Annotated in this window: 53 protein-coding genes (2 of these 53 cut by a window edge); 45 read left to right on the plus strand and 8 right to left on the minus strand. The window is 73.8% G+C overall.

Going from position 1 to position 56275, the window contains the following annotated elements:
* Window positions 1-787, minus strand: partial view of a lipoate--protein ligase family protein gene (locus BF93_RS10195; RefSeq protein WP_038372586.1) — the 5' portion only. 272 nt of this gene lie to the left of the window's left edge; only the first 787 of its 1059 coding nucleotides appear in the window; its start codon is at window positions 785-787; its stop codon lies off the left edge, out of view.
* A gap of 34 nt (window positions 788-821) precedes the next feature.
* Window positions 822-2219 (minus strand): hypothetical protein, encoded by a 1398-nt coding sequence (locus BF93_RS10200; protein ID WP_051486822.1) that lies wholly within the window; start codon window positions 2217-2219, stop codon window positions 822-824.
* A 112-nt stretch (window positions 2220-2331) separates the two neighbouring features.
* On the opposite strand from BF93_RS10200, the gene BF93_RS10205 reads away from it, so the two are divergent.
* From BF93_RS10205 to BF93_RS10220, 4 genes are all read left to right on the plus strand, one after another.
* A complete protein-coding gene (locus tag BF93_RS10205) occupies window positions 2332-3555 on the plus strand; it encodes a nucleoside permease (RefSeq protein WP_198025403.1) in 1224 nt (407 codons plus the stop codon).
* On the plus strand, window positions 3552-4832 hold the full coding sequence (locus tag BF93_RS10210; protein WP_038372393.1) for a dicarboxylate/amino acid:cation symporter: 1281 nt from the start codon (window positions 3552-3554) through the stop codon (window positions 4830-4832). Before BF93_RS10205 ends, BF93_RS10210 begins: the two co-directional genes overlap by 4 nt.
* A gap of 85 nt (window positions 4833-4917) precedes the next feature.
* Window positions 4918-5358 carry an ArsR/SmtB family transcription factor gene (locus BF93_RS10215; protein ID WP_084148447.1) on the plus strand — a complete coding sequence of 147 codons (441 nt, stop codon included), beginning with the start codon at window positions 4918-4920 and terminating at the stop codon, window positions 5356-5358.
* Window positions 5355-6374, plus strand: a complete 1020-nt coding sequence (locus tag BF93_RS10220) for a cation diffusion facilitator family transporter (RefSeq protein WP_084148448.1) — start codon at window positions 5355-5357, stop codon at window positions 6372-6374. Before BF93_RS10215 ends, BF93_RS10220 begins: the two co-directional genes overlap by 4 nt.
* A 34-nt stretch (window positions 6375-6408) precedes the next feature.
* On the opposite strand, the gene BF93_RS10225 is transcribed toward BF93_RS10220, so the two are convergent.
* Window positions 6409-7068: an HAD family hydrolase gene (locus BF93_RS10225; RefSeq protein WP_038372395.1), complete on the minus strand. Its 660-nt coding sequence runs from the start codon at window positions 7066-7068 to the stop codon at window positions 6409-6411.
* 143 nt (window positions 7069-7211) lie between these two features.
* Here BF93_RS10225 and BF93_RS10230 point away from each other — a divergent pair, with 143 nt between their 5' ends.
* The 3 genes from BF93_RS10230 to BF93_RS10240 all read left to right on the plus strand — a co-directional run bounded on the left by BF93_RS10230 (window position 7212) and on the right by BF93_RS10240 (window position 10234).
* Entirely contained in the window at window positions 7212-8006 is a 795-nt protein-coding gene (locus tag BF93_RS10230; RefSeq protein WP_038372397.1) for an SDR family oxidoreductase, read from the plus strand.
* Window positions 8007-8062: 56 nt separating this feature from the next.
* A complete protein-coding gene (locus BF93_RS10235) occupies window positions 8063-9844 on the plus strand; it encodes an ABC transporter ATP-binding protein (RefSeq protein ID WP_051486823.1) in 1782 nt (593 codons plus the stop codon).
* Between the two features lie 144 nt (window positions 9845-9988).
* Entirely contained in the window at window positions 9989-10234 is a 246-nt protein-coding gene (locus BF93_RS10240; RefSeq protein WP_038372399.1) for a hypothetical protein, read from the plus strand.
* 71 nt (window positions 10235-10305) lie between these two features.
* Here BF93_RS10240 and BF93_RS10245 read toward each other — a convergent pair whose 3' ends face one another.
* Window positions 10306-11295 (minus strand): N-acetylmuramic acid 6-phosphate etherase, encoded by a 990-nt coding sequence (locus BF93_RS10245; protein WP_038372400.1) that lies wholly within the window; start codon window positions 11293-11295, stop codon window positions 10306-10308.
* Window positions 11296-11377: 82 nt separating this feature from the next.
* Between BF93_RS10245 and BF93_RS10250 the strand changes: the two genes are divergently transcribed.
* A complete protein-coding gene (locus BF93_RS10250; RefSeq protein ID WP_198025404.1) occupies window positions 11378-12394 on the plus strand; it encodes an N-acetylglucosamine kinase in 1017 nt (338 codons plus the stop codon).
* A 53-nt stretch (window positions 12395-12447) separates the two neighbouring features.
* Here BF93_RS10250 and BF93_RS10255 read toward each other — a convergent pair whose 3' ends face one another.
* Window positions 12448-12720: a 2Fe-2S iron-sulfur cluster-binding protein gene (locus tag BF93_RS10255; RefSeq protein ID WP_038372403.1), complete on the minus strand. Its 273-nt coding sequence runs from the start codon at window positions 12718-12720 to the stop codon at window positions 12448-12450.
* A 269-nt stretch (window positions 12721-12989) separates the two neighbouring features.
* On the opposite strand from BF93_RS10255, the gene BF93_RS10260 reads away from it, so the two are divergent.
* From BF93_RS10260 to BF93_RS10275, 4 genes are all read left to right on the plus strand, one after another.
* Entirely contained in the window at window positions 12990-13730 is a 741-nt protein-coding gene (locus BF93_RS10260; RefSeq protein ID WP_038372405.1) for a response regulator transcription factor, read from the plus strand.
* Window positions 13727-15235 carry a sensor histidine kinase gene (locus BF93_RS10265; RefSeq protein ID WP_038372408.1) on the plus strand — a complete coding sequence of 503 codons (1509 nt, stop codon included), beginning with the start codon at window positions 13727-13729 and terminating at the stop codon, window positions 15233-15235. Before BF93_RS10260 ends, BF93_RS10265 begins: the two co-directional genes overlap by 4 nt.
* Window positions 15236-15523: 288 nt before the next feature.
* The gene (gene ileS, locus BF93_RS10270) at window positions 15524-18820 is read left to right on the plus strand and encodes an isoleucine--tRNA ligase (RefSeq protein WP_038372409.1); all 3297 of its coding nucleotides are present in this window, start codon (window positions 15524-15526) and stop codon (window positions 18818-18820) included.
* 405 nt (window positions 18821-19225) lie between these two features.
* Window positions 19226-20443 (plus strand): cation:proton antiporter, encoded by a 1218-nt coding sequence (locus tag BF93_RS10275; RefSeq protein ID WP_038372410.1) that lies wholly within the window; start codon window positions 19226-19228, stop codon window positions 20441-20443.
* Here the strand turns inward: BF93_RS10275 and BF93_RS10280 are convergent.
* Entirely contained in the window at window positions 20430-22127 is a 1698-nt protein-coding gene (locus BF93_RS10280) for a hypothetical protein (RefSeq protein ID WP_038372411.1), read from the minus strand. The genes BF93_RS10275 and BF93_RS10280 overlap by 14 nt on opposite strands.
* A 241-nt stretch (window positions 22128-22368) precedes the next feature.
* Here BF93_RS10280 and BF93_RS10285 point away from each other — a divergent pair, with 241 nt between their 5' ends.
* The 5 genes from BF93_RS10285 to ftsY all read left to right on the plus strand — a co-directional run bounded on the left by BF93_RS10285 (window position 22369) and on the right by ftsY (window position 26683).
* Window positions 22369-23718, plus strand: coding sequence for a bifunctional folylpolyglutamate synthase/dihydrofolate synthase (locus tag BF93_RS10285; protein ID WP_038372413.1), 1350 nt, complete (start codon window positions 22369-22371; stop codon window positions 23716-23718).
* Window positions 23718-24122, plus strand: coding sequence for a DUF4233 domain-containing protein (locus BF93_RS10290; protein WP_038372414.1), 405 nt, complete (start codon window positions 23718-23720; stop codon window positions 24120-24122). The genes BF93_RS10285 and BF93_RS10290 overlap by 1 nt, the downstream gene beginning before the upstream one ends.
* Before the next feature lie 89 nt (window positions 24123-24211).
* Window positions 24212-24637, plus strand: a complete 426-nt coding sequence (gene ndk / locus BF93_RS10295) for a nucleoside-diphosphate kinase (protein ID WP_038372415.1) — start codon at window positions 24212-24214, stop codon at window positions 24635-24637.
* Between the two features lie 136 nt (window positions 24638-24773).
* Window positions 24774-24908: a hypothetical protein gene (locus BF93_RS20220; RefSeq protein WP_269519892.1), complete on the plus strand. Its 135-nt coding sequence runs from the start codon at window positions 24774-24776 to the stop codon at window positions 24906-24908.
* Between the two features lie 161 nt (window positions 24909-25069).
* Window positions 25070-26683, plus strand: coding sequence for a signal recognition particle-docking protein FtsY (ftsY, locus tag BF93_RS10300; protein WP_038372417.1), 1614 nt, complete (start codon window positions 25070-25072; stop codon window positions 26681-26683).
* A 79-nt stretch (window positions 26684-26762) separates the two neighbouring features.
* Here the strand turns inward: ftsY and BF93_RS10305 are convergent, their stop codons facing one another.
* Window positions 26763-28142 (minus strand): acetamidase/formamidase family protein, encoded by a 1380-nt coding sequence (locus BF93_RS10305; protein WP_038372418.1) that lies wholly within the window; start codon window positions 28140-28142, stop codon window positions 26763-26765.
* Between the two features lie 282 nt (window positions 28143-28424).
* Between BF93_RS10305 and BF93_RS10310 the strand changes: the two genes are divergently transcribed.
* From BF93_RS10310 to BF93_RS10405, 20 genes are all read left to right on the plus strand, one after another.
* Complete coding sequence (locus BF93_RS10310; protein ID WP_038372419.1) at window positions 28425-29765, plus strand: ammonium transporter; 1341 nt, start codon at window positions 28425-28427, stop codon at window positions 29763-29765.
* Window positions 29762-30100 carry a P-II family nitrogen regulator gene (locus tag BF93_RS10315; RefSeq protein WP_038372420.1) on the plus strand — a complete coding sequence of 113 codons (339 nt, stop codon included), beginning with the start codon at window positions 29762-29764 and terminating at the stop codon, window positions 30098-30100. The genes BF93_RS10310 and BF93_RS10315 overlap by 4 nt, the downstream gene beginning before the upstream one ends.
* Window positions 30090-32435 carry a [protein-PII] uridylyltransferase gene (locus BF93_RS10320; protein ID WP_051486824.1) on the plus strand — a complete coding sequence of 782 codons (2346 nt, stop codon included), beginning with the start codon at window positions 30090-30092 and terminating at the stop codon, window positions 32433-32435. The genes BF93_RS10315 and BF93_RS10320 overlap by 11 nt, the downstream gene beginning before the upstream one ends.
* 118 nt (window positions 32436-32553) lie before the next feature.
* Window positions 32554-34140: a signal recognition particle protein gene (gene ffh / locus BF93_RS10325; RefSeq protein ID WP_038372422.1), complete on the plus strand. Its 1587-nt coding sequence runs from the start codon at window positions 32554-32556 to the stop codon at window positions 34138-34140.
* Window positions 34141-34247: 107 nt separating this feature from the next.
* A complete protein-coding gene (locus BF93_RS10330; RefSeq protein WP_084148449.1) occupies window positions 34248-35405 on the plus strand; it encodes an amidohydrolase family protein in 1158 nt (385 codons plus the stop codon).
* Between the two features lie 30 nt (window positions 35406-35435).
* Complete coding sequence (locus tag BF93_RS10335) at window positions 35436-36848, plus strand: Nramp family divalent metal transporter (RefSeq protein WP_084148450.1); 1413 nt, start codon at window positions 35436-35438, stop codon at window positions 36846-36848.
* A 226-nt stretch (window positions 36849-37074) separates the two neighbouring features.
* A complete protein-coding gene (gene rpsP, locus BF93_RS10340; RefSeq protein WP_038372424.1) occupies window positions 37075-37536 on the plus strand; it encodes a 30S ribosomal protein S16 in 462 nt (153 codons plus the stop codon).
* Between the two features lie 2 nt (window positions 37537-37538).
* Entirely contained in the window at window positions 37539-37781 is a 243-nt protein-coding gene (locus BF93_RS10345; protein ID WP_038372427.1) for an RNA-binding protein, read from the plus strand.
* 19 nt (window positions 37782-37800) lie between these two features.
* Window positions 37801-38703: a hypothetical protein gene (locus tag BF93_RS10350; protein WP_084148451.1), complete on the plus strand. Its 903-nt coding sequence runs from the start codon at window positions 37801-37803 to the stop codon at window positions 38701-38703.
* Window positions 38700-39248: a ribosome maturation factor RimM gene (gene rimM, locus BF93_RS10355; RefSeq protein ID WP_038372428.1), complete on the plus strand. Its 549-nt coding sequence runs from the start codon at window positions 38700-38702 to the stop codon at window positions 39246-39248. The genes BF93_RS10350 and rimM overlap by 4 nt, the downstream gene beginning before the upstream one ends.
* The gene (trmD, locus tag BF93_RS10360) at window positions 39248-40006 is read left to right on the plus strand and encodes a tRNA (guanosine(37)-N1)-methyltransferase TrmD (RefSeq protein ID WP_038372431.1); all 759 of its coding nucleotides are present in this window, start codon (window positions 39248-39250) and stop codon (window positions 40004-40006) included. The genes rimM and trmD overlap by 1 nt, the downstream gene beginning before the upstream one ends.
* A gap of 262 nt (window positions 40007-40268) precedes the next feature.
* Window positions 40269-40616, plus strand: a complete 348-nt coding sequence (gene rplS / locus BF93_RS10365) for a 50S ribosomal protein L19 (protein WP_038372432.1) — start codon at window positions 40269-40271, stop codon at window positions 40614-40616.
* Window positions 40617-40650: 34 nt separating this feature from the next.
* Window positions 40651-41226 carry a signal peptidase I gene (gene lepB / locus BF93_RS10370; RefSeq protein WP_038372434.1) on the plus strand — a complete coding sequence of 192 codons (576 nt, stop codon included), beginning with the start codon at window positions 40651-40653 and terminating at the stop codon, window positions 41224-41226.
* A gap of 17 nt (window positions 41227-41243) precedes the next feature.
* Entirely contained in the window at window positions 41244-42089 is an 846-nt protein-coding gene (gene lepB, locus BF93_RS10375) for a signal peptidase I (protein WP_084148452.1), read from the plus strand.
* Window positions 42086-42883 (plus strand): ribonuclease HII, encoded by a 798-nt coding sequence (locus tag BF93_RS10380; RefSeq protein ID WP_198025405.1) that lies wholly within the window; start codon window positions 42086-42088, stop codon window positions 42881-42883. The genes lepB (BF93_RS10375) and BF93_RS10380 overlap by 4 nt, the downstream gene beginning before the upstream one ends.
* Entirely contained in the window at window positions 42880-43182 is a 303-nt protein-coding gene (locus BF93_RS10385) for a DUF2469 domain-containing protein (RefSeq protein ID WP_038372435.1), read from the plus strand. The genes BF93_RS10380 and BF93_RS10385 overlap by 4 nt, the downstream gene beginning before the upstream one ends.
* A gap of 102 nt (window positions 43183-43284) precedes the next feature.
* Window positions 43285-43701 carry a YraN family protein gene (locus BF93_RS10390; RefSeq protein WP_084148462.1) on the plus strand — a complete coding sequence of 139 codons (417 nt, stop codon included), beginning with the start codon at window positions 43285-43287 and terminating at the stop codon, window positions 43699-43701.
* Window positions 43701-45239 (plus strand): YifB family Mg chelatase-like AAA ATPase, encoded by a 1539-nt coding sequence (locus tag BF93_RS10395; protein WP_038372436.1) that lies wholly within the window; start codon window positions 43701-43703, stop codon window positions 45237-45239. The genes BF93_RS10390 and BF93_RS10395 overlap by 1 nt, the downstream gene beginning before the upstream one ends.
* Window positions 45236-46417 (plus strand): DNA-processing protein DprA, encoded by a 1182-nt coding sequence (dprA, locus tag BF93_RS10400; RefSeq protein WP_038372438.1) that lies wholly within the window; start codon window positions 45236-45238, stop codon window positions 46415-46417. The genes BF93_RS10395 and dprA overlap by 4 nt, the downstream gene beginning before the upstream one ends.
* Window positions 46418-46557: 140 nt before the next feature.
* Complete coding sequence (locus BF93_RS10405; protein WP_038372441.1) at window positions 46558-47565, plus strand: tyrosine recombinase XerC; 1008 nt, start codon at window positions 46558-46560, stop codon at window positions 47563-47565.
* Window positions 47566-47701: 136 nt separating this feature from the next.
* On the opposite strand, the gene BF93_RS10410 is transcribed toward BF93_RS10405, so the two are convergent.
* Window positions 47702-48388 (minus strand): M23 family metallopeptidase, encoded by a 687-nt coding sequence (locus tag BF93_RS10410; protein WP_084148453.1) that lies wholly within the window; start codon window positions 48386-48388, stop codon window positions 47702-47704.
* Window positions 48389-48778: 390 nt separating this feature from the next.
* Between BF93_RS10410 and rpsB the strand changes: the two genes are divergently transcribed.
* The 8 genes from rpsB to BF93_RS10450 all read left to right on the plus strand — a co-directional run.
* Complete coding sequence (gene rpsB / locus BF93_RS10415) at window positions 48779-49690, plus strand: 30S ribosomal protein S2 (RefSeq protein WP_038372443.1); 912 nt, start codon at window positions 48779-48781, stop codon at window positions 49688-49690.
* Window positions 49691-49781: 91 nt separating this feature from the next.
* On the plus strand, window positions 49782-50606 hold the full coding sequence (gene tsf, locus BF93_RS10420) for a translation elongation factor Ts (protein ID WP_038372445.1): 825 nt from the start codon (window positions 49782-49784) through the stop codon (window positions 50604-50606).
* A 158-nt stretch (window positions 50607-50764) separates the two neighbouring features.
* A complete protein-coding gene (gene pyrH, locus BF93_RS10425; RefSeq protein ID WP_038372447.1) occupies window positions 50765-51520 on the plus strand; it encodes a UMP kinase in 756 nt (251 codons plus the stop codon).
* 124 nt (window positions 51521-51644) lie between these two features.
* On the plus strand, window positions 51645-52211 hold the full coding sequence (gene frr, locus BF93_RS10430) for a ribosome recycling factor (protein WP_038372448.1): 567 nt from the start codon (window positions 51645-51647) through the stop codon (window positions 52209-52211).
* 24 nt (window positions 52212-52235) lie between these two features.
* The gene (locus tag BF93_RS10435; RefSeq protein ID WP_232226320.1) at window positions 52236-53273 is read left to right on the plus strand and encodes a phosphatidate cytidylyltransferase; all 1038 of its coding nucleotides are present in this window, start codon (window positions 52236-52238) and stop codon (window positions 53271-53273) included.
* A complete protein-coding gene (gene rlmN / locus BF93_RS10440) occupies window positions 53270-54556 on the plus strand; it encodes a dual-specificity RNA methyltransferase RlmN (RefSeq protein ID WP_038372449.1) in 1287 nt (428 codons plus the stop codon). Before BF93_RS10435 ends, rlmN begins: the two co-directional genes overlap by 4 nt.
* A gap of 116 nt (window positions 54557-54672) precedes the next feature.
* The gene (locus BF93_RS10445; RefSeq protein ID WP_038372450.1) at window positions 54673-55221 is read left to right on the plus strand and encodes a DivIVA domain-containing protein; all 549 of its coding nucleotides are present in this window, start codon (window positions 54673-54675) and stop codon (window positions 55219-55221) included.
* A gap of 46 nt (window positions 55222-55267) precedes the next feature.
* Window positions 55268-56275, plus strand: partial view of a M50 family metallopeptidase gene (locus BF93_RS10450; RefSeq protein WP_038372452.1) — the 5' portion only. It continues 333 nt past the right edge of the window; the window shows 1008 of its 1341 coding nt (coding positions 1-1008); its start codon is at window positions 55268-55270; its stop codon lies off the right edge, out of view.

Raw genomic sequence — 56275 nt, forward strand, 5'->3', positions numbered from 1 at the left:
AGGACATGGTCACGTGGTGCAGCAGCACGCCGCCGGCGAACCGGCGCTGGGCGGCGCCGCCGATCTTGCCCTGCTCGGAGGCGATGTCGTTCAGCGGCACGTAGCGGGCCCTCACGCCGATCTCCGCCAGGGCGCCCATCACCCAGTCGTCGAGGTAGGCGTAGGCCTGCTCGAAGCTGAGGCCCTCCACCAGCGCGGTCGGGACCACCAGGGAGTAGGTGATGCAGTTGCCGGGCTCCATGAACATGGCCCCGCCGCCGGTGATGCGGCGCACCACGCCGATCCCGTGGCGGGCCGCGCCCTCCGGGTCGACCTCGTTGCGCAGCGACTGGTAGGAGCCGATCACCACCAGGGGCGAGTCCCAGTCCCAGATCCGCAGCAGCGGCGGCCGGCGACCCGCGGCGACCTCGAGCGGCAGCACCTCGTCGAGGGCCACGTGCATCACCGGCGCCATGGTGACCGCCGGGATCACGTCGAAGACGAGGTCCTCCCAGCTGCTGGCACGGCCCAGGGCGCGGCGGGCGGCGATCGCGACGGCGCGGGCGTCGAAGCCGATCATCCGCACCGGCTCGGGCCGGGCGGCCAGGCGCTCCTCGATCCGGGCGGCGAGCTCGTCCACCCCGGCATCGGCCGGGGCGCCCTGCAGGGCTCCGGCGATGTCCTCGAGGGCGTCGTCGGGCTCGAGGAAGAAATCCCCGTAGACGTGGGCGGCGACGATCGCGCCGTCGCCGGTCCCGACGTCGACGGCCACGAGCTTGCCGCCGCGGACCTTGTACTCGCCGTGCATCCTCGGCTCCTGATCGCTCATCGTCCTGCTCCTCTCAGCGCGCCGCGGCGGAGCCGGCCGCCAGGGTCGCCAGCGTCCGCTCGATCTCCGGCGTCCCGCCGAGGGCGGCCGGCGCCCCGCGCTCGCGCCGCCCGCGGGCGGCGATCGTCAGGGAGAACAGCGCCTTGTGGACCTCCCAGACGTACTCGGAGGTGGACTGGTTCTTCTGCGGGGCGATCGAGTAGGACTCGCGGGGGAGGTCCTCCGTGGCCTCGCGGGTCACGCGCGGCGTCAGCGACCGCCAGCGGTTCCGGCCGCCCACGCCGATCCGGTAGACGGGGCCGTCGGGGTCGGTGATGAGCACCAGCCGCAGCGCGAGGGAGCGCCCGGTGACCACCGGCTGGCTGCGGGCGGGGGCCGGTTCGAAGCCGAGCTCGCGCAGCAGCGCAGGGTTCAGCAGCGACCACAGCAGGCGCCGCGCGCCGTCCAGCTCCGCCGAGGCCGTGCGGCCGATGATCTCCGGGTCGGGCGCCGGCGGGTGCGTCTGCGTGCGCCAGGACGGCCGGCGGGCCATGCGGGCCAGCAGCTCCTCGGCCGCGGACCGCTCGTCCTCGCCGTCGAGGGCGCCCAGCGGCAGCGGGGCGATCACGGAGCCGGCGCGGACGAGATGCGTGGGCACCCCGCCCTCGACCTCGCCGAACTGCAGCCCGATGCGGCCGCGGGAGTCGCCGGCCTGCAGGCGGGGCTCGCGTAGGGAGGCCTGCGTCGAGAAGCGGGGCGAGACGCCCAGCAGCACCCGGCAGGCGTGGTGGAAGACCTCCAGGTGCGCCTGCATCTCGGCGGCCAGCTCGGGGCTGCGCAGGAGCTTGCGCGGGTTCAGCGGCAGCTGCACCACCGGCTGCCCGGCGGTGCGCCCCATCTCGCCGATGGTCCGCCACAGCTCGGCGTGGTCCGGATCGGCCTTGGGCAGCTTCCGGGCGATCCGCTCCCAGCTGGACTCGACCACCCGCTCGGCGCCCGGTCCCGCGTACCGGGGCAGATCCGAGGAGCGGGAGACGAGCACCAGGCGGCTGCGCGGCGAGTCGCCGAGCCGGGGCAGGAGCTGCTCGATGCGCCGCGCCGCGCCGCGGCCGTCCCCGTCCAGGACCACGGCGATGATCGCGCCGTCGTCGGCGCCCTCGCGCGGCGGCAGCAGTCGGGCGACGAGGTCCGGGGCCGAGGGGTCCAGGTCCGGCTCGGCGAGGATGCTGCCGCTGGCCTCGCCGGTGCGGGCGATGCTGCCCAGGAAGGCGCGGCGGCTGGTGGGGGACATCGCCACGAACTCGACCATGTGGCGCAGCAGCGCCATGAACAGGGGGCCGCGCTCCGTCCGCGTGCCGGGGATCCGGGCATCCACGACGCGGTCGTACGCGTAGGACATCATCGGGCCGACGGTCGCGTAGGTGCGTGCCATGTTCCTCCTCGTGCGGCGCGCCGCGGGTCGCGCGGCGCGGCCCCATTCTCTCCCATCGCCGGGACCGCGCGCCGCACGTGAGGCACGTCACCTCGCGGCCTAGGATGCCCTCATGCTCGACATGACGATGAGACTGCGCCTGTCCACGATGCTGTTCCTCGAGTTCTTCGTCTGGGGTGCCTGGTTCGTCACCCTCGGCACCTACCTCGCCGTGGAGCTCGAGGCGACCGGCAGCCAGATCGCCCTGGCCTTCCTCACCCAGAGCCTCGGCGCGATCCTCGCCCCCTTCATCGTCGGCCTCATCGCGGACCGCTTCTTCTCCGCCCAGAGGATCCTCGGCGTGCTGCACGTCGTCAGCGCCGTGATGCTCTTCCTCGCGGGCCGCCAGGACTCCTTCGGGGCGTTCTTCGTCTGCGCGCTGCTGGCGATGATCGCCTTCATGCCCACCCTCGCGCTGGTCAACTCCATCTCCTTCCGGCGCATGGAGAGCCCCGAGAAGCAGTTCCCCGGGGTGCGGCTGTTCGGGACCGTCGGCTGGATCGTGGCGGGGCTGCTGATCGGCTGGCTCGGCTGGGAGGGCGGGGAGCGGCTCGAGCTGACCTTCGTCATGGCCGCGCTCGGCTCGGCGGCGCTCGGCGTGTACGCCTTCACCCTGCCGGACACCCCGCCCCACGGGCGCGGGGAGCGCCCCACCGTGCGCGACGTCCTCGGGCTGGACGCCCTGGCCCTCCTGAGGAGCCGCTCCTACCTGGTGTTCTTCATCGCCTCCGTGCTCATCTGCATCCCGCTGGCGTTCTACTACAACTTCACGAACCTCTACCTCAACGAGATCGGGGTGAGCGGCGCGGCCGGGTGGCAGACCCTCGGGCAGTTCTCCGAGGTCGCGTTCCTGCTCGCCATGCCGCTGATGCTGCGGAAGCTGGGCGTGAAGCGGACCCTCCTGATCGGGATGGCCGCCTGGGCGCTGCGCTACGTCCTGTTCGCCCTCGGGGACGCGGACTCGCTGTTCGCCCTCGTGCTGCTGGGCCTCGTCCTGCACGGCGTCTGCTACGACTTCTTCTTCGTCGCCGGGCAGATCTACACCGACCGCTTCGCCCCGGCCCGGGTGCGCTCGGCCGCGCAGGGCCTCATCTCCCTGGCCACCTACGGGGTCGGCCTGCTCATCGGCTCCCTGGTCTCCGGGCCGATCGTGGACGCGTTCCTCCGCGCCGACGGCACCCACGCATGGCAGTCTGTCTGGCTGATCCCTGCGGCGCTCGCCGTCGTGGTCGCCGTGTTCTTCGTCCTCGCCTTCCGGGAGGACGCCCCCGCCCCCGTCCCCTCGGAGTCGTCGTGACCTCTCCTGCCTCCCCTCGCCCCTCGACCCCTGCGACCGCGCCGCCTGCCGCCGTCGGCGAGGATCGGCGCCCCCGGTTCGGGCTGCTGCCGCGGATCCTCGTGGCCATCGTGCTGGGCATCCTGCTGGGCCTGGTGCTGCCCGAGGCGGTCGCCCGCGTCTTCACGACCTTCAACGGGCTGTTCTCCGCCTTCCTGGGCTTCCTCATCCCCCTGATCATCCTCGGGCTGGTCGCCCCGGCGATCGGCGAGCTGGGACGCGGCGCCGGGAGGATGCTCGCGGCGACCACGGGCATCGCCTATCTCTCGACGATGCTGTGCGGACTGTTCGCCCTGCTCGTCTCCCTCACGCTGCTGCCGGGCCTGCTGGGCGGGGCCGACGTCGCCTCTCTCGGGAACCCCGAGGACACGGCCATCGCACCGTACTTCGCCCTCGAGATCCCGCCGGTGTTCCCCGTGATGACCGCGCTCGTGCTCGCCTTCTGCGTGGGGATCGGCCTCAGCTTCGTGCCCTGGGGCGCGCTGCACGAGTCCTTCGACCAGTTCCGCACCATCGTGGTGCGGGTGATCGAGGCCGTCATCATCCCGCTGCTGCCGGTGTACATCTTCGGGATGTTCCTGGGCATGACGATGAACGGCCAGATCTGGACGGTGATCCGCACCTTCCTCGTGGTGGTCGTCGTCGTGCTCGTGATGACGGTCCTCGTGCTGCTGGCGCAGTACGCCGTCGCGGGGGCGGCGATGCGCCGCAACCCCCTGCGCATGCTGTGGACGATGGCGCCGGCGTACATGACGGCGCTGGGCACCAGCTCCTCGGCGGCCACCATCCCGGTGACCGCGGAGTGCACGCGCCGCAACGGCGTGCCCGCACCCATCGGCGACTTCGTCGTCCCGCTGTGCGCCACGATCCACCTGGCCGGCTCCACCCTGAAGATCACGACCTTCGCGGTCGCCATCATGATCGTCACCGGCATGGAGATCCAGGTCCCGATCCTGGTCGGCTTCGTGCTGATGCTGGGCGTGGTGATGATCGCGGCGCCCGGCGTCCCCGGCGGGGCGATCATGGCGGCCGCCGGCGTGCTCTCCTCGATGCTCGGCTTCAGCGAGGCCGCGGTGGGGCTGATGATCGCCTCCTACATCGCCATCGACTCCTTCGGCACGGCCACCAACGTCACCGGAGACGGCGCCATCGCGGCGATCATGACCCGGCTCTCGCGCGGCCGCGTCGCCGAGGAGGCGACCCGCGCGAGCGACGAGGTCGAGGTCCGCGGCATCTGAGCCCCCGGGGCCTCCCGGCCCCCGCCGCGGCCCGCCGCCGGGCCGCGCCGTTGACGGCCGCGGTCACCACCCCTAGCCTGAACATATGAACATATCGTCATATGACGGGGGCGGCGGCCCGGCGCCCGTGCTGCCGGCCGATCCCGCCGTCCGGGACGCGGCCGACGTCTTCTCGCTGCTCGGCGACCCGGGCCGGCTGCGCCTGCTGCTGGCCCTGCGCGCCGGGGAGCACAGCGTCCACGAGCTCGCCGAGCTGTCCGCGCAGTCCGACTCCGCGGCCTCCCACGCGCTCAAGCTGCTGCGCGCGCATCGGGTGGTCTCCGCGCGACGCGAGGGGCGCCGGGTGCACTACGCGCTCGCCGACCCCCACGTGCGCACCCTGCTGGACGTCGCCCTCGCCCACATCGAGCACGCGGTGCCCCAGCACGGGGCGACGCCCCACGACGAGGGCCGCCACGCGGAGCGGGCGCATGCTCCCGCGGCGGCCGGCGACGCGCCGCGGCCGGGCGCGGAGGCGGTCCGATGACCGGGCAGGACCTCCCCGGGGGCGAGGCGGCCGAGGACCGCGCGCGGTGCGCCGCCGGCGAGGACGCGGCGCAGCAGCACCATCCCGGCCGGGGGCGGGGCGGGCACTCCCACGGCCCGGGCGCGGCCGAGCTCTCGGGCTCGGCCGCCGGGCGCTGGAGGGGGCGGCTGAGCATCGCCGTCGCGGCGATCGGCGTCTTCTTCGTCGTGGAGCTGGTCACGGCGCTGGCCAGCGGATCGCTGGCGCTGCTGTCGGACGCCGGGCACATGGCCGCGGACGTCCTCACCCTCGGCGCGGCCCTCGCCGCGACGGTCGTGGCCGCCCGGCCCGACCGCAGCGGCCGCCGCAGCTACGGCCGCTACCGCACGGAGGTCTTCGCCTCCTTGTTCGCCGTGCTCGTGATGCTCGCCGTGGCCGCCTTCGTGGTGCTCGAGGCGGTGCGCCGCATCGGCTCCCCGGAGGGCGTCGGCACCGGGGCCATGCTCGTGGTCGGCGTGCTGGGCCTGGTGGTCAACCTGACGGTGATGGCGCTGCTGCGCTCCGGGGCGGGGGAGAGCCTCAACCTCAAGGGCGCCTACCTCGAGGTCATGGCCGACACCGTCGGCTCCCTCGGCGTGATCCTGGCCGCGGTGCTGGTGCGGGTCACCGGATCCCCGGTGTGGGACACCGCGCTGGCGCTGGCGATCGGCGCCTTCGTGGCCGTGCGGGCGGTGATGCTGGGACGGGAGGTCCTCGCGGTGCTCGGCCAGGAGACGCCGCGCCACCTGGACCCGAGCGTCGTCGAGGCCGATCTCTGCGCGATCCCCGGCGTGCTCGGCGTCCACGACCTGCACCTGTGGACGCTCACCTCCGGGATGGACGTGATCACCGCGCATCTGCGCATCGGCGCGCAGGCCGATGCGCACGCCGTGCTCGACGCGGCGCAGGCGCTGCTGCGCCGCGAGCACGGGCTGGACCACTCCACCCTGCAGATCGAGCCGGAGTCCCACCTCATCGACGAGGAATCCTCCTGGTAGGTCGTGCCCTCCGCCGCGGGGAGGCGGTCCGTGCTCAGGCCGCGAGGGGGACCAGCAGGGCGGCGAGCTCGGAGACGTCCTCGACCACGGCGGCGGGCCGCTCGGCCGCGAGGTCCTCGCGGCGCCCGGCGCCCCAGGTCACGCCCACGGCGGCGAGGCCCCCGGCGCGGGCGGCCCTGAGGTCGGTGGCCGCGTCGCCGATGTAGACGGCATCGGCCGCCTCCACCCCCATCAGCTCGAGGGCACGGTGCAGCGGCTGCGGGTCCGGCTTGTGGCGTGGGGTGTCCTCCTTGCCCACCAGCACCTCGGGCACGGGGATGCCGGTCAGCTCGAGGCCGCGCAGCGCCAGCTCCCGGCCCTTGGAGGTCACCACCCCCACCCGGCGCCCCTGCTCCTGCAGCGAGCGGACCAGCTCCGCGGCCCCGGGATAGGCGGAGACCCGCCCGTCGTGATGGGCCAGGTTGTACTCGCGATAGGTCCGGGCCATCGCCGCCGCATGCCGAGGGGACAGCTGCTGGAACGTCTCGTCCAGGGACATGCCGATCCAGCTGCGGATCCGCGCCTCGTCGATGCCCGTGACGTCGAAGGCGGCCAGCGCATGGCGGTAGGACTCGACGATCACCTCCACCGAGTCGACGAGGGTCCCGTCGAGGTCGAAGAGGACGGCGGAATGGGCGAGGGGCGTCGAGGACATGGCCCCATGGTCTCGCACCGTCCGCGATGGTCCCGCACCGTCCGGGGTGGTGCCGCACCGACCGGGGTGGTGCCGCACCGTCCGGGGTGGTCCCGCACCGACCGGGCTCCCGCGCAGGCGGGTGCTCGCCGTATCCTCGCAGCATGACCGATGCGCCTGCTCAGACCCCCCGGACCCCCGCCCCCGCCCTCACCGCCGTGGGCACCGGAGCCTCCTCCGGCATCGGCCGCGCGACCGCGCAGCGCCTGGCCGCCGACGGCTGGCGGGTGCTCGCCGTCGCCCGCCGCGAGGAGCGCCTCGCCCGGCTCGCCGAGGAGAGCGGCGTCGAGGTCCAGGCCGTGGACGTGACCGACCCGTCCTCCGTGCAGGCGCTGGCCGAGCGGGTCCAGGAGCTGTTCGGCGGGCAGCTGAACGCCGTGGTGAACATCGCCGGCGGCGCCTTCGGCCTCGAGCCCGTCGGCGCCGCGGACCTCGACGCCTGGCAGCGCATGTACGACACCAACGTGCTGGGAACGGTGCGGGTGACCCAGGCCCTGCTGCCGGCCCTGCGGGCGAGCGGCCGCGGCAGCATCCTGGTGCTCTCCTCGACGGCCGCGCAGGTCGCCTACGAGAACGGCGGCGGCTACAACGCCGCCAAGGCCGGTCAGCACATGGTCGCCGGCGCCCTGCGCCTCGAGCTCGCCGGTGAGCCGATCCGCGTCATCGAGATCGCCCCCGGCATGGTCCGCACCGAGGAGTTCTCGCTGGTGCGCCTCGGAGACGCGGAGGCCGCCGAGCAGGTCTACGCCGGCGTCGAGAACCCGCTCACCGCCGAGGACTGCGCCGATGTGATCGCCTACTCCCTCAACGCCCCGCAGCACGTCAACCTCGACCTGGTGACGATCCGCCCCATCGCGCAGGCGGCCGCGCACAAGGTCGCCCGGGACGTCGGCCTGTGACCTTCGGCGGGCCGGGCGCTCCCGGCGGCGGGTTGGGTCGCCGCCTGGGCGAGGACATGCGCCTGGCCCCGGGCCAGAAGGCCGATGTGCGCCGGGTGCTCGGGCTGTTCGCCCCGTACCGGCCGGCCCTCCTGGTCGTCGCCCTGCTGATCGTGCTGGGGGCGGGGGCCGGGGTCGTCTCCCCGTTCCTCATCCGCGAGATCGTCGACGTCGCGCTGCCGCAGCAGCGACCGGACGTGCTGGCCTGGTGCGTGGCCGGGCTCGTCGCGGTGACCGTCGTCGGGGCGGCGCTGGGCGTGGTGCAGTCGATGCTGTCCGCTCGGGTCGGCCAGTCCGTCATGCACGACCTGCGGGTCGCGGTCTACGGTCACCTGCAGCGGATGGGACTGGGCTTCTTCACCCGGACCCGCACCGGCGAGGTGCAGTCGCGGATCTTCTCCGACATCGGCTCGATGCAGGCCGTGGTCACCACGGTGATGACGCAGATCGTCTCCGCCGGGGCGGGGATCCTCATGGCCTTCGTCGCCATGCTCGCCCTGGACTGGCGCCTGGCCCTGTTCTCCCTGGTGACGCTGCCGATCGCGGTGTGGATGAACCGCCGGGTGGGCCGGCGCCGCCGCGCCGTGGTGGTGCGCCGCCAGGCGAAGGCGGCGGACCTCTCCGCGGGGATCCAGGAGTCGCTCAGCGTCTCCGGCGTGCTGCTGGCCACGACCATGGGGCGCACCGCCGCGCTCACCGAGCGCTTCTCCGAGGACTCGCGCGAGCTCGCCGACCTCGAGATCTCCTCCGAGATGGCGGGCCGCTGGCACCAGGGGCTGTACGGAGTGCTGCTGGCGGTGATCCCCGCCCTGACCTACCTGCTCGGGGGCATGCTCCTGTTCGGCGGGGACGCCGGGGTGTCCATCGGCACCCTGGTCGCCTTCGTGGCCCTGCAGTCCGGGCTGTTCCCGCAGATGAACGGGCTGCTGCGGGTCGCCGCCCAGGTCAACGCCTCCCTCGCGCTGTTCACGCGGGTCTTCGAGTACCTCGATGCGCCGATCACGATCTCCGACGCCCCCGGCGCCCGGGCCCTGGAGATGCGGGCGGTGCGCGGCGAGCTGCGGCTGGAGGGCGTGAGCTTCACCTACCCCGGCGCGGATGCCCCGGCCCTGCAGGACATCGACCTGCACGTCGCCCCGGGATCGCACACGGCCCTGGTCGGCGCGACCGGATCCGGCAAGACGACCGCCGGCTACCTCCTGGCCCGGCTGTACGAGCCCAGCTCCGGGCGCATCACCCTGGACGGCCACGATCTGCGGGAGATCACCCGCGAGTCCCTCGCCGCCGCGATCGGCGTGGTCACCCAGGAGACGTACCTGCTGCACGCGAGCATCGCCGAGAACCTGCGCTTCGCCGCCCCCGACGCGAGCGACGCCGACCTCGAGCAGGCCTGCCGCATCGCGCAGATCCACGAGCACATCGCCTCCCTCCCCGAGGGCTACGCCACCGTGGTGGGGGAGCGCGGCTACCGCTTCAGCGGAGGGGAGAAGCAGCGCCTGGCCCTGGCCCGCACCATCCTGCGCGACCCGCCCGTGCTGCTGCTGGACGAGGCCACCAGCGCCCTGGACACCGCCACCGAGCGCGCCATGGGCAGCGCCCTGGAGGCGCTCAGCTGCGGCCGCACCACCCTCTCGATCGCCCACCGGCTCTCGACCGTGCGCCACGCCGACCAGATCGTCGTGCTCGGCCACGGCCGGATCCTCGAGCGCGGCACCTACGAGGAGCTGCTCGCCGCGGGCGGCGCCTTCGCCCGCCTCGCCGCGACCCCGGACGCGCTGCGACCTCACCCCCAGGGATGACCCCGGCGGCGCCGCCCCCTCCTTTCGTCGGAGGCGATCCGGTCTCCGAGGATGATCCCCTGCGCCCCGCGCTGCGAGAGGGTGGAGCCATCGAGAGCGCAGGCCCGCACCGCACGGGCGCGCATCAGGGAAGGAAGCGCCGAGATGACGGTCATGCCGCCGAGGACCCACCGCAGCACAGCTCGCCGATCCGCCCCTCGCCCCGACGCGTCCCGCAGCGGCGCCGGGCGCCCCGCCGTCTTCCTCACCCTCATGGCGCTCGCGGCGCTGATCGTGCTGTGGATCCTCATGACCGGTCCGACGATGTCGATCGCCGTGGCGCTCGGCGCCGTCGGCGCGGTGCTCGCGCTCGTGGCCACCGGCTGGGGCGTCGCCGGTCCCCATTCCTGACCGGCTCCGGCGCGGCCGGACGCTCAGCCGTGACGCCGCTCAGCCGTGACGTCGCTCAGCCGTGACGCCGCTCAGCCGTGACGCCGCAGGGCCTCGACCGCGGCGCGGATCCCCGCAGGATCGCCGGACCGCGCCGGATCGGGCAGGAAGCGCTCGGCGGCCGATCGCGCCGCCGGCACCTCGGCGTCCGCCAGCAGGGCCACCAGGGCGATGCGGACGCTCCCTCCGGCCTCCTCGAGGACACGGTGCGCCCGCTCCGGCTGCGCACCGCTGGCCTGCACCAGCATCCGCACGGTCCGGGCCACGAGCTTCTCGTTGCTGGGACGCACGTCGATCATGAGGTTGGAATAGGTCTTGCCCAGGCGCACCATCGTCGCCGTCGACAGCGCGTTGAGCAGGAGCTTCTGCGCGGTGCCGGCCTTCATCCGGGTCGATCCGGTCACCACCTCCGGGCCGACGTCCGCCAGCAGCGCATGATCGGCCAGGGACGCGAGCGGCGCCGCAGGGTTCGCGGAGATCAGCGCCGTCACCAGCCCCCGGGAGCGGGCCGCCTCGAGGGCCCCGCGCACGTACGGGGTGCGGCCCGAGGCGGCCACCCCGATCACCAGGTCACCGTCGCGCACCTGCTCGGCCACCACCTGCGCCCCGGCCTCGGCCGAGTCCTCCGCGCCCTCGACCGCGACGAGCATCGCGGCGTCCCCGCCGGCCAGATGCGCCCGGAACAGGTCCGAGCCCGCGTTGAACGTCGGCCCCAGCTCCGCCGCGTCCAGCACGGCGAGCCGGCCCGAGGTGCCCGCCCCGACGGAGTGCACGGTGCCGCCCGCGGCGATCGTGCCCACGCATGCCTCCACGAGCCCTGCCAGCGGCTGCGCCAGGGCCTGGACGGCGGTGACCACGGCCGCATCGGCGCCCAGGATCGTGCGCACCAGGCCCTCGGCTCCCAGGGTGTCGAGGTCGGCGGTGCCGGGATGACGCTGCTCGGTGGGGGAGTCCAGGGTCAGCAGCGCCTCCCAGGCGTCCTGCGGGGTCACGGGGCGGGGGTCGGCATCGGACGAGGTCATCGGGGATCCTCCTGCGGGGCGACGGGGCCGGTCGCGGCGGCGCGGACGGCCCCCACGGGATCCCGAAGCTAGCATGACCACCATGGCTGACCCCGACCCCGCGCCCTCCTCATCGGCCGTGCCCGGCCTCCAGGTGCTGGGAGCCGATGTCGGGGCGACCCGCGCCCGGGTGCGGATCCGCGCGCTCGGCCCGCACGGAGAGCTCGGCACGCTGCTGGCCTCGGCCGAGGGGCCCGGCTACAACCCCAACTCCTCGGGACCGGACGGCCCGGCGGGGCTCGTCGACGCGGTCCGCACGGCCCTGCTGGCGGCGCAGGCCGGCGCCCGCCTCCAGGCCCCGGTCCGCACGGTGGCCGTGCTCGGGATCGCGGGGGCCGCCGCGGCCCATCACGCGCAGGTCGAGGAGGTCGTGCGCGCGGCGCTCGCGCCCCTGGGCCTCCCGGCGCGGGACGTGAGCATCGTGGACGACATGCTGCCGGCCTTCGCCGCGGGCAGCGCGCACGGCGAGGGGCTGCTGCTGCTGGGCGGCACCGGATCGGCCGCGGTGCGCTTCTCGGGCTTCGCCCCCGTCCGGCGCTGCGACGGCATGGGCTGGCTGCTGGGCGACACCGGGTCCGCGGTCTGGATCGGCCGGGAGGTGCTGCAGGCCGCGGCGTGCGACCTCGACGGGCGCGGGCCGGCCACGGCCCTGACCGCCGACGTCCTCGCCGAGCTGGGCCTGCCGGTGCCGCGCCCGGGCGCCCCGCGTGACGGGTCCGGGGACGACGTGCGCCAGGGGCTGATCGCCGCGGTGCGTCCGCTCGCGCCCGCGCACTGGGGGAGGCTGGCGCCCATCGCGCAGCGGCATCCGCGGGACGGGATCGCCCGGGAGATCCTCGCGCGGGCCGCCGCCGAGCTCGTCGCGAAGGTCGACGCCGTCCGCGACGGAGCGGCGGAGATCGTGCTGGCGGGGTCGGTGCTCAGCGAGAACCCGGAGGTGTCCCGTCGGGTGCGCGCGGAGCTCGCCGACCGGCAGCTGGAGGTGCTGGAGGCGGGACCGCCCGTGGAGGGGGCGCTGCGTCTGGCCGCGCAGCGGGCGGCGGAGGCGCTCCGCAGCTGAGGCGACCAGCAGCTGAGGCGCCCGGCAGCTGAGGCGCTCGCCGCCGGGAAGGATCAGACGTCGATCTCGATCTCGCCGACGCCGCGGGAGACGCAGGTGATCATGTGCGTGTCCTTCTCCTCGTCCTCGAGGAACTCGTCGAGGTGCTCGACCTCGCCGGCGACCAGGGGGACGATGCAGGTGCCGCATACGCCGCCCTCGCAGGAGTAGTCCATCGAGACGCCCGCGTCCAGCAGCGCCTGCAGGAGGGACTGGCCCTCCTCGACCTCGACGGTGACCCCGGACTTGAGCGCCTTCGCGGTGAACGGCTCTCCGAACAGCGACATTGTGAACCCTTCATGGTCAGTGCAGTGGTGCCGCCGGCCTCCGACGACAGCACAGATGGTACGCCGCGCCCCTGCGACGGCGGCGTGCGAGGTGTCCGAATGTGACGTGCCCGCCGGGGATCTGTGGCTGCGCTGTGCGCGCGCCTGTGCCGTGCCTGTGCAGCGGCCCCGGGACCCGGCGCGGGCCGCCCGGGCGGTCTAGTCTCGGAGCATCTCCCGACCCCGCCGGGCGCGGCCTCCGCGCCGGGCCCCGGACCCCAGGACCCGTGATGACGCAGAACCCCGCCGCCGCCCTCGCCGCCCTCCCGCGGCTCTCCCGCGCCGACGGCACGCCGGTGCGCGTGCTCGTCGTCGAGGACGAGCCGACCATCGCCGATCTCCTGCGCTTCCCGCTGCAGATGATCGGCTGGGACGCGACGATCTGCGCCGACGGCCTCGAGGCCGTGAGGGCGGCCCGGGAGATCCGCCCCGACGTGCTCGTGCTGGACCGCATGCTGCCCGGCATCGACGGCGTGGAGGTGCTGCGCCGCATCCGGGCCTTCCTGCCGGAGGTCCCCTCGCTCCTGCTCACCGCCATGGACGCCCCGCAGGACCGGATCGGCGGGCTCGCCGCAGGGGCCGACGACTACGTCACCAAGCCCTTCGCGATGGAGGAGGTGCTGCTGCGCCTGCACCGCCTGGTCCAGCGCTCCGGGATCACCTCCCAGGCCGCGCACGAGCTGATCGTCGGCGACCTCGTGATGAACCTCGACACCCACGAGGTGACCCGCGGCGGGGACCCCGTCGCCCTGACCGCCACCCAGTACCAGCTGCTGCAGTACCTGATGGAGAACCCGCAGCGGGTCCTGTCCAAGGCGCAGATCCTCGACGCGGTCTGGAACTACGACTTCGGCGGCCAGGCCAACATCGTCGAGCTGTACATCTCCTATCTGCGCAAGCGGATCGACGCCGGGCGGGAGCCGATGATCCACACCGTGCGCGGCGCCGGCTACGTGCTCAAGCCGGCATGACCGCGGTCGATGCCCCGGCCGGGCCGGGAGACAGCGAGGATGCGCCGCAGCGGGCCCTGCGCCGCCGCGCGAGCCTGCGCACCGCCCTGGTGGCCGTGCTGCTGGCGGCGCTGGCCGCCGTGCTGCTCATCGTCGCCGTCACCACCCACGTGTCCCTGCGCTCGCAGCTCGACGCCCAGCTGGACGCCGAGCTCGCCCGGACCCTCGCGCGCGGCCCCGGGCCCCAGCCCTCCGGCGACCTGCTCGCGTTCCTCGACGCGCCGGGCCAGGGCGAGTACCTGCTCGGCGCCGTCCTCGAGGACGGCACCGCCGTGCGCGGGGCCTGGCGCGACGACGACGGCGACCTCGAGCCCCTGACCGCCCAGGACCTCGCCAGGATCAGCGCGGCCCTCGAGGAGGAGGACGGCACGCGGGACGTGAGCCTGAGCATCGGCCGCTATCGGATCACCGAGGAGGACCCCGTCGCGGGGAGGGGACCGGGAGGCGGGGGCGCGGCGGAGCTCGCGGTCGGGATCCGCACCGACAGCGCCGACCTCACCATCGCCCGGCTCGACCTGACCCTCGCCCTGGTCTCCCTCGCCGCCCTGCTGGTCACCGGGCTGGCAGGATCGGCGATCGTGCGGCGCACCCTGCGCCCCCTGGAGCAGGTCGCCTCCGTCGCCGCCCGGGTCGCGGACATGCCGCTCGAGCAGGGATCGGTGGCGCTCACCGAGCGGGTCGATCCCGAGCTCGCGCGGGCCGGCACCGAGGTGGGGGAGGTCGGCCGGGCGCTGAACGCCCTGCTCGAGAACGTGGACGGCGCCCTGGACGCCCGGCACCGGTCCGAGGAGCGGATGCGTCGGTTCATCGCCGACGCCTCCCACGAGCTGCGCACGCCGCTCACCGCGATCCGCGGCTACACCGAGCTGCTGCGCATGACCGAGCCGCTCGGCGACCGCGGCGCCGAGTCGCTGGAACGGATGGAGGCCCAGTCCGCCCGCATGACCGCGCTGGTCGAGGACCTGCTGCTGCTGGCCCGCCTGGACGACGGCGCCCCCCGCGAGCAGCAGCGCCTGGACCTGGCCGAGCTGCTCATGGAGGCCGCCATGGACGCCCGCGTCACGGCGCGGGAGCACACCTGGCGCCTGGACCTGCCCGACGAGCCCGTCGAGGTCCTCGGCGATCCCCGCCAGCTCGCGCAGGTCCTCGCGAACCTGCTCTCCAACGCCCGCAAGCACACCCCCGCCGGAACCACCGTGCAGGTCCGGCTGCGCCTCCACGGCCGCGAGGCCGTGCTCGAGGTCGCCGACGACGGCCCCGGCATCGACCCCTCCGTCCAGGGCGACGTCTTCGACCGCTTCACCCGCGCCGACCGCGCCCGCTCGGGCCGCGACGGCACCACCGGGCTCGGGCTGCCGATCGTCAGGGCGATCGTGGTCTCCCACGGCGGCGACATCGCCCTGGACTCCCGCCCCGGGAGCACCGTCTTCACCGTCCGCCTCCCGCTGGCGCCGCCTGCGGTGTGACGTGCGCCTGCCGGGTGGGCCATCGGCCGCGGGCGGGCTAGGATCGGGGGCATCGGCATCGACCCGGCCATCACCGGAGAGCCGCGGGAAGAACAGCGTCCCCGAGCGCCGGCCCATCGGCCCCACGCGGAGGCGCCCAGTAGAACCCGCCGGGACCAGCCCGTCACAGCTGAGGAACAAGGGGGCACCTGGCCCGCGGCCCGGCCGTGCGCGAGGCGTCAACCGAGGTGGTACCGCGCCGCAGGGCGTCCTCGGGACAGCACAGTCCACGCCGCCCCGGAGGTCCCCATGGTGTATCCGAAGAACGGATCCCCCCTCGTCCCCTCGCCGAACCTGCCTGCGCTCGAGAACCGCATCCAGGAGTTCTGGCGCACCGACGACACCTTCCGGGCCTCCATCGCGCAGCGCGCCGACGCCCCGGAGTTCGTGTTCTACGACGGCCCGCCCTTCGCCAACGGCCTGCCCCACTACGGCCATCTGCTGACCGGCTTCGTCAAGGACGTGGTGCCGCGCTTCCGCACGATGTGCGGGGACCGGGTCGAGCGCCGCTTCGGCTGGGACACCCACGGCCTGCCCGCCGAGCTCGAGGCCATGCGCGAGCTGGGCATGACCGAGAAGTCCGAGATCGAGGCCATGGGCGTGGAGCAGTTCAACGCCGCCGCCCGCGCCTCGGTGCTGAAGTACACCAAGGAGTGGGAGGAGTACGTCACCCGCCAGGCGCGCTGGGTCGACTTCGAGAACGACTACAAGACCCTCGACCCCACCTTCATGGAGTCGGTGCTGTGGGCCTTCAAGACCCTGCACGACAAGGGCCGCGCCTACGAGGGCTACTCCGTCATGCCGTACTGCTGGAAGGACGAGACCGTCCTGTCCACGCACGAGCTGCGCATGGACGACGACGTCTACCAGGACCGCCAGGACCCCTCGGTCGTGATCACCTTCCCCCTGACCGGCGACCGGGCGGAGCAGCTGGGCCTGGCCGGGGTGAAGGCCCTGGCCTGGACCACCACCCCGTGGACGCTGCCCACCAACTTCTCCCTGGCCGTGGGCCCGGAGATCACGTACGTGACCGTCCCCGCCGGGCCCCGGGGCGCGGCCGACGGCACCGCCGAGGGCGCCGGGACCTTCCTCCTGGCCGAGGACCTGCTGGGCGCCTTCGTTAAGGAGCTGGGCTACGAGGACCTCGAGGCCGTGCAGGCCGCCGTCGGCGAGCGCCGGTACGCCGGCGCCGAGCTCGAGCACATCACCTACGACGTGCTGTGGGACGTGTACTCCGCCGACCGCGAGAAGTGGGGCACCCAGAACGCCTGGATCATCACCGTGGCGGACTACGTCTCCACCTCCGACGGCACCGGGATCGTCCACCAGGCCACCGCCTACGGCGAGGAGGACCAGAAGGTCAACGCCGCCTACGGCATCCCCGTGATCGTCTCCGTCGACGACGGCGCGCAGTTCCTGGACCACTTCCGCGGCACCGCCCTGGACGAGATCGCCGGCCTGCAGGTCTTCGAGGCCAACCGGCCGATCATCCGCAACCTCCAGCGGATGCACCGGCTGTTCAAGGAGACCAGCTACGTCCACTCGTACCCGCACTGCTGGCGCTGCCGGAACCCGCTGATCTACAAGGCCGTCAGCTCCTGGTTCGTGAAGGTCGCCGACCAGCGCGAGCGCATGCTCGCGCTGAACGAGCAGATCGAGTGGGTGCCCGGCAACGTCAAGCACGGGCAGTTCGGGACCTGGCTGGAGGGCGCCCGCGACTGGGCGATCTCCCGCAACCGCTACTTCGGCACGCCCATCCCGGTGTGGAAGTCCGATGACCCGAACCACCCGCGCACCGACGTGTACGGCTCCCTCGAGGAGCTGGAGCGGGACTTCGGGCGGGTGCCCACCGACGAGCTGGGCGAGGTCAACCTGCACCGGCCCTACATCGACCACCTCACCCGGCCCAACCCCGACGACCCGACCGGGAAGTCCACCATGCGCCGCGTCACCGACGTGTTCGACGTGTGGTTCGACTCCGGGTCGATGCCCTTCGCGCAGGTCCACTACCCCTTCGAGAACGCCGACTGGTTCGAGACCCACAACCCGGCGGACTTCATCGTCGAGTACATCGGGCAGACCCGCGGCTGGTTCTACGTCATGCACGTGCTGTCCACGGCGCTGTTCGACCGGCCCGCGTTCTCGAGCGTGATCTGCCACGGCATCGTGCTGGGCGAGGACGGGCAGAAGATGTCCAAGTCCCTGCGCAACTACCCCGACGTGCGCGAGATGTTCGACGCCTACGGGGCCGATGCCATGCGCTGGTTCCTCATGTCCTCGCCGATCCTGCGCGGCGGGAACCTCGTGGTGGACGAGCCGCGCATCCGCGACGCCGTCCGCCAGACGGTGCTGCCGCTGTGGAGCGTGTGGTACTTCCTGGCGCTGTACGCCAACGCCGCGGGGGAGAAGGACGCCGCCGGCCGGCCCGCCGGCTACGAGGCCGCGCCCCGCCACGAGGCCGACGACGTCATGGACCGCTACCTCCTGGCCCGCACCGGAGATCTGGTGCGCACGGTGCAGGAGCGCATGACCGCGCTGTCCATCGCCGATGCCGCCGAGGCGATCCAGGACCACCTGGACATGCTCACCAACTGGTACGTGCGCCGCTCCCGCGACCGCTTCTGGGCCGGCGACGCCCAGGCGATCGACGTGCTGTGGACCTGCCTGGAGGCCCTCACCCGGGTGGCGGCCCCCCTGCTGCCGATGGTCACCGAGGACATCTGGCAGCAGATGACCGGCGGCCGCTCCGTCCACCTCACCGACTGGCCCGACGCCGATCTCTTCCCGCGCGACGAGGAGCTCGTCGCGCGGATGGACGAGGTGCGACGGGTGGCGAGCGTGGGCAACTCCCTGCGCAAGAAGGAGGGCCTGCGGGCCCGCCTGCCGCTGGCGGAGCTGACCGTGGTGCGCGCCGATCCCGAGCAGCTCGCGCCCTTCGCCGAGATCATCGCCGACGAGCTCAACGTGAAGTCCGTGCGCCTTTTGGACGTGGCCGGCGAGGAGGCCCGCGGCATGGGCGTCGAGCAGCGCCTGAGCGTGAACGCCCGCGCCGCCGGCCCGCGCCTGGGCAAGCAGGTGCAGCTGGCCATCAAGGGCGCGAAGTCCGGGGATTGGTCCCAGGCGGAGGACGGCACCGTCACCGCCGGCGGCCTCGCGCTGGTCGAGGGCGAGTACACCCTCGAGCTGGTCGCCGGCTCCGGGGCGGCCGCCGAGGGCCGGGCCATCGGCGTGCTGCGCGGCGGGGACTTCCTCGTGCTGGACACGCGGCTGACCCCGGAGCTCGAGTCCGAGGGCACCGCCCGTGACGTCGTCCGCGCGATCCAGCAGGCGCGTCGCGAGGCGGGCCTGGAGGTCTCCGATCGGATCGCCCTGACCGTCGCCGGGGACGAGGCCGTGGTCGCGGCCGTCGCCGCGCACCGCGATCTGGTCGCCGGGGAGGTCCTCGCCTCCTCGCTCGACGTCCCCGCGGAGCCCGCCGCCGGCGCGCACACCGCCGAGGAGAAGGTCGCCGGCGGCGCCGTCCGCCTCTCCGTCGCCCGCGCCTGACCCGCCCGGGCCCCGCCCCGGGGGCGTCGTTCCGGGGCGTCGTCCCAGGGCAGCGTCCCGGAGGCGTCGTCCCGGCGTCGAGCCCGGAGGCGTCGTCCCGGCGTCGAGCCCGGAGGCGTCGTCCCGGGCCCGCGCCCCGGATCGAGTGCCGGTCTACGAGCCATTTCCGACCCCGTTTTGGCTCGTAGACCGGCACTCGGCGCCGCATCCCGGGCGAGTGCCGGTCTGCCAGTCGAAACCGACCCGTTGTGGCTCGTAGTTCGGCACTCGGCGCCGCATCCCGGTCGAGTGCCGGTCTACGAGCCGAAACCGACCTCGGTGTGGCTCGAAGACCGGCACTCGATGTCGCGCCCGTCCTCGATCGGCGTCGTGTCCGGGCTCGTCCCGGCCGGATAGGGTCGCCCCATGGGAGCGGAGCACATGCTGGTGGACGACCTGCTGTCGATGTGGTGGATCGCGCTGTCGGCCGTCCTCGCGCCGATGCTCGCCCTCGCCACCCGGCGCACCATCCCCGACGTGGTGTGGCTGCTGGCGTTCGGCGTGGTGATCGGCCCGCACATGCTGGGCCTGGCCGAGCAGACGGACTCCGTCGCCTTCCTGCGCGAGCTCGGCATGGGCTTCCTGTTCCTGCTCGCGGGCTTCGAGGTGAACCCGGCGGACATGCGCGGCAGGCAGGGGCGCCACGCCGCCCTGACCTGGATCCTGTGCGCCGTCCTCGGGGTCGGCGCCGGGCTGCTCCTGCTGCAGGGGGAGGGCCGGGTCGCGGTCGTGTTCGGCATCGCCTCGACCTCGACGGCGCTGGGGACGCTGCTGCCGATCCTCAAGGACTCCGGGGCGATGTCGACGCCGCTGGGCCGGGCGACCATGGTCCACGGCGCCTACGGGGAGCTGCTGCCGATCGTGGCGATGTCCCTGCTGCTGTCCACGCGCGGCACCTGGCAGGCGGCGCTGGTCCTGCTGCTGTTCGCCGTGGCCGCGGTGCTGACCGTCGCCATCCCCGCCCGGTTCTTCCGGCGCGTCCCGCTGCTGACGAAGGCGTTCGCCGCCGCCTCGAACTCCACGATGCAGACCACGCTGCGCGTGACGATCTGGGTGCTGATCACGCTCATGCTCCTCACGGCGGTGCTCGACCTGGACGTCGCGCTCGGCGCCTTCGCGGCGGGCCTGCTGATCCACACCGGCATGCGGGCGGTCGCTCCCGAGCACGCCGAGGAGATCATGCACAAGGTGGAGGTGGTCGGGTTCAGCCTGCTGATCCCGGTGTTCTTCGTGACCAGCGGGATGGGCATCGACCTCGGGGCGGTCTTCGCGCGGTGGCCGCTGCTGCTGGGGTTCGTCGTGGTGATCGCCGCGGTCCGCGGCCTGCCGGTGATGCTGCGGGAGATGCTCACGCCCACCGGCTCGGGGCTGACCACGGTGCGGGAGCAGGCAGGGCTGGGGCTCTACGCGGCCACGGGGCTGCCGATCATCGTCGCCGTCACCCAGCTGGCCGTGTCCGCGGAGCTGATCTCCAGCACGATGGCCTCGATCATGGTCACCGGCGGCGCCGTCACGGTGCTGGTCTTCCCGTTCGTCGCCTCGCGGCTGACGGCGCGGAGCGGGGACGAGGTCACGTCCCGCTGAGGTCGGTGCGTCCCACCTCGACGACGTGGGAGGCGGTCACGGTCGCCCCCTCGCCGAGGTAGACCCCGGTCAGCTCGCGCTCCAGGCCGCGCAGCACGGGATCCTGCGCGGTGCCGCGGGCGAGGGTCCCGGCGTAGCCGAGGGCCGGTTCGCCCTGCGGGCCGAGGGAGTCGTGGTTGCGCCGCAGCCAGTCCTCGGCGTCCCAGGCGCTCTCCCCGCTGTCCAGCAGCACCTCGTGGACCTGGGGCGATGTGAGCCGGCTGCCGTCGACCCGCAGCCCCTGCAGGTCCAGGTGCGCGATCGGGTCGCCGCTCGCGCCGTGCGCGCCGAGCGACAGCGGCCCGTGGGTGACGTTGACGACCTGGGTCGCGGGATCCGCGGGCAGCACCGTCTGCACGGGCGAGCCGATCGAGAGGGTGTGCGTGACCGCGTACGTGCCCGGGGCGCCGCTGGTGCTGTTGAACGTCGGGTCCGCCGCGAGGTGGGTCGCGACGATCCCGCCCTGGGAGTGTCCCACCAGCAGCACGCGGGATCCCGGCGGCACGAGCGGGTCGCCGCCGGGCCCGGGGGCGGACAGGGCCGCCCGCACGTCGTGCATGGCCGCGGGATGCTGGCCGGCCACCAGGCGCAGGTTGGAAGCCCAGTCCCGCGAGGCGCCCTGCCCGCCCCAGGAATCGGGCGCCGAGGTGATCGGCGCGCCCTCGGTCGGAGGGACCTGCACGATGTAGGCGCGTGCGCCATCGGCCCCGAGCACCTCCTGGATGCCGATCCTCCCGAAGGGCAGCGGCCCCGCGTCACCGGCCCGCCGCCGTAGTGCGGCGTTGTCCCGGATGAGGTCCGGCAGGCTCGCCGGGGCGGGGGTGCGCGTCTCGTCGCTGCGCACCGCGTGCACGATCCCTCCGGGGCGATCGTCCAGGAACGGGGAGTCCTCGCCGGTGGCGGCCTCGAGGATCCCGACCCCGCCGGACCCGGTGACCAGGATCGCGCCGGAGACGAGCTGGGCGAGAGTCGGCGTCCTGCCGCCGGCCGTCCAGTCCTCGAGGACCGCACCGAAGCGGTCGGCGTCCCGTCCCAGCTGCTCGAGGCCCTCGGTGCGCACCCCGCGTGCGTCCAGCTCGGACAGCACGCGCTCCCCGGCGAGGTCGAGGCCCTCGCCGATGCCCGCGGAGATCTCCGCAGCGCTCGAGGGCCACGCCGATGCCCCGGGAGAGCCGGCGCGCCCGCGTCCCACGGCCGCGACCCCGAGGACACGGCCGCTCGGACCCGACCGGGCCGACGCGGCAGAGCCCGCAGCCATGGCCCCCAGGGCAGGGACCGCCCCCAGGGCAGGGGCGGCACCCATCGCAGGGACGGCACCCATGGCAGGTCCTGCAGCTATGTCTGGGCTGGCCCCCGCGCCGGGGGCCGGAGAGCGGTCCACGGCGGAGGCCGCGTCCTGGGCGGCCGCCTCGGCCCGCAGACGGGCGCCGGTCGCGCGCAGGGCGAGCTCGGCGCGCAGCAGCGGTCCCACCGCCGCCGTGCTCACCCTGTCCCGGAACGCCTCGGCATCGGCCCCCTCCCAGGCGGCGGCCGTGGTCGCGGTCCGCAGGAGGAGCGCGAGCAGATGCAGCCGATCGGCCCCGGCGAGGAGCCGGCCGGACTGCTCACGACCGCGCCCGGTGTCCATGCCGCAGAAGGCGCTCATCGCGCACCGTCCCCGCCCGGCGTCCCGCTGCTCATGGCGCCTCCGCTCGACCCTCGCGGGCGGCCCTCGCCCGCGCCGCCCACGCTAGGCAGGACCGTCGGCGACCGCCGGCCGATGTGGACCGACGTGACATGGGGAGGACGGGCGCGGCCGCGCCCCGTCCCGGCTCGTAGACTGATCGGCGCCCGTCACCCGCCCCGCGCCCCCAGGAGCTCTTGTGCCTCGTCCGTCCCGACCTGCCATGTCGCAGGAGCTGCGTCAGGTCTACGCCGCGCTGCTCGAGCGTGCCCCGGAGAACCGGATCGAACCGGATCTCTCGCGGATCCGCCGGGTGATGGAACTCATGGGCGACCCGCAGAACTCCTATCGCAGCATCCGCATCGCCGGCACCAACGGCAAGACCACCACCGCCCGCATCATCGAGCGGATCCTGCGCGAGACCGGGCTGCGCACCGGGCGCATGACCAGCCCGCACCTGCATTCGCCGACGGAGCGCATCGCCATCGACGGCGAGAGCATCGACGAGGAGGGCTTCCTCCAGGCCTACTACGACGTCGAGCCCTTCGCCCAGGTCGTGGACCGCGAGCAGCTCGAGGCCGGGGGAGTGCGGCTGACGTTCTTCGAGTACCTCACCGCCATGGGCTACCAGGCCTTCGCCTCGGCGCCGGTGGACGTCGCCGTGGTCGAGACCGGGCTCGGCGGCACCTGGGACGCCACCGGCGTGGTCGCCCCGGACGTCGCCGTCGTGACCGCCATCGGCCTGGACCATCAGGAGTACCTCGGCGAGACGATCGCCGAGATCGCCGGCGAGAAGGCCGGCATCCTCACCCCCGGCGCCTTCGCCGTCCTCGCCGAGCAGCTCGAGGAGGACGCGGCCGATGTGCTGCGCGACCGGCTCGAGGAGATCGGGGCCGAGGCCGCCATCGAGGGCCAGCAGATCGCCGTGCTCTCGCGCACCCCGGGCGTGGGCGGGCAGATGCTCTCCCTGCAGGGCGTGGCCGCCCGCTACGACGAGGTCTTCCTCTCCCTGCTGGGGGAGCACCAGGCGCACAACGCGCTGCTGGCCGTCGCGGCCTGCGAGGCGCTGCTGGGCGGCGGGGAGACGCCGCTGGGCGCCGAGGTGCTCTCCGCGGCGCTCGCCGAGGTCAGCTCCCCGGGACGCGCCGAGGTCGTGCGCCAGGCGCCGACGATCCTCGTGGACGCGGCCCACAACCCCTCCGGTGCCGCGACCCTCGTGGCGACCGTGCGGGAGAACTTCCGTCTGACTCGCACCGTGGGCCTGGTCGGGATCCTCGAGGACAAGGAGGCCGAGGCCATCCTGGAGACGCTCGAGCCGCTGCTGGACGAGGTCGTGATCACCCAGTCCTCCTCCCCGCGGGCGATCCCCGCGGATCGCCTCGCCGACATCGCCCGCGAGGTCTTCGAGGACGAGGACCGCGTGGTCGAGGTCGCCGCGCTGCCGGACGCGATCCAGCGCGCCGTCGACCTCGCCGAGCAGCACGGCGACCAGTTCTCCGGCGTCGTCGTGGCCGGCTCGGTGACCCTCGCCGCCGAGGCCCGGGACCTGCTCGGGCACGGCGAGGAGGCGTGATGCTGCGCGACCTGACGCCCTCCCCGCGCGCCCACGGGGCCCAGCGGATGCTCTCGGCGACCACGCTCACCGTCGAGGCCTTCGTGGTCTTCTTCGCCGTGCTGGTCGCCCACCAGCTCAGCCCCGACCACCGGGTCACGACCTGGGTGTGGGGTCTCGCGACCGCGGCGGCGCTCGTCCTGGTCTCGGGCGCGCTCAAGCGCGGGTCCTGGCCGTACTACGCGGGGATGGCCCTGCAGCTGCCCGTGCTGGCGCTGGGCCTGCTGGTGCCCGCCATGTGGGTGATCGGCGTCGTCTTCGGCGGTCTGTACGTCTTCGGGGTCTTCAAGGGCCACCAGCTCGACGCCGAGAAGGACGAGGTCGACCGGCGCTACCACGCGGCGCACCCTCCGGCGGCGGAGTGAGCCGCACCCTCCCGCGGCGGAGTGAGCCGCGCCCCGGCCGGACCGGATCCGTGCCCGGGGCGCGCCCGGTGATCGGTAGGGTTGGGCGCATGACCACACAGCGCACCCTCATCCTGCTCAAGCCCGATGCCGTCCAGCGCAGCCTGCGCGGCGAGATCCTGCGACGCATCGAGGCCAAGGGCTACGAGATCACGGCGCTGGCCCAGCGCACCGCGACCGCGGAGGAGCTCGCCGCGCACTACGCCGAGCACGAGGGCAAGCCCTTCTACGCCCCGCTCGTGGAGTACATGGGATCGGCCCCGCTGGTCGCCGTCGTCGCCGAGGGCGAGGGCGTCATCGAGGGCTTCCGCTCGCTGGCCGGCTCGACCAACCCGACCTCCGCCGCGCCGGGGACGATCCGCGGGGACCTGGGCCGGGAGTGGGACCTGCCGGTGATCCAGAACCTCGTCCACGGCTCCGACTCGCCCGAGTCCGCGGCCCGCGAGATCGAGATCTGGTTCCCCGGTCTCGCCTGATCCCGGCCCGGGACCGACCCTCGGGTCCCCGACCTCGCGACCCCGTCGCGCCGATCCCCGGATCCGCGCGGCGGGGTCGCGCACATCCGGCGTGCCGCGGAGGCGTCGCGGCGCGCGGACGCGCCACAATGGGGGCATGGGGATCACCATCGTCTATGCCTTCGTCACCCTGCTCGTCGCCGGCGGCATCGTGGGGGCCACCGCCCTGCCGCGTCTGCGCAAGGCGCAGGAGGAGACGCGCCACAGCTCCCGGACGCACCGCGAGAGCTGAGCTCCGCCGCGCGAGCAGGCATCGGGGCTCGCGGCAGCGGCATCGGGACCGGCGCTGTGCGGGTCCCGCGGACGGTCGCGCCTCTCGGGCCCCCGGAGCTTCCCCCTAGACTGATCCGAGTCCCGGCGCCCGGAGCGCCCCCACGACCCTGGAGGTGACCTGTGGATCCCGTGGAGATCCTTGCCGCCGTCGGCGGAGCTGTCGGCGGCATCGCGGTGCTCGGTGCCGGAACCTGGGCCTGGCTGCGCACGCGCGGCCGGTCCGGAGGCGATCGGCCCGGCGCGACGCACGAGCCCGGCGCCGAGACGCGCGACGGCACCGCCCAGCGCGGAGCGGCGACCGCCGTGAAGGACCGGCCGGCCGCCCCGACCTGGGGGGACACCCTCACCGCCGGACGCCCCGAGGCGACGCCGCCGGCCGCCGAGCCCGAGCAGGCCGACGCCCCGTTCGACCAGGAGGTCGAGACCCCGACCGGCACCGTCGAGACGCGACCGGCGGCCGAGCACTCCGCCGGCGCGCCGGCGGCCCAGGCTCCGGCCGGCGCGGCTCCCGCCGCCGCACCGCAGACCGGGCAGGAGGCGGCCGATGCCGCGGCCCCGACCGGCGAGACCGCCCCCGGCGAGACCGCGGCCGGCGAGCCCGCCCCCGGCGAGCCCGCGGACGTCGAGACCGCTCCGGCCCCGCAGACCGCGCCCGATGCGCCCGCGGAGGCCGCGCCCGCACAGGACGCCGTCGCCGCGGGCGAGGCGCCGACCGCCGCCCCGGAGACTGCCGAGGAGGACGCCCGCGCGGTCGCCGCCGGCGCCGCACCGCCGCTGGAGACCCCCGAGCCCGCCGCGGATCGCATGGTCCGCCTGCGCGAGCGGCTGGCCCGCTCCGGCGCCATCGGCCGCGGGATCCTGGGACTGCTCACCCGCGACACGGTCGACCAGGGCACCTGGGACGAGATCGAGGAGACGCTGCTGCTGGCGGACCTCGGGCCCGATGCGACCGACGAGCTCCTCGAGGGGCTGCGCGAGCGCCTCCAGGTGCTCGGGGAGAACGACCCCGCCGCGGTCCGCGAGGTGCTGCGCGAGGAGCTGGTCAAGCTCATCGACCCGGGCCTGGACCGGCGCCTGGCCGCCACCCGCCGCGAGGCCCCGGACGGCTCCTCGATCCCGTCGGTGATCCTCATGGTCGGCGTCAACGGCACCGGCAAGACCACCACGGTCGGCAAGCTGGCCCGCGTGCTGGTCGCCGAGCGCCGCAGCGTCGTCCTCGGCGCGGCGGACACCTTTCGCGCCGCCGCCGCGGACCAGCTGGCCACCTGGGGCTCCCGGGTCGGCGTCGAGACCATCCGCTCGGACCGCGACGGCGCCGATCCGGCCGCTGTCGCCTTCGAGGCGGTGCAGGAGGGCGTCCAGCAGGACTGCGACGTCGTCATCATCGACACCGCGGGCCGCCTGCAGAACAAGAAGGGCCTGATGGACGAGCTCGGCAAGGTGCGCCGGGTCGCCGAGAAGAACCTCCACGGGGCGCAGGTCGCCGAGGTGCTGCTGGTCCTGGACGCGACCACCGGGCAGAACGGCATGCAGCAGGCGCGCGTGTTCTCGGAAGCCGTGGACGTCACCGGCATCGTCCTGACCAAGCTCGACGGCACCGCCAAGGGCGGCATCGTCGTCAACGTCCAGCGGGAGCTGGGCGTGCCGGTGAAGATGGTCGGGCTCGGCGAGGGCATGGACGACCTCGCGCCCTTCGACCCCTACGGCTTCGTCGACGCCCTGATCGGGGACTGAGCCGCCCGCTCGCGAGCCCCGGCCCGAGCACACGAGCGCCGGGTCCGATGCCATCGCATCGGGCCCGGCGCTCGGCATGTCAGGAGAAGTGGGACTTGGCGATCACGCCGTGGACGCCGACGGTGCGGTCCACGACCTGCGAGATGGTGAAGTCCGCGGCGGCGGAGAGGTACGCGTAGGCCGTGGCCCGGTCCATCCCGCGGTCCTGCTCGAGGAAGTCCAGGGCGTTGACCACGGCCTGGCGCAGGGCGACGTCCAGGTCCCCGCCCTGGCCGCCGACGCTGCCGTCCGGGTCCGACAGGCCGATGGGGATCCACGCGTCGGCGGTCTCGGCGAAGGGGTACCGGTGGGCGATCGCGGGGGCGTCCCCGGAGCCGGCCTTGCACACGGTCAGCCGGAAGGTGCCGCGCAGGGACCCCTCCATGGCGGTCAGCGCCACCTCGCCGTCGCCCATCGCATGGTGCGGGTCCCCGACGTGGAAGAGCGCCCCCTCGGCGTGCACCGGGAGGTAGAAGGTCGAGCCGGGGCCCAGGAGCCTGATGTCGATGTTGCCGCCGCCGAGGGTCGGCGGGATCGAGTTCGCCGAGGGATCGGTCGGCTCGTGCGCATCGGAGAAGGCCACGCCCATCATCCCGAAGAAGGGGCTCACCGGGAACCGCACCCGGCCGCCGGCGAAGGGCATCACGCCGTGCCCGTCCTCGATGGCGGTGAAGGTGGACACGCCGCCCCACTGCGTCGGATCCGCATCGGCACGCCCGTCGGTCCCCGCCGGCGGCATGACCTGCTCGCGGGTGATGCCCGCCGGCGCCTCGCCCGCAGGGGTGAGCGCGAGGGCGCCCTTGCCGTGGCGGCTGGAGACCACGCCGTAGGGCACGCGGGGGACCGCCTCCAGCGTCTCGATCTTGAGCACGTCGCCGGGCTGCGCCCCCTCCACGAACACGGGGCCGGTGACCACGTGCGGTCCGTCGAGGGCGAAGTCCCGCGGGGTGCGGTCGTACTCGGCGGCGATCGCTACGGCGTCCTCCAGCACCGACGCCTCCGGGACGCCGTGGCCGCCGAAGAAGGCCCGCGGGTCGCGGCCCTGGTCCTCGAGGATCCCTTCGTGGGAGACGGAGTCGATGGTCACCGTCTGGCCGGAGGCCATGGTCAGGCTCGGCGGCGTGTGGGCGGTCGGGACGTAGCCCCACAGCACCGCATCCGGCTCCGAGGGGAGGTAGTGGTCCCCGGGGATGTCGCCGGCGCCCGGCTGCAGGACCGCGCCGGCCGTCGCCCCGGACCCGGCGCCGGCGTCCGCGGCCGGGGACGGCGCCTCGCCCGGGGCGGTGGCCGTCTGCGGTGCGCAGGCGCCCAGGAGGCCTGCCCCGGCGCCGAGTGCGGCGCTCGCACGCAGCAGGCCCCGGCGTCCGATCCCGCGCACCAGGGTCCTGGCCGCGTGCTCCTCGAAGGACTGTCCGCTCATGTGATCCATCTCCCTCTTGCGGCCCCGGATTCCGGCCGCGGCGCGGTCGGGAGCCGCAGCAGCGCGTCGATCGTGGCGGTCGCCACCCAGCTCACGATGCTTTTCGGAGGAGGGGATGCGAGAGGCGTCCCGCGGTACGAACGGGTATGTCACGGAAAGATCACGGGAGCCTCCCGGCATTGGCCGCGGGAGGGGACCCCCGCACGATGAGACCACGACCCACCGGGTCGACCGGTCCCGCGGCCCGAACCCGAGGACCGGCCGAACTCCCAAGGAGCCGACATGGACGACCCCTTCACCCTGGATACGGGGGCAACGGCCTGGATCCTGATCAGCGCGGCCCTCGTGCTGCTCATGACCCCAGGACTCTCGCTGTTCTACGGAGGCATGGTGCGCGCCCGCACCGTCCTCAACATGATGCTGATGTCCTTCACCGCGATCGCCGTGGTCGCCATCGCCTGGACGCTGGGCGGCTACTCGATCGCCTTCGGCGACGGGATCGGCGGGCTCTTCGGCAACCCGGTGCAGTTCTTCGGCCTCGCCGGGACGGACGAGCAGTCGATCCTCGCCGGCAGCGGCGTGCCCTTCCTCGTCGCCGCAGGCTTCCAGATGACCTTCGCGATCATCTCCGCCGCGATCATCTCCGGCGCCATCGCCGACCGCGTGAAGCTCGGGACCTGGATGGTCTTCTGCGCCGTGTGGGTGCTGGTGGTCTACGCACCCCTGGCCCACATGGTCTGGGGCGGCGGCCTGCTGGGCGGGGACGGCCCCTTCGCGGCCATCGCCGAGCCGGTCGACTTCGCCGGCGGCACCGTGGTCCACATCAACGCCGGCATCGCCGGCCTGGTCCTGGCCCTGGTCGTCGGCGCCCGCAAGGGCTTCGGCAAGGAGCCGATGCGACCGCACAACCTTCCCCTGGTGATGCTCGGCGCCGCCCTGCTGTGGTTCGGCTGGTTCGGCTTCAACGCGGGCTCGGCCGGCACCGCCGACGCGACCGCGGGCCTGGCCTGGGTCAACACCACCGTCGCCACCGCCGCGGCCATGCTCGGCTGGGCCCTGGTCGAGAAGATCCGCGACAAGCACGTCACCAGCCTCGGCGCCGCCTCCGGCGTGGTCGCGGGCCTCGTGGCCATCACCCCGGCCGCCGCCGCGCTGAACCCCGTCACCTCGATCGTCATCGGCCTCCTGGCCGGCGTCGCCTGCGCCCTGGCCGTGGGCCTGAAGTACCGCTTCGGGATCGACGACTCCCTGGACGTCGTGGGCGTCCACCTCGTGGGCGGGCTCGTCGGCACCATCCTCATCGGCGTGCTGGCCACCGACGGCGGCCTCATCTTCGGCGGCGGCTTCAGCCTGCTGCTGGTGCAGATCCTGGTCGCGGTCGCCGCGATGGTCTTCTCCGGCGTGCTCACCGCCGTCATCGCCCTGGTCCTCAAGGCCGTCATGGGCTGGAGGGTCCCCGAGGCCGACGAGCGCGCCGGCATCGACATCACCCACCATGCGGAGTCGGGCTACGATCTCGTCGGAGCCCCGGCCTCGCGTCGACCGAGCGTCCCCCGTCCCGCGCCGTCGGCCCCCGCCGCAGCCGAGGGCGCCCAGCCCGCCACCGCAGGAGAGGTCCGATGAAGCTCATCACCGCCGTCGTCCAGCCGCACGCCGTCCAGGCCGTCACGGACTCGCTGCGCGAGTACGGGGTCAGCGGGCTCACCGTCACCGAGGTCGCCGGCTACGGCCGCCAGGGCGGTCACACCGAGGTCTACCGCGGCGCCGAGTACGACATCGACACCATCCCCAAGGCGAAGATCGAGGTCATCGCCGACGACCCGGCCCAGGAGGACATCATCGACCTGATCGTCGCCGCCTCCCGCTCCGGTCGGATCGGCGACGGCAAGGTCTGGGTCACCGACGTCCACACCGTCGTCCGCGTGCGCACCGGCGAACGAGGTGCGGATGCCGTCTGAGGCGCTGTCCGCACGCCGGCTCACGCACGTCCTCCACGCCGGCTTCGCGGATCCGGCCGCCGGTCCCTCCCGCAGGAACGACCATGCCGCTCTCGTCGACGAGTGGCTGGTCTCCCTGTGGGCGGGGGCCGGCGCCCCCGCGTCCGGCGCCGCCCTGGCGGCCATCGGCTCGCTGGGGCGGCGGGACCTCGGCCCGGTCAGCGACCTGGACCTGGTCCTGCTGATCGACCCCGAGCAGGTCGACGCCGAGGAGTCCGCCCGGCTCGCGAGCGCCCTGTGGTACCCCATCTGGGACTCGGGGACCTCGCTGGACCACGCGGTGCGCAGTCCCGCGCAGTGCGAGGAGGTCGCCGGCGAGGATCTGCGCGCGGCCATCTCCCTGCTGGACCTGCGGCTGGTCGTGGGGCAGGAGAGCCTCGTGGCCGATGCCTCCGCCCGGGTGCGGGCGCAGTGGCGCCGCGGCGCCCGGCGGCGCATCGGCGAGCTCGTGGACCTCGCCGAGGACCGCTCCCACCGATACGGCCCGCTGGCCCACTCCACCGAGCCCAACCTCAAGTCCGACCGCGGCGGCCTGCGCGACGTCACCGTGATCCGCGCCTTCGCCGAGAGCTGGCTGGCCGATCACGACCATGCCGTCGTCGACCATGCCTCCCGCGTCCTCGGCGACGCCCGCGATGCGCTGCAGGCGGTCACCGGGAAGTCCGGCACCCGGCTGGGCCGGGCGGATCAGGACGCCGTCGCCGCGCTGACCGGGCACGCCACCGCCGATGACCATCTCGCGGTGCTGGCCGATGCGGCGCGGTCGGTGACCTGGGAGCTGCATCGGACGATCCGGGCGGCGCAGGCCGCCGTCGCCCCCGGCGGCTCGGCCACCCGCGGCTCCGGGGCGGACCGCCGCCCCGCCCTGACCCGCCTCGAGCACGGGGTGCTCGTGCAGTCCGGGGAGGTCTCGGTGGACCCGCAGGTCGAGGATCCGCTGCGCGATCTCTCGGCGGTCGCGCACGCGGCGGCGACCGGGCTGCCGCTGGCCGATGCCACGCTCGCGCGCATGGCCGCAGTCCCGGTGCGTCCGTTCACCGCCGCCCAGCGCGACGTGTTCGTGGACGCCCTGGCCGGCGAGCACATCGCCGACGTCTACGAGGCGCTCGACGTGCAGGGCGTGTTCGCCCGCTGGGTCCCGGGCTGGACGGAGGTGCGCAACCGTCCGCAGCGCTCGGCGGTGCACCGCTTCACCGTGGACCGCCACCAGATCGAGACGGTCAAGGAGGCCCGCCGGTTCCTGGCCACGGTCTCCCGCCCCGACCTGCTGCTGGTGGTCGCGCTCCTGCACGATCTCGGCAAGCGGGCCGATGCCCGCGACCACTCGGCCGAGGGGGCGCCCCTGGCCGAGGTCGCCGCCCGGCATCTGGGCTTCGACGAGGACGACGTCCGCGTCATCGGCACCCTGGTGCGCGAGCACCTGACCCTGGTGGGCCTGGCCACGGGACGCGACCTCGCCGATCCCGCGACCCTGCAGGACCTGCTCCGGGCCGTGGGGCACGATGCGGGCACGCTCGAGCTGCTGCGGGCGCTCACCGAGGCCGATGCCATCGCCGCCGGCCCCTCGGCCTGGTCGAGCTGGCGCTCCTCGCTGGTGGACCACCTCACCGACCTGGCCCGCGACTCGCTCTCGGGCAGCGCCCCGGTGCCGCGCCTGCTGCTGACCCCGCAGCGCTCGGTGCAGGACGCGGTGCTCACCGCCGTGAGGCGCAGCGGCAGCGCCCACGTGCTGTACCCGGCGCCGACGGGGGACGAGGCCATCAGCCAGATCTGCCTGGGCGCCCCGGACGGCGCGGGCGTGTTCGCCGCCATGGCGCGGGTCCTGGCCCGCCAGCGCATCGATGTGCGCAGCGCCGTGGTCCTGACCATGGACGGCGTCGCCGTGAACACCTGGTGGGTCTCGGGGACGCAGGGCGACCTGCCGCATCCCACGGCGCTGCGCGCCGCCCTGGACCGCGAGCTGGGGCGCCGCGACGAGCCCGCCGCACGGGTGCTCGAGCTGGCCCCGGCGCCGCCGCCGCGCACCGCGGACGACACCCCGGTGGTCACCCTCCTGCCCGGCGCCTCGAGCGAGGCGACGGTCATCCAGGTCAACGCCCGCAACCGGCCCAGCCTGCTGGCGGACGTCGCCGAGGCCATCACCGTGCACCAGCTGCAGCTGCGCAGCGCGCACGTGATGACCCTGGGCAAGCGGGCCGTGGACGTGCTCTACCTGACCGACGAGAAGGGACGCGCCCTCGAGGCGCCGGCGGTGGGCCGGATCATCGCCGCGCTGATGGACGCCGCCGCCACCTGAGCGGGGCGGATCGGGCCGCCGCGAGTGCGGCAGGTCTCCGCCCGGGCCCCGGAAGGGGACCGGGCGGGGCCGCGGCCACTACACTGGTGCGGTCCGCACGACCAAGGGGAATCTCTTCGTGTTCAACAACCTCTCCGATCGCATCACCGCCTCCCTCAAGGGGCTGCGCGGCCACGGCCGCCTGTCCGAGGCGGACGTCGACAAGACCATCCGCGAGATCCGGCGCGCCCTGCTCGACGCCGACGTCGCCGTGCCGGTGGTCCGGGACTTCACGTCCAAGGTGCGCGAACGGGCGCTCGGCGAGGAGGTCTCCAAGGCCCTCAACCCCGCCCAGCAGGTCGTCAAGATCGTCCATGACGAGCTGGTCGACGTCCTCGGCGGAGCGACCGGAGAGCTCACCTGGTCCAAGAACCCGCCCACCGTCATCATGCTCGCGGGCCTCCAGGGCGCCGGCAAGACGACCCTCGCGGGCAAGCTCGCGCGGTGGATGAAGGAGCAGGGGCACACCCCGCTGCTGGTCGCCGCGGATCTCCAGCGCCCCAACGCCGTCACCCAGCTGCAGGTCGTCGGGGAGCGGGCGGGCGTGCCCGTGTTCGCCCCCGAGCCGGGCAACGGGGTCGGCAACCCGGTGCTGGTCGCCATGAACGGCGTCTCCACCGCCCAGTTCCAGCAGCACGACGTCGTCATCGTCGACACCGCCGGCCGCCTGGGCATCGACGAGGAGATGATGCAGCAGGCGCGGGACATCCGCGATGCCGTGAACCCGCACGAGACCCTGTTCGTCGTCGACGCCATGATCGGCCAGGACGCCGCCCGCGTGGCGGAGGCCTTCCGCGACGGCGTCGGCTTCACCGGCGTGGTCCTGTCCAAGCTCGACGGCGACGCCCGCGGCGGCGCGGCCCTGTCGATCACGGGCGTCACCCAGCGCCCCATCCTGTTCGCCTCCACCGGCGAGCAGCTGGGCGACTTCGAGCGCTTCCACCCGGACCGCATGGCCAACCGGATCCTCGACATGGGCGACGTCCTCACCCTGATCGAGCAGGCCGAGAAGACCTTCGACCAGGCCGAGGCCGAGAAGGCCGCGAAGAAGCTCGCCAGCGGCGAGGACTTCACCCTCGACGACTTCCTCGCCCAGATGCAGCAGCTCAAGAACATGGGCAGCATCAAGAAGATGCTCGGCATGCTGCCGAACATGGGCCAGTTCCGCGACCAGCTCGAGAACTTCGACGAGAAGGAGCTCACCCGCATCGAGGCGATCATCCGCTCGATGACGCCGGCCGAGCGCCACGACCCCAAGCTCATCAACGGGTCCCGCCGCTCCCGCATCGCCAAGGGCTCCGGCACCACCGTCCAGGCCGTCAACCAGCTGCTCGAGCGCTTCAAGCAGGCCCAGCAGATGATGCGCACCATGGGCCGCAGCATGGCCGGCGGCGGCGCGCCCGGCATGCCGGGCGGACCCGGCATGGGGATGGGCAAGAAGTCCCGGGGCAAGCAGCAGGCGCCGAAGAAGGTCAAGAAGTCCAAGTCCCGCAACCCCGCCAAGGCCGCCCGCGAGGAGGCCGAGCTCGCGCGGAAGGCCGAGGAGCGCCGGGCCGAGGGCGGCTCCGCCTTCGGCGGCGGACCGGCCGGGGCCGGGGACCTCGCCGACCTCGACCCCTCGCAGCTCCCGCCCGAGATGCAGAAGCTCTTCGGCAAGGGCCTCTGACCCCGCCGGGGCAGGCCCCGTCGCACGACGTCGACCAGAGCGTCCCGCCCCGGGATGCTCTGGTCGATCTCGTCGAGGGCGAGCGCGGTGCGGGCTACCCTCGGGGTGTGGAGACGACGACGGACGACGCTGCCCTGACCCCCGGCCATCCCGTGCTGCATCTGCGCGGGCCGATCCTGCTGAGCCCCGAGGAGGAGCTGGCCGAGGCCTGGGTGGCGGGCGGCCGCATCCACCACCGGCGGCCGGAGCTGCCCGCTCGCACCGAGGTGCTCGAGATCGACGGATTCGTCGTGCCGGGGCTGGCGGACCTGCACTGCCACATCGGCATCGGCGACGGCGGGGGAGGCACCAGCCTCGCCGAGGCACGGGCGCAGGCCATCACCGACCGCGACACCGGCGTCCTGCTGATGCGCGATGCCGGATCGATCATCGACACCCGGGCCCTCCAGAACCCTTCCCCCGGCGCGGCCGGGCACCGCCTGCCGCGGCTGATCCGCTGCGGGCGCCACCTCGCCCGCACCCGGCGCTACCTCATCGGCTACGCCCACGAGATCGAACCGGACCAGCTCGCCGACGCCGTCCGCACCGAGGCGGAGCGCTCGGACGGCTGGGTCAAGCTGGTGGGGGACTGGATCGACCGCTCGGCCGGGGACCTCGCCCCGACCTGGTCGGCCGAGGACTTCGCCGCCGCGGCCGATGCCGCCCACGCCGCCGGGGCGCGGATCACCACCCACACCTTCGACGAGGAGACCCTCCCGCTGGTCCTGGACGCCGGCTTCGACTGCCTCGAGCACGCCACCGGTCTCACCGACGAGACGATCGCCCGCGCCGCCGCGGCCGGGGTGCCGGTGGTGACGACCCTCGTCAACGTCGACCACTTCACCGAGTACGCCGACCAGGGCGAGCGGAAGTTCCCCGCCTACGCCGCCCATATGCGCCGCCTGCGCGACGGGCGCTTCGAGAGGACCCGCAGCGCCCTCGAGGCCGGGGTGCCGCTGCTGGTGGGAACCGACGCCGGCGGGGTGCTGGGGCACGGGATCATCCACGACGAGCTCGACGAGCTCGCCCGCGCGGGCCTCGACGGGACGCAGATCCTCACCGCGGCCGCCTGGGCCCCGCGGGAGTTCCTCGGCGTGCCCGGTCTCGAGGACGGCGCCCCGGCGGATCTGCTGGTCACCGCGGCGGACCCGCGTCGCGATCATCGGATGCTGCGGGACCTGTCGGCCGTGGTGCTCCGCGGGGAGATCATCCGTCGCGGCGCCTGAGACCGCAGGAGGGCACGTACGATCGCGAGCATGGATGCTCCCGGATCGGGCGAGGACGCCCGCACCCCCCAGCCCCGCACCCCCCAGCCCCGCTCCTCCTCCCCGCATTCCTCGGCCCGCCCCTCCTCGGCGGACGGTCCGGCCCCCGCGGATCCCGGCGTGCAGGACGGGCCGCCGCCGCGCTGGAAGATCATCGGCCCCGGGCTGCTGGTCGCCGCCACCGGCATCGGCGCCGGGGACCTCGTGGCCACGCTCGTGGCCGGGTCCCGCTTCGGCTACACCCTGCTGTGGGCGGCCGTCGCCGGCGTGATCATCAAGATCTTCCTCGTCGAGGGCGCCGGACGCTGGACGCTGGCCACCGGTCTGTCGATCTTCGAGGGCTGGCGGCGCCTGGGCGCCTGGGCCTCGATCTACTTCGGCCTGTACATCGTGATCTGGGGCTTCGTGTACGGTGCGACGGCCATGTCCGCCTCCGCGCTGCCGCTGGTCGCGCTGATCCCGCAGCTGCCCGTGATCGGGGACATCGAGGCGATCACGCGGATCCCGCTGATCGCGTACGCCGTCGCCTCGGGCCTGATCGGTGCCGCCCTGGTGTGGCTGGGCCACTACCGGCGCCTGGAGAAGATCATCGCCGTCCTGGTCGGCGTCATGTTCGTGACCGTGGTCGGCGCCGCCGCGGTGACCGTGCCGAACCTCGGCCAGATCGCCTCCGGCCTGATCCCCCGGATCCCCGAGGGCGGCCTGGTCTACACCCTGAGCATCGCCGGCGGCGTCGGCGGCACCATCACGCTCGCGGCCTACGGCTACTGGCTGGTGGAGAAGGGCTGGTCGACCCCGCGCTGGATGAAGGTCATGCGTCTGGACAACGCGATGGCCTACGTGCTCTCCGGCGTGTTTGTGATCGCCATGCTCATCGTCGGCGCGGAACTGCTGTACAGCGCCGGGATCGCCGTGGGGCAGGGCGACCAGGGGCTCGTGGACCTCGCGGGCGTGCTCGCGGACCGCTACGGCGCGGTCATGAGCTGGGTCTTCCTCATCGGGTTCTGGGCCTCCTCGTTCTCCTCCGTGATCGGGGTGTGGAACGGCGTCTCGATCATGTTCGCCGACTTCTGGGGGAGCGTGCGAGGACTCCCGGCCGATGACCCCGCCCGGCGGATCGGCAGCCGCTCCTATCGCTTCTACATCCTGTGGCTGACCTTCCCGCCGATGCTCCTGCTGCTGCTGGGCAAGCCGGTGCAGATCATCGTCGCCTACGGCGTGCTCGGGTCGTTCTTCATGCCGTTCCTCGCGCTCACGCTGCTGTTCCTGCTCAACTCGCGCCATGTCCCCCCGGCCTGGCGCAGCCGTGCGGGCGGCAACATCGTGCTCGGGATCGTCGCGCTGATCTTCCTGGTGCTGGGCGTGAACCAGCTGATCGACGCGGTCTCGACGCTGATGGGCTGAGGGCCGAGGGGCCGCCGCCGAGGGGCCGACGGGCCCGCCTGTGCCCAGCGGCACAGGCGGGCGGGTGGAAGCGTCCGGCCCGTGCTGGCATACTTGGGCGCTGTATGCGTCCTGGCCGGCCCTCTACCCGCCATGGCGCGACACCCCGAGTGACGCCGGCGCCCGCATGACCCCACAGGCCGCGGCAGATCTCACCCGAACATCCTTCGAAGGAGAGTCCACACTCGTGGCCGTCAAGATTCGTCTCAAGCGCATGGGCAAGATCCGTGCACCGTACTACCGCATCGTCGTGGCCGACTCGCGCAAGAAGCGCGACGGCGCCGTGATCGAGGAGATCGGCAAGTACCACCCCACCGAGGAGCCCTCGTTCATCGAGGTCGCCTCCGAGCGTGCGCAGTACTGGCTCGGCGTGGGCGCGCAGCCCACCGAGCAGGTCGCGGCGATCCTCAAGATCACCGGTGACTGGCAGAAGTTCAAGGGCGAGGAGGGCGCCGAGGGCACCCTCCGCTCGAAGTCCGCCAAGGCCTCCGCCGAGGACCTCATCGCCGAGGCCGACAAGGCCGCCGTCGAGTCCCGTGAGGGTGCCAAGAAGGCGAAGGCCTCCGACGAGGTCGCGCCGGGCTCCGAGGAGGCTCCCGCCGAGGGCGAGACCACCGAGGACGCCCAGGCCGCTGCCGACGAGGCCTGAGCATGAGCGCTCGCGCCGAGGCACTGGACCATCTGGTCCGCGGGATCGTCGACAACCCCGACGACGTGCGCGTCCAGGAGAAGTCCACGCGCCGTGGTCCTCTTCTCGAGGTCCGCGTCAACCCGGAGGACCTGGGCCGCGTGATCGGCCGGTCCGGTCGCACCGCCCGCGCCCTGCGCACGGTGACCGCGGCCCTGTCCGAGGACTCGGTCCGCGTGGACATCGTCGATGTCGACCGCCGCTGACGCGCGCACAGCACACCGCATGACCCGAGGCGGCGCCGGCTTCCGGCGCCGCCTCCGGCATGCCGCGGGAGTGCTGCTGCTGGGCATCGGCGTGCTCGGCGCCTGCACGGTGCCGACCGCGGGTCCGGGCGGCGGCACCACCCCGGAGGCGTCCTCTCCCGCGACCACGGCCGAGCCGAGCGCCGACCCGGCCGCCGTCGAGGCCTGCACGAGATTCTGGGGCGATCCCGACTACACCCGGCCGCTGTCCCGCGACGTGCTGGACCGTGCCGGCACCGCCTCCGAGAACGGGGCGTCGGACCCCATGTTCTATGCCCTCACCGGGGACGACGTCGATGCGGCGTTCTCGGGGGCGCCGGCAGAGCTCCAGGGCAGCGCGGGCGCGGTCGCCGCATGGTTCCGGACCGAGGCGGCGCAGGGGGCCGACGGCGACCTCGAGGCGCTGCGCACCGCGATGGACGAGCTCGCCCAGGGGTGCGCGCCCGTCTCGGACGCCGCGGCATGGTTCCACGCCCCCGGGGAGGACGGCACCAAGCCCGCCGCCCTCACCTGCGCGGACATCTTCGACACCCCGAGCACCTTCACCGTCTTCGGCAACGCCAACGTGCTCACCTCGAACATGTTCAAGCTCGTGGGCCGGACCCCGCAGACCGTCCCCGAGGACGGGATGGACGAGGTCGAGGCGACCCTCGCCCGACTGGACCAGGAGATCGCCGCGGTCGACGACGACGGCGTGCGCGAGGCCCTCACCGCGGTGCGGGCGCCCTTCTCCGATGCGGTCGAGGGCGACCTCCGCTCGCCGGGGCTGCAGGAGCCCCTCGAGCAGCTGGGCGGGGCCTGCGGGGCCGTCGGGTACGACGCCGGCGTGGGCGAGCAGCAGCAGGACGAGCAGGACGACGAGGACGGAGAGGGACTGGTATGAACCATCGCGATGTGGTCGTGGCGACCATCGGCAAGGCGCACGGGCTGCGCGGGGAGGTCGCTCTGATCGTGCGCACCGATCAGCCGGAGGTGCGCCTGGCCGACGGCACCGCCTTCGAGATCGAGGACGGCGGCAGGCCGCGCACCCTCACCATCGCCTCCACCCGCACCCAGTCGGGCCGCTGGTACGCGCGCTTCGCGGAGGTCGCGGACCGCAGCGCCGCGGAGTCGCTGCGGGGCGCCGAGCTCTCCCTGGAGATCGACCTGGACGAGGAGGCCGATGAGGACCCCGACGCCTGGTACCCCTCCGACCTGCAGGGCCTGCCCGTCCGGCACGTCGACGGGACCGAGCTCGGCGTGGTCGCGGGCCTCGAGCACTACCCGGCGCAGGATCTGCTGATCGTCCGCACGGCCGATGGCCGCCGGGTCATGCTGCCGCTGGTCGAGCAGCTCGTGCCCGAGGTCGACCTCGAGGCGGGCGTGGTGATCGCCGACCCGCCCGGCGGCCTGTTCGATCCGGAGAACGCCGAGAGCGAGCGCGCCTGATGCGCATCGACGTCGTCACGATCTTCCCCGAGTACCTCGCGCCCCTCGAGCTGTCGCTGATCGGCAAGGCGCGGCGCGACGGCCTGGTGGATCTGCACGTCCACGACCTGCGGACCTTCACCCATGACCGGCACCGCACCGTGGACGACACCCCGGTGGGCGGGGGAGCGGGCATGGTCATGAAGCCCGAGCCGTGGGCGGAGGCCTTCGCCCACGTGCTCGCCGAGGGCCGCGCCGCCCTCGGCGAGCAGGCCCGTCCGGAGATCCTCTTCCCCAACCCCGCCGGGGCGCCGCTGGTCCAGGCGACCGCCCGGGAGCTGTCGACGAGCCCGTGGCTGGTCTTCGCCTGCGGCCGCTACGAGGGGATCGACGAGCGCGTGTACGAGCACCTCGCCGCGCGCGGCGCGAGCGTGCGCCTGATCTCCCTGGGGGACTACGTGCTCAACGGCGGCGAGGTCGCCGTGCTCGCGATCACCGAGGCCGTGGTGCGCCTGGTCCCCGGCGTGCTCGGCAACCCGGAGTCCGTGGTCGAGGAGTCCCACTCCCACGGGCTGCTCGAGTACCCGATCTACACCAAGCCGGCGCTGTGGATCGACCCCGACGGGGTCGAGCGCCGCGTGCCCGAGATCCTGCTGTCCGGGGACCACGGGCGCATCGCGCGCTGGCGGGAGGAGCAGTCGCTCGCCCGGACGCGGGAGCGCCGCCCCGACCTCCTGGACGCCGGGCGTGACGCAGGCGACAGCGGATCGGCCGCCTGACCAGCGCATCGGCCGGTCCGGGCGCTTGCCGGGCACCCCGGCACCTGGCAGAATGACTCCTCGTGCGTGTCGCGCGCGCCCCTGCCTCAGGGGAGGCGCGCAGAAGCGACCGGGCAGGTCCGTGGCGATGGGAGTCGCTGCCAGAGGCCCAGCACACCGGCACGGGAGCGCAGGCTCCCGCCGGATCATCAGTTCCCCGGAGGGGCCCACGGCCCGTCCCCAGCGAGCTGTCCGACCTGAGGCGGTCAGCGGGAGTGAACACATGCAGAAGCTCGACGAGCTCGACAAGGCTCAGATGCGCGACGATATCCCGGAGTTCCGCTCCGGCGACAACGTCAAGGTCCACGTGAAGGTCGTCGAGGGCAACCGCTCTCGTGTCCAGGTCTTCCAGGGCTACGTCATCGCCCGCCAGGGCGACGGCATCCGCGAGACGTTCCGCGTCCGCAAGGTCTCCTTCGGCGTGGGCGTGGAGCGCGTGTTCCCGGTGCACGCTCCGACCATCGAGAAGATCGAGGTCGTCACCCGCGGCGACGTCCGCCGCGCGAAGCTGTACTACCTGCGCGGCCTCACCGGCAAGAAGGCCCGCATCAAGGAGAAGCGCTTCAACTGATCGCGCGAGGATCCCGGTCCGTGCCGAGCCGCGCATGAGCGAGCTCGAGGATCGACCCCGACGGCGGCAGCCCCCACTGGTGGCTGCCGCCGTTCTCGTCGTGCTGCTGCTGGTGGCGGCGTTCACGATCCGTCACCTCGTGGTCGAGCCCTTCGAGGTGCCCTCGGCGTCGATGGAGCCGACCCTGCGCGCCGGCGACGTGATCCTGGTGGACCGCCAGAGCCGGCGCTCCGCGGAGCGGGGCCAGGTCGTCGTCTTCGACGGCCGGGGCTACTTCGGCGGGCAGGACGGCACGGGCCACTACTGGGTCAAGCGCGTGATCGCCGTCGGCGGGGATCGCGTGACCTGCTGCGACGACGCCGGCGCGATCCTCGTGGACGGCGAGCCGATCGCCGAGCCCTATCTCGCGCCCGGCACCGCGCCCTCGCTCGTCGCCTTCGACCTGGAGGTGCCCGAGGGGCGGATGTTCCTGCTGGGGGACAACCGTGCCGACTCCACCGACTCCCGCAGCCTCCTGGGCGCGCCCGGCGGGGGGATGGTGCCCGTGGATCGGGTGGTCGGTGAGGCGCGTCGCATCGTCTGGCCGCCTCCCAGGAGCGGCGCGCTGTGACGGATAGGATCGGGGCGATGAGCACCTCCACGCCCCCGACCGGCCCGGCCGGCGACCCCGGCACCGGTCCCTCCGGCGCGCGGCGGGATCCTGCCGGCGACAGCTCCGCGGCCGGGGTCGATCCCGAGGCGCAGCACGAGGACGACGGCCCCGCCGACGAGGGCGGTCACGCCGAGGGGCGTCGCGGCCACCGCGGATCCCGCGGCGGCGGCTGGATGGAGTACCTCGTGACGATGGTCGGGGCGCTGATCATCGCGGTGCTCGTGAAGACCTTCCTCATCCAGCCGTTCTACATCCCCTCGGAGTCGATGAACCCGACCCTGCAGGTGGACGACAAGATCATCGTCTCCAAGCTCACCCCCGGCGTGTTCGACCTCGAGCGCGGCGACGTCATCGTCTTCGAGGATCCCGCGAACTGGCTCGAGGGCGACGCCACCGAGAACCCCACCGTGCGCACCCGGATCATGATGGTCCTGAGCGTGGTGGGGCTGGCCCCGGACCCCTCGCAGGACCATCTGGTCAAGCGTCTCATCGGCCTGCCCGGCGACCACGTCGTCTGCAGCGCCTCCGGCGCGGCGGTCCAGGTCAACGGCGTCGAGGTCGACGAGCCCTACATCAACCCCGACGGCGGAGCCTGCCAGCGGCCCTTCGACGTCACCGTGCCCTCCGGCTCGGTGTGGGTGATGGGCGACAACCGTCACGCCTCCGCCGATTCGGCCTGGCACTTCACTCACGGCGAGGAGGCCTTCGTCCCCGTCGAGGATGTGACCGGCAAGGCCGTGTCCGTCTTCTGGCCGGTCCGGAACTGGGCCGGGCTGGGCGACGGCAGCGACGCCTTCGCCGAGGTCCCCGCCGCACCGTGAGCCCCCGCACCGCCGCGGGCCCCGCCGCCCGCCGCCCCGCCGCTCCTCGCACCGCGACGGAGCCCAGCTTCGACGTCGAGCTCGAGGTCGCCCGCGCGATCGGCCCCGACGTGCTCGTGGTCGGCCTCGACGAGGTGGGCCGCGGCGCCCTGGCCGGCCCGGTCACCGTGGGCGCCTGCGCCGTCCGCGTGCTCGAGGGACAGGTCGTCACCGCCCTGCCCGAGGGCGTGCGCGACTCCAAGGCCCTCACCGCGCGCCGGCGCGAGGCGCTGGTCGCGCCGATCGCCGTCGCCGCCGCGGCGACGGGGATCGGCTGGGTGCCGGCGCAGGAGATCGACCGGATCGGCATCTCCGCCGCCCTCACCGAGGCCGCCCTGCGGGCCCTCGAGGACCTGCGCACCCCCGAGGGCGACGGCGTCCTGCCCGACGCCGTGATCATCGACGGCTCCGTCGACGTCCTCAGCGGCGCCCTGCGCGGCCGCGGACTGCCGCCGGTGCCGGTGACCGTGCGGGTCAAGGCCGACCGGGACTGCCGCAGCGTGGCCGCCGCGAGCGTGCTGGCGAAGGTCGCCCGCGACGCGCGGATGACGCAGCTGCATGCGAGCGCCCCGCAGTATGCGTGGGACTCCAACAAGGGATACGGTGCGGCTGTGCACCGCGACGCGATCACGGAGCACGGAATCCATGCCGAGCATCGCGCGTCGTGGAACCTGACGGGCACGCCGAGCGCCGGCGTGCTGTGGGAGATCGACCCGCGCCGCAGCATCCCCGCGGAGCAGGAGGGACACCGGTGAACACGCAGGATCTCGAGAACTACGAGTCCGACCTCGAACTGCAGCTCTTCCGCGAGTACCGCGACGTGGTGAGCCTGTTCACCTATGTCGTCGAGACCGAGCGGCGCTTCTACCTCGCCAACCAGGTGGACCTGCAGGTCCGCTCCGCGGGCGGGGAGGTCTTCTACGAGCTGACCCTCGCCGACGTGTGGGTGTGGGACATCTACCGCTCGAGCCGCTTCGTGCGCTCGGTGCGGGTGGTGACGTTCAAGGACGTCAACATCGAGGAGATCGCGAAGCCGGACATCTCGCTGCCCTGATCCCGGCGGCGGCGGGTCCGGCTGGTCCTCCCCACCGGGCGCCCATCCACAGTCGGCCGCGGACGGATGCGCGGCGGCGCCCCGCGCACGACGCTGAGGCGCATGAACAGCGCCGCCGCGGCCCCGCCGCATCTCATCCCCGTCCCGCCGGGCGTCCGCATCGCCCGCCTGAGCACCCTCGAGCTCGGCCGCCTCGGCGAGGATCTCGCCGCTGACCACCTCGCCCGGGCCGGGTGGCAGGTGATCGACCGCAATGTCCGGGTGGGTCGCGGGGAGCTGGACATCATCGCGCTGGAGGGCACCACTCTCGTCTTCGCGGAGGTGAAGACGCGCCGCACCCTCCTGACCGGGGTGCCGCAGGCCGCAGTCACCCCGGAGAAGGTGCGCCGGCTGCGGCGCCTGGCGGGGGAGTACCTCCTGCACAGCTCCCCGCCGCACCGCGATCTGCGCATCGACGTCCTCGCCGTGTTCGCCGCGCAGGACGTCTGCTCTCTGGAGCACCTGCGGGCGGTGGCCTGATGCCCGTCGCACGGACGCTCGCCGTCGCCCTCACCGGCCTCGAGGGCACCGTCGTGGAGGTCGAGGCCGATGTCGCCGCCGGGCTGCCGGCCTTCCACCTCGTCGGCCTCCCCGACTCCTCCATGCTCCAGGCCCGGGAGCGCGTGCGCGCCGCGGCCGCCCAGATCGGGGCCGGCATCGCCCAGCGCCGCATCGCGGTCAACATGCAGCCGGCCTGGCTCCCGAAGCACGGCTCGGGCTTCGACCTGGCGATCGCGATCGCCGTCCTCGCCGCCCAGGGGGACCTCGAGGCGGAGGACATCGCCGGGGTCGTCCATCTCGGCGAGCTGGGTCTGGACGGGCGGATCCGTCCCGTCCCCGGGACCCTGCCGGCGCTGCTGGCGGCCCGCCGGGCCGGGGTGGGCCGGGCGGTCGTGCCCGCGGCCGATGCCGATGAGGCGCGCCTGGTCGAGGGCATCGGCGTGGTCCCGGCGGAGGATCTGTGCGAGGTGCTCCGCCATCACGGCTCGCGCGCCGAGGTGCACCCGCCCGCCCCGCAGCAGTCGCTGCCCGCCGCGGCCCGGGCCCCGGACCCGGAGCGGAGGGAGCGGCTCGACTTCTGCGACGTCCTCGGGCAGCTGCAGGCGCGGCGCGCCGCCGAGGTCGCCGCCGCGGGAGGCCACCACCTGCTGCTGGCCGGGCCGCCGGGCGCCGGCAAGACGATGATCGCGGCGCGGATCCCCGGGATCCTCCCTCCGCTGGGGAACCGGGACGCGCTCGACGTCAGCGCGATCCACTCCCTCAGCGGCGGCTTCGACGCCCGCGCCGGGCTGATCACGGATCCGCCCTTCGAGGCTCCGCACCACACGGCGACCACCGCCTCCGTGGTCGGCGGCGGACCGGGGCTGGCCCGGCCCGGCGCGATCTCCCGCGCCCACGCCGGGGTGCTGTTCCTCGACGAGGCGCCCGAGTTCCCCTCCCGGGTGCTGGAGGCGCTGCGCGAGCCGCTGGAGACGGGCGACGTCACCCTGCACCGTGCCCGCGGCATCACCCGCTATCCCGCCCGGTTCCAGCTGGTCATGGCCGCGAACCCCTGCCCCTGCGGTCATGCGTGGGGGCGCGGGGACCGGTGCACGTGCACACCCCTGCAACGGCGGCGCTACCTGGCACGCCTGTCGGGGCCGGTGCTGGACCGCATCGACATGCGGGTCGAGGTAGGACCCGTGGACCTGCGCCGCGTCGACGCGGCAGGCGAGCCCAGCGCGGCGATCGCGCGGCGCGTCCGCGCGGCCCGCGAGCGCCAGCGCCGGCGCTTCGCCGCCCTGCCCTGGACGACGAACTCCCAGATCCCCGGCAGCGCCCTGCGCGGGGACCTCGCCCCCGAACGGGGCGGCCGGCGGATGCTCGAGGAGGCCGTGGACCAGGGGCGTCTGACCCTGCGCGGCCACGACCGCGTGCTGCGCGTGGCATGGACCCTCGCCGATCTCGACGGGGCGGAGATCCCGGACGGCGACCACATCGGAACTGCGCTCTCCCTGCGCGGGAAGGACCGCACATGAACCCCGACGACCTCCTGGCCCGGGTCACCTGGTCGCTCATCGCCGAACCCTCCGACATCATCGCGATGACGGCCCGCGACGAGCTGGGGCCCGTCGACGCCCTCGCGCTGGCGCGGGAGGCGAGCGCCGCCGAGACGCATGCCATCCTCGGCGATCCGCCGGCGGATCCCGCGGCCGACGGCGGCAGCAGGAACCCCCGGCGACGCATCGAGCAGGCCCTCGCCCGCTGGAGGGCGCGGCTGCGGGTGGTCGATCCGGCGCAGCACCTCGAGCTGGCCGGCCGCCGCGGCATCCGCGTGCTCGTGCCCGAGGCCCCGCAGTGGCCGCACGTCCTGGCCGACCTCCGCAGCGCCGTCCCGCCCTGCCTGTGGGCGCTGGGCGAGGGCGACGTGGACCTCTCCGCGCGCCGCGGCTCCGTCGCGCTCGTCGGGTCGCGCGCCTCCACCCCCTACGGGGAGGATGCGGCCGGCACCATGGCGGCCGCGCTGGCCTCGCGGGACATCGCGGTGATCAGCGGCGGTGCCTACGGGATCGACGCCGCCGCGCACCGCGGCGCCCTGGCCGCGGACGGCGCCCCGACCATCGCCGTCCTCGCCGGCGGCCTGGACTCCCTCTACCCGCGCGGGAACACGCGGCTGCTGGAGACGATCCGCGAACGCAGCGTCCTGGTCAGCGAGGCGCCGATGGGCACCGCCCCGACCCGCTGGCGGTTCCTCGCCCGGAACCGCCTGATCGCAGCGCTCGCCCAGGTGACCGTCGTGGTGGAGGCATCCTGGCGCTCGGGCGCCCTGTCCACGGCGCGCCGGGCCGATGACCTCTCCCGAGAGGTCGCGGCCGTTCCGGGGCCGGTCACCTCGGCGGCCTCCGCGGGGTGCCACCGACTGATCCGCGAGCGCGGCGCCGTCCTGGTCACCGAGGCCGCCGAGGTCATGGAACTGCTGCCGGGCGCGGCACCCGCCGGGGACTCCTCGCACGCCGTGCAGGACGAGCTGGACCTGTTCAGCCCCGCCGACCGGCGCGTGCTCGACGCCGTGCCCCCGCGCTCCGCGGCGACCCTCGCCGCGCTCGCCGATTCCGTCGGGCGCACCCCCGAGGAGGTGCTGGCCGCCGTGGGCCGGCTCGAGCTGTTCGGCGCGGTGCGGATGGACGGGGACCTGGTGCGCCGGGCGCGCCGCTGACCCGCGCGCGCCGCTGACCCCGCGAGCGCCGCTGACCCGCGAGCGCCGTCGACGCCGCGCGGGCCGCTGGCGCCTCGAGCAGCCGGCGGCCCGGGGGCGCGCCGCCGTGCGCGGGGCGGCGGGCCTGTCACACTGGGGGGATGGATGCGGAGGAGCAGGACGAGGCCGTGGTGGACGCCTACGCGGCGCATCTGCGCCTCGAACGCGGCCGCTCCGAGCACACCGTGCGCGGGTACGTGCGCGAGGCCCGCGGCATCCTCGAGCACCTGCGCAGGGTCGAGCGGATCGAGCTGGCCGAGCTCGACGTCGCCGCACTGCGGTCCTGGCTCGGGACGCGGGCGGAGTCGGGGGCGAGCTCGGCGACGCTCGCCCGGTCCGCCGCGGCGGCGCGCACCTTCTCGACCTGGCTCGCCGCCACCGGACGGGTGCCCCACGACGTCGGCCACCGGCTCAAGGCGCCGCGCCGCGGTCGCCACCTCCCGACCGTCCTGACCGGGTCCCAGGCCCTCGACCTCGTCTCCGCCGCAGGACCGGCCCAGGCCGATCCGCCGCCCTCGTCGACCTCGTCGCCCGACGGCGCGCCTCCGGCGCGGGACGGCGGCACGGATCCCGACGCGGCGGCACGGCAGCGTGCGGTCGACCTGCGGGACACGGCGATCCTCGAGCTGCTGTACTCCTCGGGGCTGCGGGTCTCCGAGCTGGTCGGCCTGGACACTGGGGACCTGGATCGGCGCCGGCGGACCGTCCGGGTGATCGGCAAGGGGGACAAGGAGCGCATCGTCCCCGTCGGCATCCCGGCGCTCGCCGCGATCCAGGCCTGGGAGCAGGACGGTCGGCCCGTCCTCGGCGCGGGCGCCGCGCCGTGGGAGGCGGACGCGCTGTTCCTCGGGGTGCGGGGGCGGCGCATCGGCGATCGGGCGGTGCGCACGCTCGTGGACCGGCTCGCGCGCAGCGCCGGGATCTCGCGCCACGTCACCCCGCACACCCTGCGCCACACCGCGGCGACCCACCTCGTCGAGGGCGGCGCGGATCTGCGCAGCGTGCAGGACTTCTTGGGCCATTCCTCCCTCGCGACGACGCAGATCTATACCCACGTCAGCGCCGAGAGGCTGCGCCGCACGATCGACCAGGCCCACCCCCGCGCCTGAGGCCTCGCCTGAGGCTGCGCCGCGCCGCGCAGCGCAGCCTTGCGCGCCGACCGCCCAGCCTCGCGCCGCGGCGCCGGCGCACGGGGCAGCGCACCGGGGCGCCGGAGCATCGGCCAGCGCGTCGCGAGGCCCGACCTCAATGCAGGATCGGGCACGGCGCACGCGGCGCGCAGCGGGGAGACCGGGCCTCTGCGGGAGGCGCCGCCTGCGCGCCCCGAGCCCCGCTGCGGGGGACGCCTCCGGGACCGGCCCGGGAACCGCCGAGGGCATCGGCCCCGGAGCCCGCCCCCTCCAGCGGCTGCAGCACGCTCGGTCCGCGCTCGCCGAGCAGCATCAGCGGGTCCAGGTAGTCCTCGCCGCGCCGGGCGCCGAGGTGCAGGCACGGACCGGTGGGACAGTGCGTGCCCTCCGCCCACAGAGCGCCGACCACGCTCCCGGCCGTGACCGGATCGCCCTCGGCCACGCTCGCCACCACCGGCTCGTAGGTCGAGACGAGACCGTCGCCGTGGAGGATCGAGAGCACCGGGCGCCCCGCGACCATGCCGGCGAAGCGCACCGTCCCGTCCTCCACGGCGCGCACGGTCCCGTCCGCGCCGGAGATGTCGATCCCGCGGTGCCCCGCCGCATAGCGATGCGCGGGCGCCTCGAAGGGGCGCACCACCGGGTGCGGCGGGGCGACGGGCCACAGCCATCGGCCCGATCCCTCGCCGTGCGCCGGGGCCGCGGGGAGCACGAGCACCGCCAGCAGCAGGGCGAGGAGGGCGAGGAGGTGCAGGGGCCCGCGTGCGCCGGGCACCCGCCCGGCCGGCATGATCCTGGTCATGACCGCAGGATCCTCCGGGGCGCCGGCACGGGCCAGGCCCGGACGGGGACTGGGGACGCCCGGCGCCTGGGGAGGAGGAGCGGCCCCGGCGCGGGAGCGGGCGGGCAACAGGAGCCGGTGCGGGAGGACGTGACCGATCGCGCCCCCGGGAGGGCGTGCCCGGCCCGGGCCATCGGATAGACTCGCCGTGGCATCCGGTCCGTCCGGATGACTTCGCGTGCCCATCAGGGACGCCCGGACCATCGGTCCCCTCGCGGGGCGGTCCGGGACCTGGGCACCAGGCTCCGCATCATCCCGGTGCGGGGGACAACCGAGAACAAGGCCCGGCGCCACGACCGTGGACGCCCTTCGGGTGCGCCGCGTGAGCCCCGGGTCGGAAGACAGGACATCATGGCAGTCGTCACTATGCGCCAGCTCCTCGAGAGCGGCGTCCACTTCGGACACCAGACCCGCCGCTGGAACCCGAAGATGAAGCGCTTCATCTTCACCGAGCGCAACGGCATCTACATCGTCGACCTGATGCAGACGCTCACCTACATCGACAAGGCGTACGAGTTCGTCAAGCAGACGGTCTCGCACGGCGGCACGATCCTCTTCGTCGGCACCAAGAAGCAGGCGCAGGAGTCCATCCGCGAGCAGGCGACCCGCGTGGGCATGCCCTTCGTGAACCAGCGCTGGCTGGGCGGCATGCTCACCAACCTGCAGACGGTCTCCGCGCGCGTGAACCGCCTCAAGGAGCTCGAGCAGATCGACTTCGACGATGTGGCCTCCTCCGGCCGCACCAAGAAGGAGCTGCTGATGATGCGCCGCGAGAAGGACAAGCTGGAGAAGACCCTCGGCGGCATCCGCGACATGGCCCGCACCCCCTCGGCCGTGTGGATCGTGGACACCAACAAGGAGCACCTCGCCGTCGACGAGGCGCAGAAGCTCAACATCCCCGTCGTCGCGATCCTGGACACCAACTGCGATCCCGACGAGGTCACCTACCCGATCCCGGGCAACGACGACGCGATCCGCTCCGTCACCCTCCTGACCCGCGTGGTGGCCGACGCCGTCGCCGCGGGCCTGCAGGAGCGTCACCAGAAGAACACCCAGGGCGAGAAGAACGTCTCGGCCGTCGAGGCCGAGCCGCTGGCCGAGTGGGAGCAGGAGCTGCTCAAGCAGTCCGAGGTCCAGCAGTCCGACGCCCCGGCCGAGGAGACCCCCCTCCAGGCCGAGGGCGCCGAGGCCGTCGAGGGCGCGGAGTCCACCGAGGCCCCCGCCGAGGCGCCCCAGGACGCCGAGGCCGCCAAGGCCGAGTGATCATCGTTCCGGGGAGGCGGATCCGCCTCCCCGGAACTGTGACCAGCCCCGTCACCCATCGACATTCCCCACCATCCCTAGGGAGAGACATATGGCGAACTACACCGCTGCTGACATCAAGGAGATCCGCGAGGCCACCGGCGCCGGCATGCTCGACGTCAAGAAGGCGCTCGACGAGGCCGACGGCGACAAGGCGAAGGCCGTCGAGCTGATCCGCGTCAAGGGCCTCAAGGGCATCGCCAAGCGCGAGGGCCGCAGCGCCTCCGAGGGTCTCGTGGCCTTCGACGTGCGCGACGTCGAGGGCGGCCAGCAGGGCACCCTCGTCGAGCTGAACTCCGAGACCGACTTCGTCGCCAAGAACGACAAGTTCGTCGCCCTGGGCGACGAGGCCGTGGCCGCCGCCGTCGAGTCCGGCGCGACCGAGCCGGAGCAGCTCGCCGACACCCCCTTCGGCGAGGCGCTCACCAACGCGGGCGCCACCATGGGCGAGAAGATCCTGGTCCGCCGCATCGGCCGGGTGCAGGGCGAGGTCGTCACCGCCTACATGCACCGCACCAACAAGGACCTCCCCCCGCAGGTGGGCGTCCTCGTGGCCACCGACGCCGCCGGCGCCGAGGTGGCGCGCGACGTGGCGATGCACATCGCCGCGTACTCGCCGCTGTACCTCACCCGTGACGAGGTCCCGGCCGACCAGGTCGAGAACGAGCGTCGCATCGCCGAGGAGACCGCGAAGAACGAGGGCAAGCCCGAGAAGGCTCTCCCGAAGATCGTCGAGGGTCGCCTCAACGGCTTCTTCAAGGAGAACGTCCTGCTCGAGCAGGCCTTCGCCAAGGACGCCAAGCAGACCGTCGGCAAGGTCCTCGAGGCCGCCGGCGGCACCGTCACCGGATTCGTCCGCTTCCGCGTCGGCAACTGACCGACGCATCGCAGCACCCGAGCAGGGCGGTCGCGCCATCGGCCCGGAGAACCTCTCCCGGCCCGGCGTGATCGCCCTCTCCAACCCGCGCCCCCGCACTCTCGGTGCGGGGGCGCGCCGGTAGCATCACCGGTGACCCTCAGCGGAAGGACCCCCGAATGACCCAGACGTACACCTCCCCGATCCCCGTCCTCCCCAAGAAGGGCGACGGCCGGCGCGTGCTGCTCAAGCTCTCCGGAGAGGCGTTCGGCGGCGGGGCCGTGGGCGTGGATCCCGATGTCGTCTCCCGCGTCGCCGCGGAGATCGCCGAGGGCGTCGCCCAGGGGATCGAGTGCGCCATCGTCGTGGGCGGCGGGAACTTCTTCCGCGGCGCCGAGCTCTCCCAGCGCGGCATGGACCGCCGCCGCGCCGACTACATGGGCATGCTCGGCACCGTCATGAACTGCCTGGCCCTGCAGGACTTCCTCGAGCAGAAGGGCGTCTCCACCCGCGTGCAGACCGCCATCACCATGGGCCAGGTCGCCGAGCCCTACCTGCCGCTGCGGGCCGTGCGCCACCTCGAGAAGGGCCGCGTGGTCATCTTCGGCGCCGGCGCCGGCATGCCGTACTTCTCCACCGACACGGTGGCCGTGCAGCGCGCCCTGGAGATCGGCTGCGACGAGGTGCTGATGGCCAAGAACGGGGTGGACGGCGTGTACACCGCCGATCCCCGCTCGAACCCCGACGCCGAGAAGCTCGAGCACATCACCTACGACGAGGCCCTGAAGAAGGGGCTCAAGGTCGTCGACGCGACCGCCTTCAGCCTGTGCATGGACAACGCGCAGCAGATGATGGTGTTCGGCCTGGACGAGTCCGGCAACATCACCCGCGCCATGAAGGGCGACCGGATCGGCACCGTCGTCACCGGCAGCTGAGCCCCGGCGCCGGCCGCTGCGGCGACCGGCGCCCGACCGCCCCGCCCCGCCGAGGTCCCTGACCTGTGCGCCGCGGTGGGGGAGAATGTCCCGTGAGATCCGCTAGAACCAAGAGGAGCACATCGTGAGCGACGACGTCGCCGGCATCCTGAAGGACGCCGAAGCCAAGATGACCAAGTCCGTCGAGGTGACCAAGGAGGACTTCTCCGCGATCCGCACCGGGCGGGCCAACGCGGCGATGTTCCAGGGCATCGAGGTCGAGTACTACGGCGCCCCGACCCCCCTGAACCAGCTCGCCTCGCTGCAGTTCCCCGAGGCCCGCACCGTGATCGTGACCCCGTACGACAAGACGGCGATGCCCGCCGTCGAGTCCGCGCTGCGCGAGTCCGATCTCGGCGTCAACCCGACCAACAACGGCGACAACCTCCGCGTGGTCCTGCCCGCCCTCACCGAGGAGCGGCGCAAGGAGTACGTCAAGCTCGCCAAGAACAAGGCCGAGGACGGCAAGGTCGCCGTGCGCGGCACGCGCGGCAACGCGAAGAAGGCCATCGAGAAGCTGGTCAAGGACAAGGAGATCGGCGAGGACGAGGGCACCCGTGCCGAGAAGGAGCTCGAGGTCCTCACCAAGAAGTACATCGAGCTGGTCGACGTCGCCCTCTCCGCGAAGGAGACGGAGCTGGCCACGGTCTGAGACCGAGCAGAGCCGGCCGCTCCCGTGACCTCCCCGACCCCGCCGCAGCCCGGCGGCCCGCAGACCGCCTCGGCACCCGCCGAGGCGGTCGTCGGCGTCCCCGGGCGCCCCGACCGTCACGGTGCGCGCACGGGCGGGATCCGGCACAGCGCGGTCCTCGCCCGCGCCCAGGAGGCCGATGCCCGCTCGCGCGTGCAGAAGGCCGCCGAGGCGCGCTCGGCCGGCGGGGACGGGGCGGAGAGCCACGGCGCCCGTCGGGGTCCGGGGCGCAACCTCCCGGCGGCGATCGGGGTCGGTCTCGGTCTCGGCGCGGTCGTCCTGGGCACGCTGTTCCTGCTGCCTGCGGCCCTTCCCGCAGTGGTGGCCGTCGGCATCGTGCTGGGGGTGCTCGAGCTGACCCGCGCCCTGGGCCAGGGCGGTCTGCAGGTCCCGGCGATGCCCGTCCTCGTCGGCGGCATCGGCATGGTCGTCTCGACCGTCGTGTTCGGGGTGGACGGTCTGATCGTGGCGACCGCCGTCGCGATCTGCGTGCTCATCGTCTGGCGGGTCTCGGAGTCCCTCGGCCTGCCGGCGCTGCGCGACGTGTGCGCGGGCGTGCTCACGATCGCGTGGATCCCCTTCCTCGGCTGCTTCCTGCTGCTCCTGCACGACCGTCCCGCCGGCGCCTTCGCCGTGCTGCTGGCGATCGTCGTCCCCGTCGCCAACGACGTGGGGGGCTACGTCGCCGGCGTCCTGTTCGGGGCGCATCCGATGGCCCCGGGGATCAGCCCGAAGAAGAGCTGGGAGGGCTTCGCCGGCTCCCTCGTCATCGGCGTCGCGAGCGCCGTCGGCGTCATGGTCCTCGGGCTGGGGGCGCCCTGGTGGGCGGGGCTGATCCTCGGCGCCGTCATCGTGGTCGTCTCGACCTGCGGGGATCTCGCCGAGTCCCTCATCAAGCGCGACCTGGGCCTCAAGGACATGGGGCACCTGCTGCCCGGGCACGGCGGGGTCCTGGACCGCGTCGACTCCATCCTTCTCGCCGCCCCCTGCACCTACATCCTCCTGGAGATCCTGCTCCCATGAGCGCCACCGGTTCCGACCCCTCCCGCCGCCCCGTCGACCTGCCCGACCTCTCCCGGGAGGCCGTGCCGGGGGAGAAGGTCGCCCTGGCCCCCGGCCAGCTGCAGCTGCGGCCCACCCGCCGCGGCAAGGCCCCCTCGCACCTGGCCGACCTCACCCTCGCGGAGCGGCGCGCCGCCGTGGTGGAGATGGGTCTGCCCGCCTTCCGGGCCAACCAGCTGTCCAAGCACTACTTCGACCACGCGACGACCGATCCGGACGACCTCACGGACATCCCCAAGGATCTGCGCGCCACGCTCGTCGAGCGCTTCTTCCCGCCGCTGCTCGAGCTGGTCTCGATGCAGGCCGCCGACCACGGCGCCACGCAGAAGATGCTCTGGCGCCTGTTCGACGGATCCCTCGTGGAGTCGGTGCTCATGCGCTACACGGGCCGGGTCACGCTGTGCATCTCCTCGGAGGCCGGCTGCGGCATGAACTGCCCGTTCTGCGCGACCGGGCAGATGGGCCTGACCCGCAACCTCTCCGCCGCGGAGATCCTCGAGCAGGTCCGCATCGCCAACGCCAAGCTCGCGGCCGGGGAGGTCCCCGCCCAGGAGGGCGAGAACCCCGTCACCCGCGTGAGCAACATCGTCTTCATGGGCATGGGCGAGCCGCTGGCGAACTACCGCCCCGTGGCGACGGTCTGCAAGCGCCTGAACGCCCCCTCGCCGGAGGGCTTCGGGATGAGCGCGCGCAGCATCACCGTCTCCACCGTCGGCCTGGCCCCGGCGGTCCGCAAGCTCATCAAGGAGGAGATCCCGGTGACGCTCGCGGTCTCCCTCCACGCCCCGGACGACGCCCTGCGCGACGAGCTGGTGCCCATCAACACGCGCTTCGACGTGGACGAGATCCTCTCGGCCGCCCACGAGTACTTCCAGGCCACGGGCCGCCGGGTGAGCATCGAGTACGCGCTGATCCGCGACATCAACGACCAGGCCCATCGGGCGCAGCTGCTCGCGGACCGTCTCATCGCCAAGGGCGGCACCGGCTGGGTGCACGTGAACCCGATCCCGCTGAACCCCGTGAAGGGCTCGAAGTGGACCGCATCGGATCCCTTCGTCGAGAAGCGCTTCGTGGAGACCCTGCGCGCGGCCGGGATCCGCGCCACGATCCGCGACACCCGCGGCTCGGACATCGACGGCGCCTGCGGCCAGCTGGCCGCGGAGGTGCTCGAGTCCGACGCCCATCGCGCGGACCGCGAGGCGCGGGTCGCCCGGGTCGAGGCGATCGCGACCCAGGACTCGTGACCGCGGCCGCCGGCCCGGCCGCGCCCGCCCCGTCCGCGGAGCGGGGCGGCCTCCCAGGAGGACAGTCCCCGGATGGTTACAGTGGTACCCGTTCCGGCATCGAGGAAGGACCACAGGTGAGCACATCCTTCGAGCGCGTCTCGCGCTTCAGCGTGGGCTATGCGACGGCGGAGGTCGACGATTTCCTCTCGCGGGCCCGCAGCGCCTACGAGAGCAAGGACCCCTCGTTCGACGGCTCCGATGTCGCCACGGCGAGCTTCGGCACCGAGCGCGGCGGCTACGACATGCGCACCGTGGACGAGGCGCTGGACCGCCTCTCCGACGCGTTCGCGCTGCAGGCCCGCGACGAGGCGATCGCCCGCGAGGGCGAGGCCGCGTGGATCGCCCAGCTGACCGAGCGCGCCGAGGCCCTCAAGGAGCGTCTCGAGCGCCCGGCCGGGCAGCGCTTCGCCCCGGCCTCCGCGGGCGAGCCCTCCTACGACATGGCCGATGTCGACGCCCTCTGCGACCAGCTGATCGCCTACTTCACCGACGGGCTGCCGATGAGCGTGGACGACGTCCGCCGGGCGGCCTTCCGCCGCCGCAAGGGCCCGGTCGGCTACCAGGAGGCCGTGGTCGACGTGTACCTCGACCATGTCGCGGATGTGATGGCGTCCGTGCCGTGACCCGCGGACCCCGGGCGCCGCGGCCGCCCCGCCGGGCACCCCGCGCATGAGCGTCCTGCTGTTCGTCCTGGGCGTGCTGGCGATCGCCGTGGGGCTGGCGGTGTCCATCGCCCTGCACGAGCTCGGGCACCTGGTCCCTGCGAAGGCCTTCGGCGTGCGCGTGACCCAGTACATGATCGGCTTCGGCCCCACCGTGCTCGCGCGCCGGCGCGGCGAGACGGAGTACGGGATCAAGGCGCTGCCGCTGGGCGGATACATCCGGATGATCGGCATGTACCCGCCGCGCCGCGACGACGCCCCGGGGACCATCCGCGAGCATTCCACCGGGTTCTTCCAGCAGATGTCCGCGGAGGCGAAGGACTGGGAGGCATCCCAGTACGGCCCGGAGGACGCGCAGCGCACCTTCAGCGCGCTCGCGGTGCCCAAGAAGCTCGTCGTCATGCTCGGCGGGCCCGCCATGAACCTGGTGCTGTCGGTGCTGATCCTGGGCGTGCTGGTGTGCGGCATCGGTCTGCCGGGCGTCACCCCGACGGTGAGCACCGTCTCGCAGTGCGTGCTGCCGGCCGATGCGCCGGAGGGCACCAGCTGCGAGGGCATGCCGCCGGCGCCCGCGGCCGCCGCGGGCATCGAGCCCGGGGACGTGCTGCTGAGCATCGATGGTCGGGACATCGACGGCTGGGGCGACGTGACGGCCTCGGTGCGGGCCGCCGGCGACCGCACCGTCGACGTCGTCGTCTCCCGGGACGGCGAGCAGCTGACCCTGCAGGCCACCCCGATCGTCGACGCCCGGCCGGTGCTGGACGCCGACGGCCGCGCCGTGCTCGACGCGGACGGCGAGCTCGTCACCGAGCAGGTGGGATTCCTCGGCGTCGCCGGCACCCCGGACCTGGTGCGGCAGTCGCCCGCCCGGGTCCCCGGCATGGCCTGGGAGGCGTTCACCGGCACCGCCCGGATCGTGATCAGCCTCCCGGTGCGCCTGTGGGAGGTGGGGCAGGCCGCCTTCGGCACCCAGGAGCGCGACCCGAACGGTCCCATCGGCGTGGTGGGCGTGTCC

The sequence above is a fragment of the Brachybacterium phenoliresistens genome (assembly GCF_000576425.1).
In the GTDB taxonomy this organism is placed as follows: Bacteria; Actinomycetota; Actinomycetes; order Actinomycetales; family Dermabacteraceae; genus Brachybacterium; species Brachybacterium phenoliresistens.

Coding starts and splice junctions, on each gene's coding strand:
- BF93_RS10200 (WP_051486822.1), bottom strand. CDS start 2,219: ATGGCACGCACCTACGCGACCGTCGGCCCGATGATGTCCTACGCGTAC.
- BF93_RS10205 (WP_198025403.1), top strand. CDS start 2,332: ATGCTCGACATGACGATGAGACTGCGCCTGTCCACGATGCTGTTCCTC.
- BF93_RS10215 (WP_084148447.1), top strand. CDS start 4,918: ATGAACATATCGTCATATGACGGGGGCGGCGGCCCGGCGCCCGTGCTG.
- BF93_RS10220 (WP_084148448.1), top strand. CDS start 5,355: ATGACCGGGCAGGACCTCCCCGGGGGCGAGGCGGCCGAGGACCGCGCG.
- BF93_RS10225 (WP_038372395.1), bottom strand. CDS start 7,068: ATGTCCTCGACGCCCCTCGCCCATTCCGCCGTCCTCTTCGACCTCGAC.
- BF93_RS10230 (WP_038372397.1), top strand. CDS start 7,212: ATGACCGATGCGCCTGCTCAGACCCCCCGGACCCCCGCCCCCGCCCTC.
- BF93_RS10235 (WP_051486823.1), top strand. CDS start 8,063: ATGCGCCTGGCCCCGGGCCAGAAGGCCGATGTGCGCCGGGTGCTCGGG.
- BF93_RS10240 (WP_038372399.1), top strand. CDS start 9,989: ATGACGGTCATGCCGCCGAGGACCCACCGCAGCACAGCTCGCCGATCC.
- BF93_RS10245 (WP_038372400.1), bottom strand. CDS start 11,295: ATGACCTCGTCCGATGCCGACCCCCGCCCCGTGACCCCGCAGGACGCC.
- BF93_RS10250 (WP_198025404.1), top strand. CDS start 11,378: ATGGCTGACCCCGACCCCGCGCCCTCCTCATCGGCCGTGCCCGGCCTC.
- BF93_RS10255 (WP_038372403.1), bottom strand. CDS start 12,720: ATGTCGCTGTTCGGAGAGCCGTTCACCGCGAAGGCGCTCAAGTCCGGG.
- BF93_RS10260 (WP_038372405.1), top strand. CDS start 12,990: ATGACGCAGAACCCCGCCGCCGCCCTCGCCGCCCTCCCGCGGCTCTCC.
- BF93_RS10265 (WP_038372408.1), top strand. CDS start 13,727: ATGACCGCGGTCGATGCCCCGGCCGGGCCGGGAGACAGCGAGGATGCG.
- ileS (WP_038372409.1), top strand. CDS start 15,524: ATGGTGTATCCGAAGAACGGATCCCCCCTCGTCCCCTCGCCGAACCTG.
- BF93_RS10275 (WP_038372410.1), top strand. CDS start 19,226: ATGGGAGCGGAGCACATGCTGGTGGACGACCTGCTGTCGATGTGGTGG.
- BF93_RS10280 (WP_038372411.1), bottom strand. CDS start 22,127: ATGAGCGCCTTCTGCGGCATGGACACCGGGCGCGGTCGTGAGCAGTCC.
- BF93_RS10285 (WP_038372413.1), top strand. CDS start 22,369: ATGTCGCAGGAGCTGCGTCAGGTCTACGCCGCGCTGCTCGAGCGTGCC.
- BF93_RS10290 (WP_038372414.1), top strand. CDS start 23,718: ATGCTGCGCGACCTGACGCCCTCCCCGCGCGCCCACGGGGCCCAGCGG.
- ndk (WP_038372415.1), top strand. CDS start 24,212: ATGACCACACAGCGCACCCTCATCCTGCTCAAGCCCGATGCCGTCCAG.
- BF93_RS20220 (WP_269519892.1), top strand. CDS start 24,774: ATGGGGATCACCATCGTCTATGCCTTCGTCACCCTGCTCGTCGCCGGC.
- BF93_RS10305 (WP_038372418.1), bottom strand. CDS start 28,142: ATGAGCGGACAGTCCTTCGAGGAGCACGCGGCCAGGACCCTGGTGCGC.
- BF93_RS10310 (WP_038372419.1), top strand. CDS start 28,425: ATGGACGACCCCTTCACCCTGGATACGGGGGCAACGGCCTGGATCCTG.
- BF93_RS10315 (WP_038372420.1), top strand. CDS start 29,762: ATGAAGCTCATCACCGCCGTCGTCCAGCCGCACGCCGTCCAGGCCGTC.
- BF93_RS10320 (WP_051486824.1), top strand. CDS start 30,090: ATGCCGTCTGAGGCGCTGTCCGCACGCCGGCTCACGCACGTCCTCCAC.
- BF93_RS10335 (WP_084148450.1), top strand. CDS start 35,436: ATGGATGCTCCCGGATCGGGCGAGGACGCCCGCACCCCCCAGCCCCGC.
- BF93_RS10345 (WP_038372427.1), top strand. CDS start 37,539: ATGAGCGCTCGCGCCGAGGCACTGGACCATCTGGTCCGCGGGATCGTC.
- BF93_RS10350 (WP_084148451.1), top strand. CDS start 37,801: ATGACCCGAGGCGGCGCCGGCTTCCGGCGCCGCCTCCGGCATGCCGCG.
- rimM (WP_038372428.1), top strand. CDS start 38,700: ATGAACCATCGCGATGTGGTCGTGGCGACCATCGGCAAGGCGCACGGG.
- trmD (WP_038372431.1), top strand. CDS start 39,248: ATGCGCATCGACGTCGTCACGATCTTCCCCGAGTACCTCGCGCCCCTC.
- rplS (WP_038372432.1), top strand. CDS start 40,269: ATGCAGAAGCTCGACGAGCTCGACAAGGCTCAGATGCGCGACGATATC.
- lepB (WP_038372434.1), top strand. CDS start 40,651: ATGAGCGAGCTCGAGGATCGACCCCGACGGCGGCAGCCCCCACTGGTG.
- lepB (WP_084148452.1), top strand. CDS start 41,244: ATGAGCACCTCCACGCCCCCGACCGGCCCGGCCGGCGACCCCGGCACC.
- BF93_RS10390 (WP_084148462.1), top strand. CDS start 43,285: ATGAACAGCGCCGCCGCGGCCCCGCCGCATCTCATCCCCGTCCCGCCG.
- BF93_RS10395 (WP_038372436.1), top strand. CDS start 43,701: ATGCCCGTCGCACGGACGCTCGCCGTCGCCCTCACCGGCCTCGAGGGC.
- dprA (WP_038372438.1), top strand. CDS start 45,236: ATGAACCCCGACGACCTCCTGGCCCGGGTCACCTGGTCGCTCATCGCC.
- BF93_RS10405 (WP_038372441.1), top strand. CDS start 46,558: ATGGATGCGGAGGAGCAGGACGAGGCCGTGGTGGACGCCTACGCGGCG.
- BF93_RS10410 (WP_084148453.1), bottom strand. CDS start 48,388: ATGACCAGGATCATGCCGGCCGGGCGGGTGCCCGGCGCACGCGGGCCC.
- rpsB (WP_038372443.1), top strand. CDS start 48,779: ATGGCAGTCGTCACTATGCGCCAGCTCCTCGAGAGCGGCGTCCACTTC.
- tsf (WP_038372445.1), top strand. CDS start 49,782: ATGGCGAACTACACCGCTGCTGACATCAAGGAGATCCGCGAGGCCACC.
- pyrH (WP_038372447.1), top strand. CDS start 50,765: ATGACCCAGACGTACACCTCCCCGATCCCCGTCCTCCCCAAGAAGGGC.
- rlmN (WP_038372449.1), top strand. CDS start 53,270: ATGAGCGCCACCGGTTCCGACCCCTCCCGCCGCCCCGTCGACCTGCCC.